Annotated in this window: 53 protein-coding genes (2 of these 53 only partly in view); 20 read left to right on the top strand and 33 right to left on the bottom strand. The window is 72.3% G+C overall.

Going from position 1 to position 56,234, the window contains the following annotated elements:
- The 26 genes from ACFYMU_RS06845 to ACFYMU_RS06720 all read right to left on the bottom strand — a co-directional run.
- Positions 1-367, bottom strand: the 5' end (the start) of a protein-coding gene (locus ACFYMU_RS06845) for an ATP-binding protein (protein ID WP_388368910.1). The gene continues 1,115 nt to the left of window position 1, outside the view; only the first 367 of its 1,482 coding nucleotides appear in the window; it begins with the start codon at positions 365-367; the stop codon falls past the left edge of the window.
- A complete protein-coding gene (locus ACFYMU_RS06840) occupies positions 364-1,659 on the bottom strand; it encodes an MFS transporter (RefSeq protein ID WP_388368909.1) in 1,296 nt (431 codons plus the stop codon). Before ACFYMU_RS06840 ends, ACFYMU_RS06845 begins: the two co-directional genes overlap by 4 nt.
- On the bottom strand, positions 1,656-3,644 hold the full coding sequence (glgB, locus tag ACFYMU_RS06835) for a 1,4-alpha-glucan branching protein GlgB (RefSeq protein ID WP_388368906.1): 1,989 nt from the start codon (positions 3,642-3,644) through the stop codon (positions 1,656-1,658). Before glgB ends, ACFYMU_RS06840 begins: the two co-directional genes overlap by 4 nt.
- Complete coding sequence (locus ACFYMU_RS06830; protein ID WP_388368903.1) at positions 3,641-5,992, bottom strand: maltotransferase domain-containing protein; 2,352 nt, start codon at positions 5,990-5,992, stop codon at positions 3,641-3,643. The genes glgB and ACFYMU_RS06830 overlap by 4 nt, the downstream gene beginning before the upstream one ends.
- A gap of 132 nt (positions 5,993-6,124) precedes the next feature.
- Positions 6,125-6,967: an FAD binding domain-containing protein gene (locus tag ACFYMU_RS06825; protein WP_388368900.1), complete on the bottom strand. Its 843-nt coding sequence runs from the start codon at positions 6,965-6,967 to the stop codon at positions 6,125-6,127.
- Positions 6,964-9,372 carry a xanthine dehydrogenase family protein molybdopterin-binding subunit gene (locus tag ACFYMU_RS06820; protein WP_388368897.1) on the bottom strand — a complete coding sequence of 803 codons (2,409 nt, stop codon included), beginning with the start codon at positions 9,370-9,372 and terminating at the stop codon, positions 6,964-6,966. The genes ACFYMU_RS06825 and ACFYMU_RS06820 overlap by 4 nt, the downstream gene beginning before the upstream one ends.
- A 7-nt stretch (positions 9,373-9,379) precedes the next feature.
- Positions 9,380-9,889 (bottom strand): (2Fe-2S)-binding protein, encoded by a 510-nt coding sequence (locus ACFYMU_RS06815; protein WP_388368894.1) that lies wholly within the window; start codon positions 9,887-9,889, stop codon positions 9,380-9,382.
- 33 nt (positions 9,890-9,922) lie between these two features.
- Positions 9,923-10,546: an NADPH-dependent F420 reductase gene (locus ACFYMU_RS06810; protein ID WP_388368891.1), complete on the bottom strand. Its 624-nt coding sequence runs from the start codon at positions 10,544-10,546 to the stop codon at positions 9,923-9,925.
- Positions 10,547-10,821: 275 nt separating this feature from the next.
- Entirely contained in the window at positions 10,822-12,306 is a 1,485-nt protein-coding gene (locus ACFYMU_RS06805; protein WP_388368888.1) for an aldehyde dehydrogenase family protein, read from the bottom strand.
- Positions 12,307-12,421: 115 nt separating this feature from the next.
- Positions 12,422-13,162 (bottom strand): type 1 glutamine amidotransferase domain-containing protein, encoded by a 741-nt coding sequence (locus tag ACFYMU_RS06800; protein ID WP_388368885.1) that lies wholly within the window; start codon positions 13,160-13,162, stop codon positions 12,422-12,424.
- A gap of 177 nt (positions 13,163-13,339) precedes the next feature.
- On the bottom strand, positions 13,340-14,656 hold the full coding sequence (locus tag ACFYMU_RS06795; protein ID WP_388368882.1) for a sugar phosphate nucleotidyltransferase: 1,317 nt from the start codon (positions 14,654-14,656) through the stop codon (positions 13,340-13,342).
- A gap of 36 nt (positions 14,657-14,692) precedes the next feature.
- Positions 14,693-15,442, bottom strand: a complete 750-nt coding sequence (locus ACFYMU_RS06790; RefSeq protein WP_388368879.1) for a MinD/ParA family protein — start codon at positions 15,440-15,442, stop codon at positions 14,693-14,695.
- A complete protein-coding gene (locus ACFYMU_RS06785) occupies positions 15,442-16,695 on the bottom strand; it encodes a PP2C family protein-serine/threonine phosphatase (protein WP_388368876.1) in 1,254 nt (417 codons plus the stop codon). The genes ACFYMU_RS06790 and ACFYMU_RS06785 overlap by 1 nt, the downstream gene beginning before the upstream one ends.
- A gap of 10 nt (positions 16,696-16,705) precedes the next feature.
- On the bottom strand, positions 16,706-17,155 hold the full coding sequence (locus ACFYMU_RS06780; RefSeq protein WP_388368874.1) for an ATP-binding protein: 450 nt from the start codon (positions 17,153-17,155) through the stop codon (positions 16,706-16,708).
- Positions 17,148-17,459, bottom strand: a complete 312-nt coding sequence (locus ACFYMU_RS06775) for an STAS domain-containing protein (protein WP_388368871.1) — start codon at positions 17,457-17,459, stop codon at positions 17,148-17,150. Before ACFYMU_RS06775 ends, ACFYMU_RS06780 begins: the two co-directional genes overlap by 8 nt.
- Before the next feature lies 1 nt (position 17,460).
- Positions 17,461-19,605: a glycogen debranching protein GlgX gene (gene glgX, locus ACFYMU_RS06770; RefSeq protein WP_388368868.1), complete on the bottom strand. Its 2,145-nt coding sequence runs from the start codon at positions 19,603-19,605 to the stop codon at positions 17,461-17,463.
- Positions 19,602-19,943: an STAS domain-containing protein gene (locus tag ACFYMU_RS06765; RefSeq protein WP_388368865.1), complete on the bottom strand. Its 342-nt coding sequence runs from the start codon at positions 19,941-19,943 to the stop codon at positions 19,602-19,604. The genes glgX and ACFYMU_RS06765 overlap by 4 nt, the downstream gene beginning before the upstream one ends.
- On the bottom strand, positions 19,940-21,775 hold the full coding sequence (locus ACFYMU_RS06760; protein WP_388368862.1) for an AGE family epimerase/isomerase: 1,836 nt from the start codon (positions 21,773-21,775) through the stop codon (positions 19,940-19,942). Before ACFYMU_RS06760 ends, ACFYMU_RS06765 begins: the two co-directional genes overlap by 4 nt.
- Positions 21,768-22,199 carry a VOC family protein gene (locus tag ACFYMU_RS06755; RefSeq protein WP_388368859.1) on the bottom strand — a complete coding sequence of 144 codons (432 nt, stop codon included), beginning with the start codon at positions 22,197-22,199 and terminating at the stop codon, positions 21,768-21,770. The genes ACFYMU_RS06760 and ACFYMU_RS06755 overlap by 8 nt, the downstream gene beginning before the upstream one ends.
- Positions 22,199-22,813 carry a DJ-1/PfpI family protein gene (locus ACFYMU_RS06750; RefSeq protein WP_388368856.1) on the bottom strand — a complete coding sequence of 205 codons (615 nt, stop codon included), beginning with the start codon at positions 22,811-22,813 and terminating at the stop codon, positions 22,199-22,201. Before ACFYMU_RS06750 ends, ACFYMU_RS06755 begins: the two co-directional genes overlap by 1 nt.
- Entirely contained in the window at positions 22,806-24,407 is a 1,602-nt protein-coding gene (locus ACFYMU_RS06745) for a GMC family oxidoreductase (protein ID WP_388368853.1), read from the bottom strand. The genes ACFYMU_RS06750 and ACFYMU_RS06745 overlap by 8 nt, the downstream gene beginning before the upstream one ends.
- Before the next feature lie 11 nt (positions 24,408-24,418).
- Positions 24,419-24,799 (bottom strand): nuclear transport factor 2 family protein, encoded by a 381-nt coding sequence (locus ACFYMU_RS06740; protein WP_388368850.1) that lies wholly within the window; start codon positions 24,797-24,799, stop codon positions 24,419-24,421.
- A gap of 48 nt (positions 24,800-24,847) precedes the next feature.
- Positions 24,848-25,303 (bottom strand): nuclear transport factor 2 family protein, encoded by a 456-nt coding sequence (locus ACFYMU_RS06735; protein ID WP_388368847.1) that lies wholly within the window; start codon positions 25,301-25,303, stop codon positions 24,848-24,850.
- Positions 25,304-25,322: 19 nt separating this feature from the next.
- A complete protein-coding gene (locus ACFYMU_RS06730) occupies positions 25,323-25,769 on the bottom strand; it encodes a nuclear transport factor 2 family protein (RefSeq protein WP_388368844.1) in 447 nt (148 codons plus the stop codon).
- A 38-nt stretch (positions 25,770-25,807) separates the two neighbouring features.
- Positions 25,808-27,454, bottom strand: coding sequence for a thiamine pyrophosphate-binding protein (locus ACFYMU_RS06725; protein ID WP_388368841.1), 1,647 nt, complete (start codon positions 27,452-27,454; stop codon positions 25,808-25,810).
- Positions 27,455-27,498: 44 nt separating this feature from the next.
- Positions 27,499-28,323: a type 1 glutamine amidotransferase domain-containing protein gene (locus ACFYMU_RS06720; protein ID WP_388368838.1), complete on the bottom strand. Its 825-nt coding sequence runs from the start codon at positions 28,321-28,323 to the stop codon at positions 27,499-27,501.
- 293 nt (positions 28,324-28,616) lie between these two features.
- Here ACFYMU_RS06720 and ACFYMU_RS06715 point away from each other — a divergent pair, with 293 nt between their 5' ends.
- The 7 genes from ACFYMU_RS06715 to ACFYMU_RS06685 all read left to right on the top strand — a co-directional run bounded on the left by ACFYMU_RS06715 (position 28,617) and on the right by ACFYMU_RS06685 (position 34,473).
- On the top strand, positions 28,617-28,883 hold the full coding sequence (locus ACFYMU_RS06715; protein WP_388368835.1) for a UBP-type zinc finger domain-containing protein: 267 nt from the start codon (positions 28,617-28,619) through the stop codon (positions 28,881-28,883).
- Positions 28,880-30,658: an FAD-dependent oxidoreductase gene (locus ACFYMU_RS06710; protein ID WP_388368832.1), complete on the top strand. Its 1,779-nt coding sequence runs from the start codon at positions 28,880-28,882 to the stop codon at positions 30,656-30,658. Before ACFYMU_RS06715 ends, ACFYMU_RS06710 begins: the two co-directional genes overlap by 4 nt.
- A gap of 92 nt (positions 30,659-30,750) precedes the next feature.
- Positions 30,751-31,320, top strand: a complete 570-nt coding sequence (locus tag ACFYMU_RS06705; protein WP_388368829.1) for a hypothetical protein — start codon at positions 30,751-30,753, stop codon at positions 31,318-31,320.
- A gap of 352 nt (positions 31,321-31,672) precedes the next feature.
- Positions 31,673-32,008 carry a putative quinol monooxygenase gene (locus tag ACFYMU_RS06700; protein ID WP_388368826.1) on the top strand — a complete coding sequence of 112 codons (336 nt, stop codon included), beginning with the start codon at positions 31,673-31,675 and terminating at the stop codon, positions 32,006-32,008.
- On the top strand, positions 32,005-32,514 hold the full coding sequence (locus ACFYMU_RS06695; protein WP_388368823.1) for a group II truncated hemoglobin: 510 nt from the start codon (positions 32,005-32,007) through the stop codon (positions 32,512-32,514). Before ACFYMU_RS06700 ends, ACFYMU_RS06695 begins: the two co-directional genes overlap by 4 nt.
- A 365-nt stretch (positions 32,515-32,879) precedes the next feature.
- Positions 32,880-34,064 carry a PP2C family protein-serine/threonine phosphatase gene (locus ACFYMU_RS06690; RefSeq protein WP_388368820.1) on the top strand — a complete coding sequence of 395 codons (1,185 nt, stop codon included), beginning with the start codon at positions 32,880-32,882 and terminating at the stop codon, positions 34,062-34,064.
- A gap of 127 nt (positions 34,065-34,191) precedes the next feature.
- Entirely contained in the window at positions 34,192-34,473 is a 282-nt protein-coding gene (locus ACFYMU_RS06685) for a hypothetical protein (protein WP_388368817.1), read from the top strand.
- 81 nt (positions 34,474-34,554) lie between these two features.
- Here the strand turns inward: ACFYMU_RS06685 and ACFYMU_RS06680 are convergent, their stop codons facing one another.
- Positions 34,555-35,658, bottom strand: a complete 1,104-nt coding sequence (locus ACFYMU_RS06680) for a hypothetical protein (RefSeq protein ID WP_388368814.1) — start codon at positions 35,656-35,658, stop codon at positions 34,555-34,557.
- A gap of 300 nt (positions 35,659-35,958) precedes the next feature.
- Here ACFYMU_RS06680 and ACFYMU_RS06675 point away from each other — a divergent pair, with 300 nt between their 5' ends.
- The 4 genes from ACFYMU_RS06675 (at position 35,959) to ACFYMU_RS06660 (ending at position 39,257) form a co-directional block, all read left to right on the top strand.
- Complete coding sequence (locus tag ACFYMU_RS06675; RefSeq protein ID WP_388368811.1) at positions 35,959-36,186, top strand: DUF1918 domain-containing protein; 228 nt, start codon at positions 35,959-35,961, stop codon at positions 36,184-36,186.
- 498 nt (positions 36,187-36,684) lie between these two features.
- The gene (locus ACFYMU_RS06670; RefSeq protein WP_388368808.1) at positions 36,685-37,119 is read left to right on the top strand and encodes an archease; all 435 of its coding nucleotides are present in this window, start codon (positions 36,685-36,687) and stop codon (positions 37,117-37,119) included.
- Between the two features lie 247 nt (positions 37,120-37,366).
- Positions 37,367-37,798 (top strand): DUF2267 domain-containing protein, encoded by a 432-nt coding sequence (locus ACFYMU_RS06665; RefSeq protein ID WP_388368805.1) that lies wholly within the window; start codon positions 37,367-37,369, stop codon positions 37,796-37,798.
- Positions 37,799-37,832: 34 nt separating this feature from the next.
- Positions 37,833-39,257 (top strand): RtcB family protein, encoded by a 1,425-nt coding sequence (locus ACFYMU_RS06660; RefSeq protein ID WP_388368802.1) that lies wholly within the window; start codon positions 37,833-37,835, stop codon positions 39,255-39,257.
- Between the two features lie 92 nt (positions 39,258-39,349).
- On the opposite strand, the gene ACFYMU_RS06655 is transcribed toward ACFYMU_RS06660, so the two are convergent.
- A complete protein-coding gene (locus ACFYMU_RS06655) occupies positions 39,350-40,489 on the bottom strand; it encodes a threonine synthase (RefSeq protein ID WP_388368799.1) in 1,140 nt (379 codons plus the stop codon).
- Positions 40,490-40,657: 168 nt separating this feature from the next.
- Here ACFYMU_RS06655 and ACFYMU_RS06650 point away from each other — a divergent pair, with 168 nt between their 5' ends.
- The 4 genes from ACFYMU_RS06650 (at position 40,658) to ACFYMU_RS06635 (ending at position 45,000) form a co-directional block, all read left to right on the top strand.
- On the top strand, positions 40,658-42,229 hold the full coding sequence (locus tag ACFYMU_RS06650; RefSeq protein ID WP_388368796.1) for a S8 family serine peptidase: 1,572 nt from the start codon (positions 40,658-40,660) through the stop codon (positions 42,227-42,229).
- A 188-nt stretch (positions 42,230-42,417) separates the two neighbouring features.
- Complete coding sequence (locus ACFYMU_RS06645) at positions 42,418-43,590, top strand: DUF4190 domain-containing protein (protein ID WP_388368793.1); 1,173 nt, start codon at positions 42,418-42,420, stop codon at positions 43,588-43,590.
- Positions 43,591-43,737: 147 nt separating this feature from the next.
- Positions 43,738-44,490, top strand: a complete 753-nt coding sequence (locus tag ACFYMU_RS06640; RefSeq protein ID WP_388368790.1) for a GntR family transcriptional regulator — start codon at positions 43,738-43,740, stop codon at positions 44,488-44,490.
- 327 nt (positions 44,491-44,817) lie between these two features.
- Positions 44,818-45,000, top strand: a complete 183-nt coding sequence (locus ACFYMU_RS06635) for an SPOR domain-containing protein (RefSeq protein ID WP_388368787.1) — start codon at positions 44,818-44,820, stop codon at positions 44,998-45,000.
- Between the two features lie 168 nt (positions 45,001-45,168).
- On the opposite strand, the gene ACFYMU_RS06630 is transcribed toward ACFYMU_RS06635, so the two are convergent.
- Positions 45,169-46,557 (bottom strand): MATE family efflux transporter, encoded by a 1,389-nt coding sequence (locus ACFYMU_RS06630; RefSeq protein ID WP_388368784.1) that lies wholly within the window; start codon positions 46,555-46,557, stop codon positions 45,169-45,171.
- A 111-nt stretch (positions 46,558-46,668) separates the two neighbouring features.
- Between ACFYMU_RS06630 and ACFYMU_RS06625 the strand changes: the two genes are divergently transcribed.
- The 4 genes from ACFYMU_RS06625 (at position 46,669) to ACFYMU_RS06610 (ending at position 51,262) form a co-directional block, all read left to right on the top strand.
- Positions 46,669-47,193 carry a PadR family transcriptional regulator gene (locus tag ACFYMU_RS06625; RefSeq protein ID WP_388368781.1) on the top strand — a complete coding sequence of 175 codons (525 nt, stop codon included), beginning with the start codon at positions 46,669-46,671 and terminating at the stop codon, positions 47,191-47,193.
- A 73-nt stretch (positions 47,194-47,266) separates the two neighbouring features.
- Positions 47,267-47,668: an NUDIX domain-containing protein gene (locus ACFYMU_RS06620; protein WP_388368778.1), complete on the top strand. Its 402-nt coding sequence runs from the start codon at positions 47,267-47,269 to the stop codon at positions 47,666-47,668.
- A 212-nt stretch (positions 47,669-47,880) separates the two neighbouring features.
- A complete protein-coding gene (locus ACFYMU_RS06615) occupies positions 47,881-48,312 on the top strand; it encodes an ATP-binding protein (RefSeq protein ID WP_388368775.1) in 432 nt (143 codons plus the stop codon).
- 310 nt (positions 48,313-48,622) lie between these two features.
- A complete protein-coding gene (locus tag ACFYMU_RS06610; protein ID WP_388368772.1) occupies positions 48,623-51,262 on the top strand; it encodes a SpoIIE family protein phosphatase in 2,640 nt (879 codons plus the stop codon).
- Here ACFYMU_RS06610 and ACFYMU_RS06605 read toward each other — a convergent pair.
- On the bottom strand, positions 51,225-52,826 hold the full coding sequence (locus tag ACFYMU_RS06605) for a TPM domain-containing protein (protein WP_388368770.1): 1,602 nt from the start codon (positions 52,824-52,826) through the stop codon (positions 51,225-51,227). The two genes, ACFYMU_RS06610 and ACFYMU_RS06605, sit on opposite strands and share 38 nt — an antisense overlap.
- 200 nt (positions 52,827-53,026) lie before the next feature.
- On the opposite strand from ACFYMU_RS06605, the gene ACFYMU_RS06600 reads away from it, so the two are divergent.
- Positions 53,027-53,326: a hypothetical protein gene (locus ACFYMU_RS06600; RefSeq protein WP_388368767.1), complete on the top strand. Its 300-nt coding sequence runs from the start codon at positions 53,027-53,029 to the stop codon at positions 53,324-53,326.
- 147 nt (positions 53,327-53,473) lie between these two features.
- Here the strand turns inward: ACFYMU_RS06600 and ACFYMU_RS06595 are convergent, their stop codons facing one another.
- The 3 genes in view from ACFYMU_RS06595 to ACFYMU_RS06585 are tightly spaced (each overlapping or abutting the next) and all read right to left on the bottom strand, a layout consistent with a single transcriptional unit that may run on beyond the window.
- Entirely contained in the window at positions 53,474-54,250 is a 777-nt protein-coding gene (locus ACFYMU_RS06595; RefSeq protein WP_388368764.1) for a succinate dehydrogenase/fumarate reductase iron-sulfur subunit, read from the bottom strand.
- Complete coding sequence (locus ACFYMU_RS06590; protein ID WP_388368761.1) at positions 54,247-56,187, bottom strand: fumarate reductase/succinate dehydrogenase flavoprotein subunit; 1,941 nt, start codon at positions 56,185-56,187, stop codon at positions 54,247-54,249. Before ACFYMU_RS06590 ends, ACFYMU_RS06595 begins: the two co-directional genes overlap by 4 nt.
- Positions 56,187-56,234 carry the 3' end of a hypothetical protein gene (locus ACFYMU_RS06585; protein ID WP_388368758.1) on the bottom strand. Its footprint extends 789 nt past the window's final position, so 48 of the gene's 837 nt are visible here — the last part of the coding sequence; its start codon lies beyond the right edge, outside the window; it ends in the stop codon at positions 56,187-56,189. The genes ACFYMU_RS06590 and ACFYMU_RS06585 overlap by 1 nt, the downstream gene beginning before the upstream one ends.

Raw genomic sequence — 56,234 nt, 5'->3', positions numbered from 1 at the left:
TGGTCGGGCCGCTCGCGGCGACGGTCGCCACATAGCCGCCCTCGGTCAGCAGCGGCAGCTCCCCGGTGAAGCGGTGGGCGGCGGAGGGCTTGTTGTCGTGCTGCTCGGCCGGGTCGTCGTGGGTGGAGTGACGGGTGAGCACCTCCTCGCGGCCGTCGACGACCTTCGTGACGACGAGGCCGCCGTCCAGCAGGACGTAGAAGTGGGTCGCCGCGTCGCCGTCGTGGAAGAGCACCTCGCCGTCCTGGTACGTGGTGGGGTGCGACACCGAGGTGAGCCAGTCCAGCTGGTCCTCGGTGAGACCGGCGAAGATCTCCAGGGAGCGCAGCGTCTCGCGCAGTTCACCGGTCCGTGCGGATCGCGTCATGATGCCCTCCGCCGCGGTGCGGGGCCGGGCACGCCGTCCGCCGGTGCGTCCTGCGCGGTGCCGCCTGCCGTGCGCCGCGCCAGCAGCACCGCACCCGCCAGCGCGAGCCCGCACAGGGCGGCCACGGCGGCCATGAAGCCGACGGAGGTGGCGCGCAGCCCGTAGGCGTTGCTCAGCAGCCCGGCGAGCACGGCGGGCACGCTCATCGCGAGATAGCCGAACACATAGATGACGGCGGTGAGTTCACCGCGCCCCTGCGGGGCGGCGAGCGCCATGAGCGCGCGGATGGCGCCGAGGAAGGCGGCGCCCCAGCCGCTGCCCAGCGCGGTCGTGGCGACGAGGAACAGGGCCGCCGAGCCGGTGCCGAGGGACAGCAGCACCAGGCCGAGGCCGCTGATCATCACGATGAGCCCGAACATCGCCGTGGGCAGCGGACGCACCCTGCCGAGCAGCAACTGCGTGACGGTGGCCGCCCATGCCAGCAGACCGACCGTCGCCCCGCCCACCAGGTAGTTGGTGCTGCCCAGCAGGACCAGGACGAGTTTCGGACCGAGCGAGAGGTAGAAGCCGCCGACGGACCACACGGCGACGACGGTGAGCACCAGGACCAGGAACCGGCGTCGCACGGCGGCCGGGACGCGGACCCGGTGCGGCGCGAAGCGCGTCGGCCGGTCGGCGCCGGGCGCGGTCTCGGGCAGCCACGGCAGACAGGCCAGGGCGGCGGCGAAGGCGCCGGTCAGCACGAGGAAGGTGAGGGACAGCGGAGCGGGCGCGTACTCCACCAGCAGTCCGGCGCCCAGCGCGCCGAGCCCGATGCCGACGGGCGGGCCCACGCTGTTGACCAGGGCTCCCAGCGCGGGCCGGGAGGCCGGCGCGAGTTCGAGCAGCGCGGCGCCGGTCGCCCCGGTGGCGAGCCCCACCCCGAGCCCTTGGACCGCACGGGCGACCAGCAGCCAGGCCAGGCCCTGGGCGCCCGCGAACAGCACCATGGACACGATCGCGAGGGCCAGCGAGACCATGAGGACCGGCCGGCGCCCCAGGGTGTCGGAGAGCGCCCCGAAGAGCAGCAGCGCGATCAGCACGGTGACGGCGTAGACGCCGTACACCACCGTGATCGTGCCGGCGGACAGGTGCCACTTCTCCTGGTAGAGGACGTAGAGCGCGGAGGGCGCGGAGGACGAGAACATCAGCAGCGCCAGCACGGCGCCGACCAGCAGGAAACCGGCGCGGCCCGCGGGCCGTACGGCTTCCCGGCCGGGTGGGCGGGCGGCGGTTCGAGGCGGTGAGGTCACCGTGGGAACTCCTCGGTACGCGGGGCCAGCCAGAGTCCTGCCAGCGGCGGCACGACCAGTCGGGCGTGCGCGGGCAGACCCTCGCTGGGGATGGGTACGGCACGCACGGTGCCGAGGTTGCCGGCGCCGCTGCCGCCGTAGCAGCCGGCGTCGGTGTTGAGCACCTCGCTCCACGCGCCGGCGCGTGGCAGGGCGAGGGTGAAGTCGTCGTGCACGACCGGGCTGAAGTTGAACACCCCCACGAACGGGGTGCCGTCGTCGTCGTAGCGGATGCAGGACAGGACGTTGCGGGTGGTGTCGTCCGGATCGATCCAGCGGAACCCGCCCGGGTCGCTGTCGCGCTGCCACAGGGCGGGGTGGTCGCGGTGGCCGGCGTTCAGGTCGCGCACCAGCCGCAGCACGCCGCGGTGCAGCATCCCTTCGGGATGAACGTCGCCGAGGACGTCCCAGGCGAGCCCGGCGTCGTGCCACCATTCCCCCGGCTGGCCGAACTCCTGCCCCATGAACAGCAGTTGCTTGCCGGGATGGGTCCACATGAAGGCGAGATACGCCCGCAGCTGCGCGAACTTCCGCCACCGGTCGGCGCCGTGCATCTTGGCGAGCAGACTGCCCTTGAGATGGACGACCTCGTCGTGGCTGAGCGCGAGGACGTAGTGCTCGGCGTAGGCGTACATCATCGCGAACGTCATGCGGTGGTGGTGGTACTGGCGGTTGACCGGGTCCTCGGCGAGATAGGCGAGGGTGTCGTGCATCCAGCCCATGTTCCACTTCAGGTCGAACCCGAGCCCGCCCTCCGCCGTGGGCCGGGTGACGCCCTCCCACGCCGTGGACTCCTCGGCGACGGTCACCGCCCCCGGCACGCAGGCGTGCACCGTGTCGTTGAGCTCGCGCAGGAACGCGATCGCGTCGAGGTTCTCACGGCCGCCGTGCGCGTTGGGCGTCCAGTCGCCGGGGCCCCGCGAGTAGTCGAGGTAGAGCATGGAGGCGACGGCGTCCACGCGCAGCCCGTCGACATGGAACTCCCGCAGCCAGTACAGGGCGTTGGCGATGAGGAAGCCGCGGACCTCGGGGCGGCCGTAGTCGAATTCGAGCGTGCCCCAGTCGGGGTGCTCGGCACGGCGCGGGTCGGGGTGCTCGTACAACGGGCCGCCGTCGAAGCGGGCCAGCGCCCACGCGTCCTTCGGGAAGTGCGCGGGCACCCAGTCGAGGATCACGCCGATGCCGGCCCGGTGCAGCGCGTCGACGAGACACCTGAAGTCGTCGGGGGTGCCGAGCCGTGCCGTCGGCGCGTAGTACGAGGTGATCTGGTAGCCCCAGGAGCCGCCGAAGGGATGCTCGGCGACGGGCAGCAGTTCGACGTGTGTGAACCCCAGGTCCCGGACGTAGCCGGGGAGTTCCTCGGCGAGCTGCCGGTAGCCGAGGCCGTGCCGCCAGGAGCCGGCGTGCATCTCGTACACGGCCATCGGCCGGCGGTGGGCGGCCTCCCCACGCCCCCGCAGCCACTCCCCGTCGCCCCACTCGTAGGCCGAGGTGTGCACGAGCGACGCGGTGCCGGGCGGCGGCTGCGCGGCGCGTGCGAGAGGGTCGGCCTTGCGCCGGGTGCGCCCGTCGGCGCCGTCGATCTCGTACTGGTACGGGCACCCGTCCGGCACCCCGGGCACGTACAGCTCCCACACGCCGCTGTCGCCGACCCGGTGCATCGCATGGGCGGCGCCGTGCCACTGGTTGAACGCGCCCACCACGCGCACCCCCCGGGCGTTCGGCGCCCACACCGCGAAGGCGACGCCGTCGCCCCGGCGGTGGGCGCCGAGCACCTGCCACAGCCTGCGGTGGCGGCCCTCGGCCAGCAGGTGCAGGTCCAGTTCGCCGACGAGCGGGGCCGGGCGCGGGGCCGGACGCGGAGTCGAGCGCGGGGCCGGACGCGGGGCCGGGCCGGACCCCGCGCGGACCCCGTGCGCGGGGGTGTCCGGCACGGCCGTCGTCATCGGGCCACCGCCTTCTCCGGCCGTCCCGGCCGGCCCGGCCGCCCGGGGGAGGCGGCGGCCCGGCGGATCGTCAGGATCCGCGCCACCCGGGCGCGCGGGTCGAGCCGGACCTCGTTGACGCGGCCCCAGCGGTACCGCCCGCCGCCGAGCGCGTCGTGGACCATGAACGTCTCCGTGGGGCGCAGCCCCAGCGCCCCGGTGTCCAGGGTGATGCGGGCCCGCTGGACGTGGTGCGGGTCGAGGGTGAGGACGACCAGCACGGTGTCCTCGCCGTCCGCGGTGACGACCCGCTTCGAGAAGCAGATCACCTGGTCGTTGTCGGTGGCGTGGAAGCGGAGGTTGCGCAGCCGGTGCAGCGCCGGGTGGCGGCGGCGCAGCCGGTTGAGCCGGGTGATCAGGGGTCCGATGCTGCGTCCGGCCGCTTCGGCGGCGGCGTGGTCGCGGGGCCGGTACTGGTACTTCTCCGAGTCCTTGTACTCCTCGCTGCCGGGCGCCGCGGGCTCCGCCTCCAGGAGTTCGAACCCGGAGTAGACGCCCCAGGCGGGGGAGGCCGTCGCGGCCAGCACGGCGCGGATCTCGAAGCCGGCGCGCCCGCCGGTGACGAGGTGCTCCGGGAGGATGTCGGGCGTGTTGACGAAGAGGTTCGGCCGCAGGTAGTCGGCCGCGGGACTGCCGTCGAGCCCGGCCAGTTCGCCCAGGTAGCGCTCGATCTCCCCCTTCGCGGTGCGCCAGGTGAAGTAGGTGTACGACTGGTGGAAGCCGATCCGCGCGAGGCTGTGCAGCAGGGGCGGCCGGGTGAACGCCTCGGACAGGAAGAGCACATCGGGGTCGGTGGCCCGGACCTCGGCGAGCAGCCGCTCCCAGAAGAACAGCGGCTTGGTGTGCGGGTTGTCGACGCGGAAGATGCGCACGCCCTGGTCCATCCAGTGCCGCAGCACCCGCAGGCACTCCCGGTGGATGCCCTCGGGGTCGGTCTCGAAGCTGATCGGGTAGATGTCCTGGTACTGCTTGGGCGGATTCTCGGCGTACGCGATGCTGCCGTCCGGGCGGTGCGCGAACCACTCGGGGTGCTCCGTCGTCCAGGGGTGGTCGGGCGAGCACTGGAGCGCGAAGTCGAGGGCGACCTCGAGGCCGAGGACGCGCGCCCTGGCGACGAAGGCGCGGAAGTCGGCGAGGGTGCCCAGGTCGGGATGGACGGCGTCGTGCCCGCCGTCGGGCGAGCCGATCGCCCAGGGCGAGCCCGGGTCGTGGGGTCCGGCGGTCAGCGTGTTGCCGGGGCCCTTGCGGTGGGTGGTGCCGATGGGGTGGATCGGCGGCAGGTACACCACGTCGAAGCCCATGGCGGCGATCGCGCCGAGCCGCTCGGCGGCCGTGCGGAGCGTGCCCGACCGCATCACCCCGTCGACGACGCGGGCCCCCTCCGAGCGCGGGAAGAACTCGTACCAGGAACCGAACAGGGCCCGCTCCCGGTCGACCTGGAGCCGCAGCGCGGGGCCGTGCGTGAGGTGGTCCCGCAACGGATGCCGGGCGAGGGCGTCGGCGGCCCAGGGACTCGTCGCCTCGGCCAGCCGCTCGGCGGCCGGCCGTGCGGAGTCCCGCAGGATGTCCGCGAGCTTGACGTAGACGTCCCAGCGGTCGTCGCCCGGGTCGAACGACCGGCGCCGCCCGCGAGCGGCCCCCCGCCCGGCGGAGACCACGGCCGCACGCCCCGGCCCGCCGGTGGGGGCGGGACCGAAGGGCACGGGCGTGCCCGGTGTCGCGTCGTTCGCGGTCGCTTCGGCGGGGCCGCCCGCGCCCGCGCCCGCGGGGCCGGGCGGCGGTGTGCCGGCGCCCTGCCGCGGGGTGGCGCCCTGCCGTACGGCGCGTGCCCGCCGACCGGTGACGGACCCGTCCGCCGGGAGCGCCGCCGCTGCCCGTTCCAGCAGCAAGGCGCCCTCCAGCAGGGTGACATCGGGTTCCACACCGGCCGCCACCTTGGCGCGGGCCGCACGCAGCCACGTCGCCAGCGGGTCCGTCCACGCCTCGACCCGGTAGGTCCAGACGCCTTCGGCGTCCGGGGTGATGTGCGCGGTGAACCGGTCGGTGCCGCACACCTCCTCCGTCATGGGCGCGCGCCGGACCCGGCGCCGCTGCCCACGGGGTCCCGGCCCCCTCAGCACGACCTCGGCGGCGAGGACGTCGTGCCCCTCCTTGAACACGGTCGCGGCGACCTCGACGGTCTCGCCGGCCACCGCTCTGGCGGCCCGCGCGCCCCCGTCGACCTGCGGGCGGATGTCGGTGACGGCGATCCGGCCGATGCCGGACCGCGCGGACGGCTTCCGGGACGTGCCGGATGCGTGGCTCCTCACTGTCGTGCTCCCCCGTTCGTCTCGCCGCGGTGATCGGTGATGTGACGGCCCCGGTGGACCGGTTCGGCTCGGATCGGGCCGGATCGGGCCGGACCGGGCCGGCCGGTCCGGCCCACCGGGGTGGTGCCGGGATCAGCCGGCGGTCGCCCCGGCCAGGGCGCGCGCCGTGAGCACCCCGGCCAGATGGCGCTGGTACTCGGCCGAGGCGCCCCGGCCGGGGACGAACAGGTCGCCCGGCTGGACGCGGAACGCGGCCAGCACCTCGTCCGTGCGGGCGGTGCCGCCGGTCAGCAGGTCCTCGACCCCCGTCAGGCGCAGTGCGCGCGCCGTGGCGCCGGTGACCGCGATCCGCAGGCCGGTCGCGGTGCCGTCGCGGCCGCGGGTCACCCGTACCGCCACCGCGCACAGCGGATAGCGGGTGGCGCGGTCGGCGGTCCGCTGGAAGCCCTCGGCCTCGTCGGGCCCCTTCGGGGGCAGCTCGACGGAGGTGAGGAGGGTGTCCTCGGGCAGGCCGTCGCGCGCGTAGTCGCCGGCCGTCAGGGCGCGCTTCCCGCCGTGCCGGGCGATGTGCAGCGTCGCGTCGGCGGCCAGCACGGCGACGGGCAGGTCGGTGGCGCTCCCGGCCGCGGCGAGGTTGCCGCCGACGGTGCCGAGATTGCGTGTCTGCGGGTCGCCGCCCGCACGGGCGGCCGCGGCCAGGGCGGGCGCCTCGGCGCGCACGAGCGGGTCCGCGGCGAGCTCCGCGAGGGTCGTGAGGGCGCCGACGGCGAGTCCTCCCGCGGCGGTGCGGCGGATGCCGCGCAGGGCGGCGATGCCGCGGATGTCCACGAGCCGGGCCGCGGTGCCCTCTCCGGTCTTCAGGTCGACGAGGAGGGACTGCCCGCCCGCCAGGGCGCGGCTGCCCGGTGCCGCGAGCAGGGCCGTGGCCTCGCCCAGCGTCGTGGGCCTGACGTAGTCGAAGTCGGTGAGGATCACTGGGCTGCTCCTGACGTCCCGTTCAGCGCGCGCCACACCTTCTCCGGCGTGATCGGCATGTCGATGTGCCGTACCCCCAGGTCCGACAGCGCGTCGACGACGGCGTTGGCGACCGCGGCCGCCGGCGGCACGGTGGCGATCTCGCCCGCGCCCTTGGCGCCGAGCGGATTGTGCGGACTCGGCGTGACCGTCCTGCCGAGCCGGAAGAACGGCACGTCGGCGGCGCGCGGCAGGGCGTACGTGCGCAGGTCCTTGGTGAGCAGGCGGCCGTCCTCGGCGTACTCGGCGGCCTCCATCAGGACCTGGCCGAGACCGTGCACGATGCTGCCCTCGATCTGGCCCTGCACGATCGTCGGGTTGCCGATGTGGCCCGCGTCGTCGACGGCCGTGTAGCTCACGACCTCGGTCTCGCCGGTGAGTTCGTCGATCTCGACGACCGCGACGTGCGTGCCGAACGGGTAGTTGAAGTCCGGCGGGTCGAAGTGGGTCGTCTCGTCGAGGCCCGGCTCGAGCCCGGGCGGCAGGTTCCAGCCGTACCACAGGGCCATGGCCATGTCGGAGAACGACTTGCCGTTCTCCTCGTCGCCCTCGACGAACACCTTGCCACCGGCGTAGACGACCTTGTCCTCGGAGACCTGGAACATCGCCGCCGCGGCTCTGCGCATCTTGTCCTTGATCTTCTGCGCGGTGAGCACGATCGCGGGTCCGGCCATGCTGTAGGAGCGGCTGCCGTAGGTGCCCTGGCCGTACGGGGCCTTGAGCGTGTCGCCCTCCAGGACCTGCACGGTGGCCGGGTCGATGCCGAACTGGTCGGCGGCGACCTGCGCGAAGACGGTCCGGTGGCTCTGGCCGGTGGAGGCGGAGCCGACCGTGACGGTGACCTCGCCGGTCGGGTGGACCCGGATGTTGGCGCTCTCCCAGGTGCCGCCGAGCATGCCCTCCTGCGACATACGGGTCGAGGGGCCCACACCGCAGACGGCGACATAGGTGGCGATGCCGACGCCGAGCCGCTTGCCGCGGCGGCGCGCCTCGGCCCTGCGTGCGTCGAGGTCGTCGTAACCGGCGAGCCGCAGGGCCCGGTCGAAGTTCTCCGGGTAGTTCCCCGAGTCGTAGGTCCAGCCGAGGCCGTTGTCGTACGGGAAGCTGTCGGCCGGCACCAGGTTCCTGCGGCGCACCGCGGCCGGGTCCATGCCGATCTCGTGGGCGTACCGGTCCACCAGGCGCTCCATGAGGAACGCGGCCTCGGCGCGCCCGCTGCCCCGCTGGGCGCCGAGCGGAACGGTGTTGGTGAACGCCGCGTACACCTCGCAGAACGCCGCGCCGATCTCGTACATGCCGGTGATGCTGCGGCCCATCAGTGCGGTCGCGACGCCCGGGCCGATGGTCGACGGATAGGCGCCCAGGTTGGCGTAACTGGTGCAGCGGACCGCGGTGATACGGCCGTCGCGGGTGCCGGCGACGACCGCGTGCTGGCGGTGGTCACGGCCCTGCACGGTGGAGTTCATCAGCCCGGTGCGGGTGTCCACCCACTTCACCGGGCGCCCGAGCGCCTTGGACAGCAGCAGTACGAGCGGCATGTCGGGGTAGAGGTACCCCTTGGTGCCGAAGCTGCCGCCGATCGTCGGCGCGATGACGCGGAGCTTGGTGAAGGGGATGCCGAGGACCAGCGCGGCCAGCAGGAAGCGGTGGTTGTGCGGGCCCTGCGTGGAGGCGTAGAGCGTGTACTCGTCGGTGGCGGCGTCGTAGTGGCCGACGGCGCCGCGCGGCTCCAGCGGGCTGTTGACGGTGCGCTGGTTGACCAGGTCGAGTTCCACGACGACCTCGGCCTCGGCGATGGCGTGGTCGGTGCGCTCCTTGTCGCCGCACGTCCAGTAGGCGTTGAGGTTCTTCGGCACGGCCTCGTGCAGCTGCGGGGCGCCGTCCTCGAGGGCCCGGTCGGCACGGGTGACCACGGGCAGCGGCTCGTAGTCGACGACGACGGCGGCGGCCGCCGCGGCCGCCTGCTTCGGCGTCTCGGCCACCACCGCGGCGATCGGGTCGCCGACGTGCCGCACGACGTCGCCGGACAGCACCGGGCGGGCGCCCGGCAGGCCGTACGGGTGCGGCGGGAAGTGGCTCTCGACGCCGCCGGGTACCCAGATGCACGGCAGCGGCATGACGTCGGGGAAGTCGGCGGCGGTGGCGACCTTCAGGACACCCGGCATGGCCTCGGCCGCCGAGGTGTCGATGCTCCTGATGCGGGCGTGCGCGTGGTCGCTGCCGAGGATGGCCATGTGCGCCATGCCCGGCAGCCGCACGTCCGCGACGAAGGTGGCCTCGCCGCGCACCAGCTGCCCGTCCTCGCGGATGTCGAGCGGTGTACCGAGGAGCCCACCGGAGACGGAACGTTCCTCCGCTGTGGTCATGAGGTGATCACTCCTTCGCCGCACGGCCGGCGGGCTCGGCCTGCTCGTCGTCGGTCGGGGCGCCGGCACAGGCGCGCCGCACTCCGCGGACCACTCCGTGGTAGCCGGTGCACCGGCACAGGTTGCCGGTGAGCCATTCACGGATCTCGGTCTCGGTGGGAGCGGCGGCGCCGTCTCCCACGAGTTCGCCGAGGGCCATGACCATGCCCGGGGTGCAGAAGCCGCACTGGGTGCCGTGTTCGGCCCGCAGCGCCTCCTGGAGGTTCGTCAGCCCGCCGTCCGTGCCGGCTCCCTCGATCGTGGTGACCTCGGAGCCGGCGGCCTGCACGGTGAGCAGCAGGCAGCTCTTGACGGACCTGCCGTCGAGCCGGACCACGCACGTGCCGCACTGGCCGGTGTCGCAGCCGACCTTGGTGCCGGTCAGCCCGAGGCCGTCCCTGAGCCGCTCCACGAGGAGTTCACCGGGCTCGACGTCGACTTCGTGCGGCGCCCCGTTCACAGTGAGGGATATCTTCATGACCACGCCCTATTCCGACCTTCAATCGGTCTTTCAGAATCCGAGGACAGCATGGGCCTGCCGTTCGGTGAGCGGTTTGTTGAAGAGCGGTCCGCCGGGCTGCTGAAGCAGACCACCGGTGTGCAGCGAACCCGTGTCGAGCGATGCGAATCCCAATGCGGAAATCATTCCGGAGACCTTTTTCTTGGCCTCCGGGTCGTCACCCGCGACATAGTGCGCCAGCCGGTCCCCGGCGTCCGTGGCGGCGCGTCCCGCGGTGGCGAGGGTCTGGAAGTGCATGGTGTTGAGGGACTTCACGAGGCGTGCCCCCGGATACCACCCGGCGACCAGCTCGCTGGACCCGCGGCCCGCCGACTCCAGCGGCCGGCCCCCGTCGGCGAACGCGTTCATGGCGTCCACCAGGACTTTTCCGTGTACCGCAGCCGGGGCCAGCGCGGTGCGGGCGCTGTCGAAGGGGACCATCAGGACCACCAGTTCGGCCTCCCGCGCCACCTCTCCCGGGGTGCCGGCGGCCGCCGCGGGACCGAGTTCGTCCAGCAGCGGGGCCAGCCGGTCCGGGCCGCTCGCGTTCGCGACGCGCACCTCGTGCCCGGCGGCCACGAGCAGCCTCGCCAGCGTGGCGCCGATACGGCCGGCACCGATGACACCTGTCTTCATTCGGACAGCACCTCACGTGACTCGTACAGTAAGAAAATGACGAAGTCTTAGTGCGTCTCAGTACGTCTTGGTGCGGCGTGTCGCCGGCACCGTATGCCTGAATTTCTTTGGCCAACACATAGTCGCGGAAGAATTGCGGTCCAAACCAGTGTCACCGGGGATTCCGGCCACACTTGGTCAAGTCTGAAAGTACTTGGTGAAGTCCACCGCCGAGGGCATGACGGTGTGCCCCCGGCCGAAGGGTGCGACGGGGGCACACGGCGGCGTGGTCGCGCTCAGTCCATGCCGATCCAGACCGACTTCGTCTGGGTGTAGCTCTCCAGGGACTCCGGGCCGCACTCACGGCCGAAGCCGGACGCCCGATAGCCGCCGTACGGGACGGCGGGGTCGTACTGGTTGTAGCAGTTGACCCAGACCGTGCCGGCGTTGATCCGTGCCGCCACACGGTGCGCCCGGCGCAGATCGCGGGTGTGGACGCCGGCGGCCAGGCCGTAGGCGCTGTCGTTGGCGATCCGCACGGCCTCCTCCTCGGTGTCGAAGGGGATGACGCTCAGGACCGGGCCGAAGATCTCCTCCTGGGCGATGCGCATGCCGTTGTCGACACCGGTGAAGATCGTCGGAGGGAAGTACAGCCCGTCGGCCGGCAGGCCCTCGGGCGCGAACGGCTCGCCCCCGACGCGGAGCGTGGCACCCTCCTTCCGCCCCAGCTCCACGTACGAGGAGACCTTCTCGAACTGGCCGCGGTGGGCGAGCGGTCCGAAGAGGGTCCCGGGGTCGCGGGGGTCGCCGGGCCGCAGGGCCGCGGCGCGCGCCACGAGCCGCTCCACCATCCGGTCGTGCACCGGGCGGTGCAGCAGCAGGCGGGAACCGGCGGTGCAGATCTCGCCCTTGTTGTAGAAGATGCCGAAGAACGCGAGCTCCTCGGCCGCGTCCAGGTCGGCGTCCTCGAAGACGATGTTGGCGGACTTGCCGCCGAGTTCCATCGTGACCTTCTTCAGCGTCGCGGCCGCCCGGCGGATGATGCCCTGGCCCACGGCGGTGGAGCCGGTGAACGCGATCTTGTCGACCCCCGGGTGCCCGACGAGCGCCTCGCCGAGTTCGACGCCCGGCCCGGTGATGACGTTGAGGACACCGTCCGGGACACCGGCCTCCTGGAACAACTCCGCGATCTTCAGGGCGGTCAGCGGTGTCGCCGGGGACGGCTTGTGCACGACCGTGTTGCCGGCCGCCAGCGCCGGCGCGATCTTGGTCATGGACAGCAGCAGCGGGAAGTTGAACGGTGTGATCGCGGCCACGACGCCCAGCGGCTCCCGCAGCGTGTAGGCCAGCTGCCCGCCGGCCGGGGACCGCGTGCCGCCGTCCACCCGGGTGGCCGCCCCGGCGTAGTAGTGCATCAGCCGGGCGGCCATCGGGACGTCGACCGTGCTGGAAAAGGCGAACGGCTTGCCCATGTCCACCGTTTCCAGCAGGGCGATCGCGTCGTTGTCGCGTTCGATCAACTCGCCGACGCGGTGGAGCAGCCGAGCCCGTTCGTGGTCGGCCATCCGGCGCCACGGCCCGTCCTCGTACGCCGTGCGCGCGGCCTTCACCGCGGCGTCGGCGTCCTGGTCGCCGGCCTGGGCGACGGGGATGATCTCCCGGCCGTCCACGGGGGAGACGGTCGCTTCGGTGCGGCCGTCACGGGCCGCCGTCCACGTGCCGTCGATGAAGAGTTTCCCGGGGTGGGCCAGGGGACTGTCGCTGAGAACGAGCGTGCTCATGGTTCCCTTCCGGTGGGGGACGGACGGAGCGGGTGGCCGGGGCGGGCGCCGCGAGGGCCCGCGCGACCGGCCACGACGCGCCCGCAGGTGGCGTACCGGACCTCCGGCGAAGCGCTCACACGCCGCCGAGCTGCTTCAGGAAGGTCTCGGCCAGTGCCTTGGACGAGTACGGGTTCTGGCCGGTCGTGAGGTTGCGGTCCACCACGATGTGCGAGTCCCAGATCAGCTCGGCCTTCTCGTACCGCGCCCCGAGCCGGGTCAGCTCCACCTCCAGGACGAACGGCAGCCGTCCGGCCATGTTCGTGACCAGTTCCTCCGCGTGCGAGAACGCGGTCATCCGGTAGCCCTCGAAGGGCCAGCGGCCCTCGCCGTCGCGCAGGGCGAGGAGGGAGGTGTGGCCGTGGCAGACGGTCGCCAGCGGCTTGTTGCCGGCCAGCCACCAGCGCAGGATCTGCGCCAGCTCGTCCGACTTGGGCAGGTCGCCGATGGCGCCGTGGCCGCCGCTGACGTAGAGGCCGTCGTAGCCGGCGATGTCCTGCGCGGTCAGGCTCTCCAGCGCGAGCGGCTTCTTCAGCTGCGGCGTGCTCTCGATGACCTCGACGTACTCGGCGGCGTTCGCCGCGTCGCGGTCCTCGGAGCCCTGCGGGCGGACCCATTGCAGGAACTGCGGGTCGATGCTGGTCTGGTCGACGGTCGGGGCCTTGCCGCCGATGGTGGCGACGTCCACGACGTGCCCGGCGGCCTTGAAGATCTGGTAGGGGACGACGAACTCCTCGGCCCAGAAGCCGGAAGGGTGCTCCTCCCCGTCCAGGAGATGAAGCGTGGCCTTGGCCGTCATGACGACGAGTATCTTCATGGCTGTTCTCTCCTCCGGGAATTTCGGTGGGTGCTGCCCGGTCCGGCATTCTCGATGTGACCACGCCGAACCGGTCTTTTCGAGCGTCTTTGCACAGACGCCCGATACTTCGTCAGGTGCGCCATGTGTTCCGCTTTTCACACACCCGGTTTCCGCCCGGGAATCCGGTGCACCCGTTCACAGGCACCGCAGCAGGTCGCGCACGTCGGACAGGCTGGCGCCCCGCGGGATGCCGTCGCCGATCTCCAGCCGCGGGAAGACGCTCACCCCGCGCAGCCGGGTGCCCGGTCGCACCCGTACCTCGTCGCCGAGCGCGCAGTAGTCGTCCAGGACGACGGGCCGCGGGAGGGTGGAGCGCACGTCGACCATGGAGCCGAGGATCACGTCGGTCAGGCGTGCGCCGGGCCCGACGATGCTGTGGTCGCCGCAGGCGACCCCGCGCAGGGTGCTCTGCTCGCCGATGTCCACGCCGTCGCCGATGTCGGACTCGACGAGCATCACGCCGGGCCCGATCTCCACATCGCGCCCGATCCGCACCCCGGGGCCGATCCGGACGCTGCCGTCCTCGATCTTCTCCGCCAGTGTCCGCCCGCTGACCTGGTCCTTCATCTCCAGGCTCGAGGGGTGCACACGGTGACCGCCGCCGGGCCCGGCCGGCCGGCCGAGCTGCTCGCTCAGCCGCGGATACCGGTCCAGGAGCACGTCCTTGAGCGTCTCCAGGTAGTCCCGGGGACTGCCCAGGTCGCCGAAGCGCGCGATCGGATGGGCCAGCACCCGGTGCCCCCGCCGCACCAGGTACGGCAGCAGATCGCCGCCCCAGTCGAGTTGCCGCCGGGCGAGCGCGGCGAGATCCGGCTCCCGGGCGGCCATGCGCAGCCGGTCGCAGTCGATCAGGTACATCCCGGCGTTGGTGTGCACCGGGTCGCCGGCGCTGCCCCAGGTCAGTGACCGGATGACGGCGAGGCTCGGCTTCTCCAGGAAGCCGCCGACCTGGTTCCCCGGCCCCAGTTCGAGCACCCCGTACTTGCCCGCGGCCTCCGCTCCGGGGCGCGGCACGGTGGCGACGGTGACATCGGCCCGGGCCGCGCGGTGGGCGCGGACCATGGCGCCGAGGTCGAAGTCGAACAGGGAGTCGGTGGGAAAGACCAGGGCCAGGCCGGTCAGGTCCCAGTAGTCGAGGCAGCGCAGGGTGGCCTCGCCGCTGCCCGTGTTCTCGTGGTCGAACCGGGTCCTGGAGTAGCGCACGGTGATGCCGTGCCGCTCCCCGTGGGCCAGGATCCCCTTCGTCTGGGCGCGGTTCTCGCGGCCGTTGGCGACGACGTAGTACCGGTGCACCCCCTGGCTCCGCAGCGAGGTCACCGCCCATTCGATGAGCGGTTGGCCGGCCACCTGCATGACGGCCTTGCTCCGGAGATAGTCGGGGGAGTTGAGGGTGATCGGACGGGCCCGTACGCCCTTGCCGCCGGCCAGGGCTATTGCCGCTATTGATTCCATCTGCTTCCCTGTATTCTCGCTTTCCGGCGCTTCCCTTTATCCCGCCGGGATCTTGTGGACCGGCGGAACGAGCACGGAAATGATCTTCCGGAATTCCGCCACCAGAGGATCATCGGGGTGGGCACGAGCGAATATCCGCTCACCTCCCAGTGCCGCGAGCCGGCCGACGTACGGCAGGATTCCGGCCGTTGCCGCGCCGTAGGCGTCCTCGGCCCGCGCGCGTACGGCCGAGGTGTCGACGCCCTCGGGGGCCATGCTGACCACCAGGGCGCGGCGGCAGGCGAGCTGTCCGGCGAGCCGGGCGATCTCGCCGGCTCCCGCCAGATCGATGCGGTCGGTCCGCACGACGATCACCAGCAGGTCCGCGCTCGCCATGGCGGTGACCGTCTCGTTGTTCAGCCCCGCGTGCGTGTCCAGCAGCAGCACGTCCAGGTCGTGGCCGGCCACCAGCCGGTCGAACGCCTCGGGCAGCAGGCCCACGTCGTATCCGGTCGCCATGATCTCGGCGAGCGAGGCGGGCGACGTGCGGGCGGGGACGAGGTGGACGCCCTCCGGGCCCACCCGGTGCGCCGCGTCCTCGATCTCGCAGCGCCCGAGCAGATAGTCGGTCAGCGAGCACTCCCCGGGCCCCAGGCCGAACAGGACGTCCAGCGTCGGCGACTGGATGTCCGTGTCGACGACGGCGACGCGCCGCCCCTCGGCGGCGAGCAGCACCGCCATGTTGGCGAGCATCGTCGACTTGCCGGTGCCTCCCCGGTGCGAGTACAGCACGACGGTGCGCGCCATCACGCCACCGCCATGGTGGCGGCGGGCGGCCCGGTGGGCGGGCGGTGCAGGGCGAGCATCGTGACGTCGTCGTGCTGCTCGCCGTCGCCGGTGTGCGCGCGCACGGCGCCGTCCAGGCGCTCCAGCACCTCCCGGCCGCGCCGCCCGGGGCCGGACAGCAGCCGCAGCATCCGGTCCTCGCCGAGGAACCGGCCCTGCGGGCAGCGGGCCTCGGGTACCCCGTCGGTGTAGACGAACAGGGTGTCGCCCGGGTCGAGCTGGGCGTACCCGAGGGCGTAGGAGCATCCCGGCAGGACGCCCACGGCCGGGCCGGTGACCTCCAGCGGGGTCGGCGCACCGCCGTCCGCGGCGAGCAGCAGCGGCGGGTTGTGGCCGCCGTTGACGTAGACCAGGCTGCCGGTGACCGGGTCGAGGACGCTGAAGAACAGGGTGGCGAAGTACCCCTGGCGCAGATGGTTGCGGGTGAGGTAGCCGTTGGTGGCGGTGACCGCGTTCAGCAGCGGTGTGGCGCCCACCACGGGAATGGCGGCCGGTTCGGCGGCCAGCGAGGAGCCGGCGGCCACCAGGTGCTGCAGACCGCTGTTCTCGGCCGTGTGCCGCAGCAGGCTGCGGATCAGCGCCATGAACAGCGCCGAGCCCACGCCCTTGTCGCACACGTCGGCCACCACGATGGCCAGCCGCCTGCGGTGCACCAGCTCGAACACGTCGTAGAAGTCGCCGGAGACCTGGCGGGCGGGCCGGAACGTCACGTCGATCTCCCAGCCGTCGGGCACCGGCAGCGCGTCGGGCAGGAAGCCCGCCTGGATCTCCCGTCCGATCTCCAGCTCCCGCTCGTAGCGGATGAGTTCGGCGCGGGCGTCGGCCTCCTCGACGGTGCGGCCGAGTTCGGCGCGCTCCGAGCACCTGGTCAGCCGGGCGCCCACCAGGGCGGGCAGGAACGGCGGCACCAGGTAGTCGTGTCCGGCCCGCACATGGGGCTCCAGGGCCTCGAAGCCCTGTGCGGCGTACGCGACGACGGCCGGTCTCACGCCGCGTCCGCGCAGCCGGCGCACCACGTCCTGCACCGCCGTGGGCTCGCTCAGGGCGGGGACCAGCAGCACGTCCGCCGTGGGCAGCGCGGCGGGGGGCTCGCTCCTGAGCTGGGCGAGCGTCCGACGGGTCACGCCGGCGGCCACGTCGTCCAGGGCGGCGAGCAGGGCCGGGGGCGCGGGCGGGCGCTCGTCGACGACGAGCAGCACCGTCGAGATGGGCATGGGGCGTCTCCTAGGGGCATGTGAGCCCGGTTCGGATCGCGAGCGTGCTGATGTTCCGGCGGCCGCGACGGTCGTAGGCGAACTCGTCCACGCTGGTGAGTGCCAGGTGGATGCCGAGTCCGCCGACGCGCCGTCGCTCGAGCGGCACGTCCGGGGTGGGCGCAAGGAGGCCGTCGCGCGGGTCGAAGGGCGGCGCGGTGTCCTCGATGCGCACCCACACCCGGCCGGTGCCGACGCCTCCGCCCACGACGATCTCGCCCGCCGCCCCGCCGTATCCGTGCACCACGACGTTGGTGGCCAGTTCGTCCACGGCGAGCCGCAGCCGGTAGACGGCGGAGTCGGCCAGGCGTGCCCGCCGCGCCAGGGCCACGACGTACTCGGCGATGTCGCCGAGCGCGGCCAGCGTGGCGGGCACCCGTAACTCGGGTGCCCGCACGGCCAGCCGGGACCCCTCACTCATCGGCCAGCGCAATGCTGCGGTCCAGACCGGCGGTCCGGATGGTCCGCGCGACGGGCTCGCTGGCGCCGACCACCCGGATGCTCACGCCGTCGGCCACCTTCTGCTGGGCGAAGACCAGCGAGCGCAGCCCGGCGCTGGCCATGTAGCCGACCTCGTGCATCCGGATCTCCACGGTCGCGGTGCCGTGTTCGGCGGCCTTCTCGATGGTCTGGTGGAACTCGGGTGCCGTACGGGCGTCCAGCTCGCCGGAGAGCTCGATCACGGAGACGTCGCCGTCGACGGACAGGGATACGGAAAGCGGCATGTCAGGCTCCTTGGCTCGGGGACGAGGGTGCGCGCCCGACGAGGACCACGACCGAGCGCGGCCCCATCAGATAGCTGCCGGGGTTCTCCAGCGCGGGCTCCTCGCCCAGCGGGTGCAGATCGTGGGGCGCCGCGGCCCCGGTGTCGGCGAACAGATGCCACGCGCGCCCGCCGGGCAGGCCGGGCAACTGCATTTCGTGGGACTCCCAGTGGGCGTTCATGGCGATGTAGACGACGTCCTCGTCGCCGGGACCGCTGCGCATCACGGCCAGCAGCCGGCTCTCGTCCGACCAGTCCGGCTCCCAGGCGCGCGTGCCGTGCCAGCTGATGTCGGGAAGCCCGGTGGTGGCCACCGGCATGCCGGTGGCGTGCTGGGTGGTGCGCAGTTCGGGGTGCGCCGCCCGGAAGGCGATCACGCCCCGGGTGAAGCGGAGCAGCTCGGCGTTGGTCTGCGCCAGCTCCCAGTTGGTCCAGGACAGTTCGCTGTCCTGGCAGTAGGTGTTGTTGTTGCCCTGCTGGGTGCGGCCGATCTCGTCGCCGGCGAGGATCATCGGCACACCCTGGCTGGTGAGCAGGATCGCCAGCGCGTTCTTCATCTGGCGCAGGCGCAGCGCGTTGATCTCCGGGTCGTCGGTCGGCCCCTCGGCGCCGTGGTTCCAGCTGTCGTTGTCGTTGGCGCCGTCGTTGTTGCCCTCACCGTTGGCCTCGTTGTGCTTGTCGTTGTACGAGACCAGGTCGGCGAGCGTGAACCCGTCGTGCGCGGTGAGGAAGTTGACGGACGCGGTGGTGCCGCGGCCCGCGTACAGGTCCGGTGAGCCGGCGATCCGGGTGGCCAGGTCGCCGACGACTCCGGAGTCGCCCTTGAGGAAGCGGCGCACGGTGTCCCGGTACTTCCCGTTCCACTCGGCCCAGCGTCCGTAGGCGGGGAAGTTGCCGACCTCGTACAGCCCGGCCGCGTCCCACGCCTCGGCGATCAGCTTGGTGTGCCGCAGCACCGGGTCGTGGGCGAGCATCTCCAGCAGCGGCGGGTTGGGCAGCGGCGTGCCGTCCGGGGAGCGGCCGAGGATCGCCGCGAGGTCGAAGCGGAACCCGTCGATGTGGTAGTCGGCGACCCAGTGCCGCAGGCAGTCCAGCACGAATCCCCGCACCACCGGGTGGTTGCAGTTGACGGTGTTGCCGGTGCCGCTGAAGTTGAAGTAGTAGCCCTCGGGCGTGAGCATGTAGTAGGTGGCGTTGTCGAGCCCCTTGAAGGAGATCGTCGGGCCGTGCTCGTTGCCCTCGGCGGTGTGGTTGAAGACCACGTCGAGGACGACCTCGATGCCGGCCGCGTGCAGGTCCTTGATGAGGGTGCGGAACTCGTCGCCCTGCATCCCGTACCGGCCCGTGGCCGCGTAGCCCGCCTTCGGCGCGAAGAACGAGACCGTGTTGTAGCCCCAGTAGTCGTACAGCCGCTCCCCGGTCGCCGGGTCGCTGCGCGGGTTGTCCGTCTCGTCGAACTCGAACACGGGCAGCAGCTCTATGCAGTTGACGCCCAGCTCCCTGAGGTACGGGATCTTCTCCCGCAGCCCGGCGAAGGTGCCCGGCGCCCGTACCCCCGACGAGGGGTGCCGGGTGAAGCCGCGCACATGGGTCTCGTAGACGACCAGGTCCTCCGCGGGGATGCCGGGCGGGACGTCCTCTCCCCAGTCGAAGTCCTGGAGGCAGACCCGGGAGCGGTAGGGGTAGACGTCGTCCCGGTCCGGTTCGGTGCCCCACACGTCCCGGCCGGAGATCAGCCGGGCGTAGGGGTCGCTGAGGATGCGCCGCGGGTCGAACCGGTGCCCCGAGACCGGGTCGAAGGGGCCGTCGGCCCGGAAGCCGTACTCGATGTTCTCGTGGTCGAGGCCGAACACGGTCATCGCGAAGACGCTTCCGGTCCGGAACTCCGGGGGGAACTCCAGTTCGGCCATCGGCTGCCGCTCGCCCCGCCGGAACAGGACGAGGGTCATCGACGTCGCCTGGTCCGAGAAGACCGCGAAGCTGACGCCTCCGGGCACGACGTACGCGCCGAAGGGGTAGGGCTTGGCCGCACGGACGCCGTAGCCGGACACACGGTGGGTCGGGTAGGCGTCGATGCGCTGCAGGGTGTCGGGGAACTCGGTGGTCATGTCGCGGTCCGTTCCGCCCCGGTCGGGCGCGGTTCGCCGGCGTCGAAGAAGTCGAGGAACCCGGTCGCCGACATCACGAACCGGACCTCGTCCCCGACCCCGCTCAGCGTCACCGTGGCCCCCGAGTGCTGGGCCTCCCGGTAGACGACGAGCAGGGTGCGCAGACCGGCGCTGGAGACGTACGAGACGGCTTTGAGGTCGATGCGGAGGGTCTTGCCCGAGCGCACCAGCGGCAGCAGCCGTTCCAGCAGCGTCCCGGACGTCTCGCTGTTGATCTCGCCGGTCAGTGCGATGACCGTGGCCGTCCTGGTACGCCGCTCCTTGAGAGCGAGAGTCATCGGTGGTCCTTCCCCCTGGACACCGGACGCAGCCGCACCTTGACCCTGACCCGCTCCTGCACGTCGGGAAGCTTCACGGTGAGGTCGTCGGCGTCGAAGTTGTCGTACTCCTGTCCGTCGATCTCGACGGAGGCGATGGTGACGGAGCCGGCCGGGAGCAGGTCGGGTGAGACCCGCAGGATCCGGCCGGGCAGGTCGGACGGGTCGGGCTTGAAGTGGAAGTCCATCTCCCGCCCGGAGATGAGCAGGTTGTTGTAGACCGCGGCCAGGTAGCACAGCTCGGCCGAGTGGTACATGGACATCGAGTGGCTGCCCTTGAGCCGCTCGGTCCCCAGCAGGTAGGGCGTGCCGGCGGCCAGGACGTTGAAGTAGACGGCGCCCTCGTCGTGGTCGAGGAAGAAGGTGTTGTAGAACGCCTCGGCCTGCCGTGCCTCGCGCCGGAAGTCCTCGCCGCCGAGCGTGCCGTGCAGGATCAGATAGGCGAGGATCGCCTGCTCCTGCTGCCACCACGCCTTGCGGTCGTGCCAGGCGAAGCGGAACTGCTCCTCGCCGTCGCCCTTGAGGCGCTCGACGACGTCGTACCAGCCGCCGCGCTGCCGGTCGCTGCCCACCTCGGGCATCAACTGACCTATCTGCGCGGCCAGTTCCCGGTACGCCGGCTTGGCCTTCAGCGAGTTCATCCGCATCAGGTTCCAGGCGATCTTGAGGTTGTGCCCGACGACGGCGCGGTTCTGCTGCCAGCTGTGCGCGGTGTCGTGCGACCAGTCGCGGTGGAAGCGCTCCTGGACGAACGGGCTGGTCTTGTAGTCGGGGAACTTGTCCGCGATGGTGTCGAAGGTGTACTCGAGGAAGTCCGCGTACTTCTGCTCGCCCGTCGCCAGATACAGGTTGATCAGGTACGCGGGGGCGTGGTCGCCCACCGAGTTCCAGTTCTTGCGCTCCCGGTTCTCGCCCAGCGACTCGTGGTCGGCGCTGAACAGGATCGGGTCGATGTGGGAGTAGTAGCCGCCCTGCTCCCGGTCGAGGAAGAACTTGTCGAACAGGCGCACCGTGGCGTCCGCGTCGTTCCTGATCCGGGCGTCGCCGGTGATCCGGTACGTCTGGATCGGGCCGGCGAGCGCGTAGATCTGCTCGTACATCGGGATCGCGTCGTAGTCGTCGGAGAACTCCGAGGTGAACAGCTTGCGTTCGCTGTCCCCGTCGATGCTGATCCCGTGGTACCAGTAGACGACGTCCTCCTCGGCGTCGACCACGCGCATGTGCTTGCGCAGGTACTCGGTGCCGCGTTCGGCCACCTCCAGGTACTCGTCCTTGCCCGTCAGCAGGTACGCCGACGCCATGCCGTAGACGAGCCGCGAGATGGTGTCGGTCTCCTGGACGTGGCTCGCGGTCTTGTCGCCGCCGAGGCGGATCTGTGTGCGGTACTCGCCGAAGTCGACCGGCCCGTCGCCGAACTGCGCCTTCCGGTAGAAGGCGGCGAGGGACTCGATCTGCTTGATCCACCAGCTGCCCTCCTCGAACCGGAAGTCCTCGGCGCCGCGGCCCAGGAACACCAGCCGCTTGGCCTCGAACCGGCCGCCGCCGTCCGGGTAGTGGATGCCGTACGCGAACAGGAACCGGCCGGGCGAGAGCATCTCGTCGATGTGTCCCGAGGCGTCGTGGTACGGCTCGTCGAGGTTGCGCACCAGTTCGGCGCTGGGCCCGCCGGCGAGCGAGACCTCGAAGCTGCGGCCGTCGGCGGTGTGCAGCGTCAGCGACCGGGTCTCGGAGTCGAAGTGGTCGACGTATCCGGCGATCGTGTCGGAGAAGGAGAAGGTCACGGCCTCAGCCATGTCGGACACCGTCCTTTGTGTCTGTGTCGTCGTCCTCGAAGCCCTGGCTGACCTCGACGATCACTCCGTCCGGATCGCGCACCCAGACCGTGCGCCAGCCGCAGATGAAGTCGTCGAAGTCCAGCGGGCCGAGGGTGATGTCGGCCTCGTCGCCCAGCTCGGCGAGGAAGGCGTCGACGCTGTCGGTCTGGAAGGCGAGATGACGCATGGCGCCGGGCTCCCCGGGCCCGTCGCCCGCCGCCACCGCCGCAGGACCGGATGCGGCCGGGAACAGCTCCAGGTAGGCGTCGCCGCGGCGCAGGAAGACGATCTCGGAGTCCCCCAGGTCGACGACCCGGGCCCGGGTGAAGCCGAACCAGCGGGTGTAGAACTCCTCCGTGGTCTTCTGGTCCCTGCAGTTGAGCCCCACGTGCGAGAAGCGCATCAGGAACCACCGCCCCGCCCCGCCCGCGCCGTGACGAGCTCGATGATCCTGCGGGCGAACAGGTGGTGGTGGCCGCCCGTGCGCCCGGTGACCAGATCGCCGTCGACCACCACGTCCTCGTCGACGTACTCGGCACCCATGTTGCGCACGTCGCCGACGAGGTTGTTGTGGCAGACGACCTTGCGGCCGCGGATCTTCTCGGGGATGGACGAGGCCAGCCACATGCCGTGGCAGATGATGCCCTTGAGCACGGTCGGCTCGTCGAACGCACGGCGCAGGAAGTCGGTGGCCGGGGCCGGCCGGTCGACGTCCTCGGTGTAGCGCAGCCGGTCGGAGACCATGCCGGAGGGCACGATGACGGCGGCGTAGCGGCGCAGCTGCTCGTCGGTCAGGCCCTCGAAGGTCTTGTCCGCGGTGAACGGGGCGCGGTACTCGTGGCCCTGGAAGGTGATCGAGTCGTTGCCCCACAGGCGGGTGAGGAAGTCGACCTCGGCGCCCTCCTCCGCGAACCTGCGCTGGTAGTAGGCGATCTCCGGCTCGAAGAAGTCGCTCTCGATGAGCACGGCGAGGCGGAGGCCGGTCAGCGGTCCCTCGCGCAGCACCACGTCAGACACGACTGACCCCCTTGACGAGGTCGGACGCCCGTTCGGCGATCATGACGATCGCGGTGTGGCAGTTGCCGGACGGCACGGCCGGCATGACGCTCGCGTCGACGACCCGCAGGCCCCGCACCCCGTGCACCCGCAGCTCGGGGTCGACGACGGACAGGTCGTCGACACCCATGCGGCAGGAGCCGGACTGGTGGTGGTAGCTCTCCGACTTCTGCCGCACGAAGGCCCGCAGCTCGTCGTCCGTGACCGTGCCCGGGCCCGGCTGGAGCTCCTGCTTGTACCAGGGCTTGAAGGCGGAGGTGGCGAAGATCTCGCGGGCGATCCTGACGCCCTGCACCATGCGCTCCAGGTCCCAGCGGTCGCCCAGGTAGTTGGGGTTGATCAGGGGCTTGGCCAGCGGGTCGCGGTCGGCGAGCCGGATCCAGCCGCGGGAGACGGGCCGTACGACGCCGGGCAGGATGCTCACCGTGTTCGGGTGACTCTGGCCGACGATCACGTCGAACGGCACGTGCACGAACGCGATCTGCAGGTCGGGGGCGGGCAGCCCCGGCTGCGAGGCCAGGAACAGCGCGCTCTCCGACAGGTTCTGCGCGGGCGGCGGCAGCTCCTGGGAGACCTCGGCCATCAGCCCGGTCAGCACGTGGTTGTGGAAGTTCTCGCCGACTCCGGGCACCGCGGCCGTCACCGGGATGTCGAACTCCCGCAACCGGGCGGGGTCGCCGATGCCGGACAGCAGCAGCAGCTTCGGCGACTCGATGGCGCCGGCCGCCACGATCACCTCGCGCCGGGCCCGGACGGTGTGGGTGCCGGGTGCGACGGTGTCGCTGGGCAGGAGGCGCCCGGGCACGTCGGCGGGCTCCTCGGTCTGCACGTACTCGGCGCCGACGCAGGTGTCGCCGTCGAACAGCAGCCGGGTGGTCTGCGCGCTGGTGCGCAGGGTCAGGTTGGGGCGGGCGAGCGCGGGTTCCAGATACGCGGCCAGGGTGCCCTGCCGCCGGCCGTCGGCGACGTCGATGTGGTGCCAGCCGGTGCCGAACAGGCCGCGGTTCGGGCCGTCGATGTTGAAGTCGGGGATCTCCTGGTGGCCGAGTTCGACGGCGGCGTCGATGAAGGCCCGGGAGACCGGGTTGGGGCCGTGCGCGCCCGCGTTGGTGACCCGCTGCGGTCCCTTGGTGCCGGTGGTGGGCGCGGTGACGTCCTCCTGCGCCTCCAGGAGCGCGAAGTACGGCAGCACGTCCTCGTAGCCCCAGCCCGCGGCGCCCTGGTAGGCCCAGTTGTCGAAGTCCGAGGCGTGGCCCCGGATGTGCATCATGATGTAGAGGTTGCTGCTGCCGCCGGGGGCCTTGCCGCGCGGCTCGTACACACTGCGTCCGTCGAGTCCGGGCTGCGGGACACCGGTGTAGCCCCAGTCGATCGGCCCGCCCAGCAGCTTGTACCAGGACGGCGGGTCGTCCACCTCCGGCGGGATGCGGTTGCCGCCCGCCTCCAGCACCAGCACCGTGGTGCCCGGGTCCTCCGAGAGCCGGTTCGCCAGGACGCTGCCCGCCGCACCGGCCCCGATGACGATGTAGTCGTACTCGTTCACACGCTGCGTCATGGTCGGCTCCCTCAGACCTGCGACAGGACCTGGAACGGGACCGTGTCGTGGAAGTTCGCCATGTAGGCGATCCGTCCGTCGGCGATCCGGAAGAAGTTCATGACCTCCGCCTCGATGGCCTTGCCCGAGGCCCTGCTGACGGCGTTGAGACGCGACACGACGGCGGCCTTCGAGCCGTCGGCGTCCACCACCACGTGCACCGGCTCGTTGCGGAACGCGGCGTACATGTCCCCCATGCCGGCCATCATCGAGCGGAGCTTGGCCAGCCCCTCGATGTGCCCGGCGAGCTGTTCGTCCATGACCTGGTCCTCGGCGAACAGGTCGCACCAGCGGTCCCAGTCACCGGCGTTGGCGTACTCGTAGTACCTGGTGAGCACCTCGTGGGCGTCCACGGCGGGTCCCCTCTCTCACGGTCGCGGTGCGGTCGGTCGGCGGTACGGTCAGTCGGCGGTGCGCGTCCCGCCGGGTCCGAACGGTGCCCAGAACTGGCTGAAGGCGGTGGCGTCGTCGCCGAACAGGCCGTCGCGGCCCTCGACGATGCGGCCGTCGCGCCAGCGCATGAAGTGGAAGACCTTGCAGTCCATCCGCTCGTACGGGGAAGCGCTGTCCTCCGGGGCGCCGGCCCGCAGGCCGGCGTTGTGGCACACGTCGGCGGAGCAGTCGTCGCCGACGAGGATCACCTCACGGTCCATCCGGAAGGTGCCGCCGGTGAGTTTGCCGGTGCGGGCCATCAGGTCGAGGAACGCGTCCAGCGACTCGTACCAGCCGGCCAGCGGGTGGTTGCCGGGGACCAGCCAGCGCAGGTCCTCGGCGTAGTACTCCAGGATCCGGGCGCGTACGCCCGAGCCGAGCGCGCGGTAGGCGGCCTCGACCCGCTCCCGTGTCACCATCGTCATCGCCGTCGCCTCCCGCGCCTCAGAGGGAGCCCGAACCCGGCATCGGGTCCAGGGCGTTGACGATGTAGGTGCTGATCCGCGGGCCGTCGGCGCCCGGCACCACGATCCACGTCTGGTCGGCGTCGAAGCCGAGCCACTCGCTCCTGGCGGCCGGGGCCTTCCACACCTTGGCCTGCCAGTTGACGAGGACCCGCACGGTCGCACGGTCGCCCTCGACGACGGGCTCCACCGCGGTGACGGTGTGCACCTCGTCGAAGAACAGGTGGGTGACGGCCTCGTACCAGCGGGCGAAGCCGTCGTGGCCGAGGAAGGTGTCCTCCGGGACCTTGAACTCCAGGTCCTCGGTGAGCATGGGGAGCACCTCGGCCAGCGGAATGTGCCGGTCGAGTGCCGTGTACCAGGTCCCGGCGAAGGCGCGGATCGCGTCCTCGGTCAGCTTCTGCTTCTGCTTCTGCGCGTCGGGCATGCGCACGGACCTCCTCGTCGTGCGTAGGGATGGGATGTTCAGACCTGCAGGTCGACCAGGAACGGACCCGGGTGGGCCAGCATCCGCCGCACCGCGTCGGCCGCCTGCCCGGGCTTCTCGACCCGGAGGCCGTCCGCGCCGAGGGCGCGGGCGAGTGAGGCGAAGTCGATCTCCGGGTGGGAGAGGTCGAAGGACCGCGGGAAGGAGTGCTCCGGGATGGCCCGCTCCTTCCAGTACTGCGCGATGTTGTCGTCCAGCAGCCGGTACTTGTGGTTGTTGCAGACCACGAACTTCGCGGCGATGCCGTACCGGGCCGCCGTCCACAGCGCCTGGTAGGTGTACATGGAGCCGCCGTCGCCGGTGAAGCCGACGACCGTGCGGTCCGGGTGGGCCAGCTTGGCGCCGATCGCACCGGGAATGCCGACACCGAGGGATCCGCCGCGGGTCACGTGGTAGTCGCCGGGACGGTCCGGCGGGAGGTACGCGGTCACCAGCGGCGAACTGGTCAGTGCCTCGTCGAAGACGATGAGGTCGCCGCCGGTCTGCTCGGCGAGCGCGTGCAGGAACGCCTCGATCGGCGTGCCGTCGTGGCCGGCGCGGACGAACGCGGCCCGGGCCCGGTCGCGTTCGGCGGTGCGGACGGCCAGCCGCTCCGCCGCGGCGGAGCGGCGCTCCGCGGTGAGCCGCCGCTCCAGCGAGGTCGCGAGCGCGCGCAGGGCCGGCTTGGGGTCGGCGACGATGCCGAGGTCCACCGGGTGGTTCTTGGCGATCTCGTACGCGTTGAGATCGATGTGGACGATCGCCGCGCCGTCCGCGAAGGGGCTCGCCAGCTCCGGGAACACCTCGGGGAACACATAGGTGCCCACGACGAGGACCGCGTCCGCGTCCCGCACCAGTTCCCTGCTGTGCTCGCCGAACATGTGCCCGGTGGCGCCGCGGTGCAGCGGGTGCGAGGCCGCCATGGTGACCTCGGAGTAGTCGACGTCCCACACATCGGCGCCGAGCAGCTCGGCGACGGCGGTGAGTTCGGTCTGCGCCCCGGCGGTGCTCACCCCGTCTCCGGCCAGGATCAGCGGGCGGCGGGCGTCGGCCAGCAGCACGGCGGCCTGGGCGATGCTCGCCTCGGAGGGGGCGGCGTCGGTGCGCGGGACGGCCGTCGGGACGACGGGCTCCGGGTCGGGCGCGTCGAGGACGTCCATGGGCAGCGCCACGAAGACGGGGCCGCGCGGCGGCGTCAGCGCGATCTTCAGGGCGCGGCGGACGGTCCGCAGGACCGAGGCCGGGTCGGTGACCCGGGTGGCGTACTTGGTGACCGGGCGCGCCATCGCGACCAGGTCGGACGCCATCTGGGCGTCCATCACGTCGTACTTCACGCCGGCGTCACCGGCGACGACGACCAGCGGGGTGTGACCGCGCAGCGACTGGTAGAGCATGCCGATGCCGTTGCCCAGGCCCACTCCCGAGTGCAGCTGGAGCAGCGCGGCCCCGCCGGTGGCCCGTGCGTATCCGTCGGCGATTCCCGCGGCCACCGTCTCCTGGAGCGAGAGGATGTACCGGAAGTCCTCGGCGGCGTCGGCCGCGTCCAGGAATCCCTGCTCCACGGTGCCCGGATTCCCGAACATGAAGTTCAGGCCGTCCGCCTTGAACTGCTCGATGAGCTTCTTCTTGCCCGGCTCTGCCGTCATGAATTGCCTCCGGATTCCCGAGGACTCGCTGTCATCTCCCGGAATTACCAGCCGTACCGGGTGAGGCCGTTCTCGAGGACCTCCACGATCTTCTGGCCGGTGAGGTACGAGTCCGGGGTCGAACGGCCCGTGACGAAGGGGTAGTCCACGATCACCGAGAGCGGATGGCCGAAGTTCCCGTGATAGGCGCCGTCGGGTCCGGTGGCGTCACGGAGGATGTACTCCAGCGGGTACGGCGGCGGACCCATGTTGAAATCGGTGCCGAGGAATCCGGTGCCGTCCTTGTAGTCGTACTCCTTGCAGTGCCCGGTGACGTGCTTGCCCCAGATGATCGACCTGCGGTCGCCCCAGTCGCGGGCGAAGGCGAGGCAGGCGACGCCGTAGCACTCGGCGGCGACCACCTTCCCGGCCTCCTTGAAGGCGAGGATCAGGGCGTGCACGCGCTCGTTGTTGGCGAGGTCGGCGATGGGGCCGCTGCCGCCGACCACGAGGATCGCGTCGTACTCCCGGACGTCCTCGGCGAGCCGGTCGAGGTCGCGGTGGTACTGCTCCAGCTTGCGCAGATAGTCCTCGTCGCTGGTGTAGGGCCGCTCCGGGACCCAGGCCGAGATGTCGACCGCCTTGTCGAGCCGGCCGCCCTCGTCGAACTCGCGGCCCAGCCGGGCGTTCTCGGCGGTGGTGACGCTGCGGCCCAGCGGCGGGTCGACGTAGTTCTCGTCGAGGCTGGGCGGAAGGGCGTGCGCCCGTTTTCCGGTGGGCGTCGCGAAGACGACCTCATAACCCTGTTCGTCGAACTCGGACACCGGGCCTATGAGTTCTTCTGCCCAATATCCGTGCTCGGAGACAATGACCAGAATCTTCCTGCTCACGGATCCTCCTGGCTGCCTTTGTCGTTTGCTCAACCCACCCTGCGCGGACCGACGGCCGAGGTCCAAGAGAACCGGTACGACTTCTTGAGGTAGGGATTTCGGCGCGGCCCGGACATCAGGGAGTCGCCCGGCGACCTCAGGAAGTGGCAAGAGAACTTCAGGAAGTGACGCCGGGACTTCCTGAGGTCCGCAGGCATGCGGAAGGGGAGCGTGGCACGCGCACCTAGTGTTGATGTTGTCGCACCCCCGTCCCACGCAAAGAAGTCTTCAACCCCCGATCAGAAGGACTTCCGATGACCAGCAGGTGTACGCATCTGGAAGGGATGCGCCCGGTGACGGCCGGCACCGAGGGATGCCAGGAATGCCTGGCCCTCGGCGATGTCTGGGTCCATCTGAGGATCTGCCTCAGCTGCGGACACGTCGGCTGCTGCGACTCCTCCAAGAACCGCCACGCCACGAAGCACTTCCATGCCTCCGGGCACCCGATCGCCGCCTCGCACGAGCCCGGTGAGGCGTGGGCCTGGTGCTACGTGGACCGACTCATGATGGAGCTGGCATGAACTGGGGAAAACACGGCAGGACGAGCCGCGGCTCGGGCGGGACCGTGACCGCCGAGCGTGACAGGGACCCCGGGTCCGCCGCGACCCGGCGCGCCGCGACGGGCACCACGGAGGAGAGCCGCAAGCCGGTGATCCTCGCGGTGGACGACGACCCGCAGGTGCTGCGGGCGGTGCGCCGCGATCTGCGCACGGCCTACGGCGACCGGTACCGGATCCTCGGTGCCTCCTCCGCCACCGACGCGCTGAAGATCCTCGACTCGCTGGACGAGCGCGGCCACGACCCGGCGCTGTTCCTCGTCGACCAGCGGATGCCGGAGATCACCGGGGTCGAGTTCCTGCTGGAGGCGGTCAGCCGGTTCCCGGACGCCCGGCGGGTCCTGCTCACCGCGTACGCGGAGACCGAGGCGGCGATCACCGCGATCAACCAGGTCCGCCTGGACTACTACCTGATGAAGCCCTGGGACCCGCCGCACGAGCGGCTGTTCCCGGTCCTGGACGACCTGTTGTCGGACTGGCTGGCCAGCTACCGCCCCGCCTACGACGGCATTCTGGTGGCCGGCCACCTGGTGGCTCCGGGCACGCACGCGGTGCGGGACTTCTTCACCCGCAACGGCCAGCCGTTCAAGTTCCTGAACGTGGAGCGCGATCCGGAGGCCCTCGCCCTGCTGGCGGAGCGGCCCGGCGCCGCGCTGCCGCTGGTGCGGTTCCCGGACGGCGCGCTGCTGTCCGCGCCGAGCGACGCCGAGCTCGTCGCGCACCTCGGGCTGACGACGACCGCGTCACGGCCGCACTACGAGTGCGTCATCGTGGGTGCGGGGCCGGCCGGGCTCGCGGCGGGCGTGTACGCCGCGTCCGAGGGGCTGAGCACCCTGCTGGTGGACTCGCGGGCGCCCGGCGGGCAGGCCGGCACCTCCTCGCTGATCGAGAACTACCTCGGCTTCCCGTCCGGCCTGTCCGGCGGCGACCTCACCCGGCGGGCGACGGCCCAGGCGGCCCGGTTCGGCGCGGAGATCCTGCACCCCGTCGAGGTGGTCGGGCTGACCCGCGACGATCCCGCGAAGATCCTGACGCTGGCGGACGGCACGGAGATCAGCGCCGAGACGGTCCTGCTGTCCATGGGCGTCGCCTACAACCGGCTCCAGGCGCCGGGCGCCGAGAGGTTCGAGGGCGCGGGGCTGTACTACGGGGCGGCCACGACGGAGAGTTCCGCCTGCATCTCGCAGCACGTGTTCATCATCGGAGGCGCCAACTCGGCGGGGCAGGCGGCGGTGCACTTCGCCAAGTACGCGGCGCAGGTGACGGTCCTGGTGCGTGCGGCCTCGCTGTCCGCGAGCATGTCGCAGTACCTGATCGACGAGATCGAGCGGACCCCGAACATCGAGGTCCGGGTGCGGACCACGGTGCGGGAACTGATCGGCGGCGACCACCTGGAGCGGATCGTGCTGCACGACGCCGCGACCGGCGAGGACACCGAGGAGCCGTGCAGGTTCGTCTTCACGTTCATCGGCGCCCGGCCGCACACCGACTGGCTGGAGGGTGTCGTCGAGCGCGACGGCCACGGGTTCGTCCTCACCGGCTCCGATCTCGTCACCAACGGGGGAGAACTGCCCGCCGAGTGGCCCCTGGAGCGCGCGCCGTACCCGCTGGAGACCAGCGTGCCCGGCGTCTTCGCGGCCGGCGACGTGCGCGCCCACTCGGTCAAGCGGGTCGCCTCCGGAGTCGGTGAGGGGTCCATGGCGATCTCGCTGATCCACCGCTACAGGTCGATGGGCTGACCGGTCCGTCCGACCGGCTTCCGCCGGGTCCGGCCGGGCCGCCTCTCCGACGTCCCCTTGCCAGGGCGGCGCGCGCGAGTAACGTTGCTTACATGATTACACCGCAACAGCGTGAGAGGCTCCGCGGCTGGTTCGCCGGCAGGCTGCCGGACGATCTCTTCGAGAGCCTGGTGGAGGTGACGGTGGACCGCGAGGAGATCACCGTCGTCGGCCGCATCCCGGAACCACGGCTCGCCGACTCGACGTCGGACGCCGCGCGGGAGGCGGCCGTGCAGGGCCGCGTCCAGGAGTTCCGGGAGCGCACCCGTGAAGAACGCATGGCCGTGGCCCGCGAGGCCGAGCACCGGTTCCGGCGGAAGGTCTCGTGGGGCGTGGAGTGCGGGGGGCAGCGGGTCCTGTTCACCCATGTCGCGGCCCCGGTGATGACCCGGCTGCGCCAGCCGGAGCGCCAGGTCCTCGACACCCTCATCGCGGGCGGTGTGGCCCGCAGCCGCAGCGACGCGCTCGCCTGGTGCGTCCGGCTCGTCCAGCGCCACACCGACGAGTGGCTGAGCGACCTGCGGGACTCGCTGGAGCACGTGCAGCGGGTCCGCGCGCAGGGACCCGACACCGACGCCGATCCCGAGGAGGACGAGACGCCCCCGCCGCCGTCGTCCGACTGACCCGCCGCCGGACCACCACCGCGGCGGCGTCCTTCGCCGATGCCGATGCCGATGCCGATGCCGATGCCGATGCCGACGTCTGACGACGTCTGACGGCGTCGCCGACGTCTGACGGCGACGCCCGGCCGCCACCCGCCCGGCCGCGGCTGCCACCCGCCCGGCCGCCACCCGCCCGGCCGGCCGCCACCGTCCGGCCGGGCCCGCAGGTGCGGACCGTCCGGCCGCGGCCACCGACGGTATCCGGACAGGTCTCGGGGCGAATGCCCGGACCGCCTGACGGCCCGCGACAAACCGGGCAAGCTACCTGCCGGGGCCCGAGCCCTCGCACACCCGACGACAGGAGAGTCACAGCATGACCACGACCGTCGAGTACATCCGCTACCGGATCGCCTCAGACGATCAGCCGGCCTTCGAGGACGCCTACCGCAAGGCCGCCGAGTCGCTGGCCGCGGCGCCCGAGTGCATCGACTACGAACTGGCGCACTGCCAGGAGGAGCAGGACCGGTACATTCTGCGGATCCGCTGGACGTCGGTCGAGGACCACCTCCAGGGTTTCCGCCGGGGCGAGCACTTCCCCGCCTTCTTCGGCGCGATCCGGCCGTACGTGGCGTCGATCGAGGAGATGCAGCACTACCTCACCACCGATGTCGTCGGCACGGGAAAGGCCGCGGGACAGGAGCAGCTGTGACCGAGCAGTCCGTCGTGGACGGCAAGCACGCCCCCGACAAGCCCGGCACGCCCACCCTCCACGAGTGGGCGGGCGGTGACGAGGCCCTGGGCCGCCTCACCGAGGTGTTCTACGGCCATGTCCTGAAGGACCCGCTCCTCGCACCCCTGTTCGCCGGGATGGACAAGGAGCACCCCCGGCACGTCGCCAAATGGCTCGCCGAGGTCTTCGGCGGACCCACGGCCTACACCGCCGAGCGCGGCGGCCACCCGCACATGGCGCGCATGCACCTCGGCCGCGGCATCACCGAGGCGCAGCGCCGCCGCTGGGTGAGCCTGCTGCAGGACACCGCCGACGAGGTCGGTCTGCCCGCGGACCCCGAGTTCCGCGCGGTGTTCCTCTACTACATCGAGTGGGGCACGCGCATGGCGCTGGTCTACTCGGGTGACGACCCGCCGCCGGTGGACGCGGCCGAGGTGCCCCGCTGGAAGTGGGGCCAGACCCCGCCCTGGCAGCCGAACGGCTGAGCCGTCACAGGCCCCCGGCGGAGCGGAGGGGGTGCCGGGGCCCGGTCCCCGGCACCCCCTCCGGGCGCGTCACGGGCCGACCGGCCGCGGGCGACCACGGCCCGGCAGGACCCGGCGTCGTAGGATTGCCCTGAAAGTCCTGACATGCCCGTCCTGGAGTCATGGTCGGGTCGAGCTGTCGAGCCGCATCAGGACGCGGTCCCAGCCGCATCAGGACGCGGTCCTGATCAAGCTCTGCCAGGAGTTCTTGTGCGCAGGACGCGTGAGTGGACCCGCGAGGGCTCTCGTCAGGACCCGCGCCCCGGCACGGTGCGCCCGTGCTCCTCGAGGACTCCGCCGGCGCCCCGCGGCCACCGGAGCGGGCCGTGAGACGGCCCGGCCGCCGTGCGGCCGGGGGCCGCCGTGCCGAGCGGGAACGCGAGGACGGCCTCCGGGCGCCCGCACCGCCCCGGTGGATGCGCTGGCTGCCGGCCCTCTACGTCGCGGCGGTCCTGGTGCTCGAACCGGTCACGCCCGTGGAGTGGCCGGTGAGCTTCCTGCTCATCGCCCTCCCCGTGGTCGCCGCCTACGCCCACGGCCCCGCCGCCGTCGCCGCCATCACCGTCTTCGCCGTCGGGTTCGAGGCCGTCCTGGCCGGCACTCCCTGCTGTGCCGGGCGCTACGTGGGATACATGTGGGAGCGCCACTACGTCGGCGCCTACGTCTCCACGGCTCTGGTCGGCGTCCTCGGCACGATCCTGGCCGGCCACCGGACGCGCCGGGAACACACCCTGGCCACCGTCCGCTCCGTGGCCGAGACCGCGCAGCGGGTGCTGCTGCGCCCGGTGCCCCACCATCTGGGCCGGGTCTGCGTCGAGACGCTCTACCTCTCCGCCGCCGCCGAGGCACGCATCGGCGGCGACCTGTACGAGGCGGTGCCCACGGCGCACGGGGTCCGGCTGCTCATCGGCGACGTCCGCGGCAAGGGGCTGGTCGCCGTGGAGACGGCCGCGACGATGCTCGGCGCCTTCCGCGAGGCCGCCCACGACGAGCCCGACCTCGCGGGAGTGGCCCGCCGGGTCGAGCGCAGCATGAGCCGCAGGGCCGCGCAGCTCCCGGGCAGTGAAGCGGCGGAACGCTTCGTCACCGCGGTGTTCGCCGAGATCCCCGAGCACGGGTCCGTCGTCCGCATCGTCAACTGCGGCCACCCCCCGCCCCTGCTGATCGGCCGCGACGGGGTCACCGAGCTGCAACCGACGGACACCTCGCCGCCCATCAACCTCGGTGTCCTGGTCGGGGACGACTACCACGTCGACGTGTACCCCTTCCGGCCCGGCGACCAATTGCTGCTGTACACCGACGGCGTGACCGAGACACGCGACCGCAGCGGAGCGTTCTACCCCCTCACCGAGCGCATCCGCCCCTGGGCCGCCCTGCCGCCCCGCGAACTCCTCGACCGCCTGCACGAGGACCTGCTCGAGTACGGTGACGCGCGGCTCGACGACGACATCGCCGCCCTCGCCGCCTGCCGTCTTCCCGCCGACCCCGCGGCCGGGCCCACCGCCGACTGAGCGTGCAAGGGACCGATCGGCCCCTGAGGATGGGACCCGTGGCCCAGGCGCCCGGACGGTCCCCCGGAGTCACCATGGGACAGGACCTCGCCCGAGGCACGCACGCTGCGGAAGGAAGGCTGACGGTATGGGCTGGGCATCATGGACGACGACGGGGGTGTTCGCCGGACGCGGGGGCGTCCGGACCGAGGAGGCCGGGATCGTGACCGGGGACCTGACCGTGCACACCACCTGGGACGGCAATCACGCGGACGTGGCGGTCCAGTACAGCGGCACCTCCTACTGGTTCACCCTTGCGGGGAGCCCCGTGCCCTGCCTTTCCGAGCCGGACAGCCGGCACCTCCACCAGGCCGTGGTGGAAGCCGTGCGGGCCGGGGGCGGGGCCACCGTTCCGCAGTACCACGTGTAGGGAGTCCGCGCAGTAACCCCGCAGCGGGTCCCCGGGCCGGGAGCGGGACGGCCACGGAGGTGGCGGAGGTCCGCGGAGGCGTCACGCGCGGGAGGCGCTGCCGGCGTACCGCAGCAGCACGCCCACGCCCTCGCGCAGCCGCAGCTGCCGCTCCGGCATCACCACCAGTTCGGCCCTGGTGCCGACCAGGGCACGGGCGAGGGCCGCGTCGGCGCGCTCCTCGCGGACGTCCTGGATGCCGTACGAGCGCAGTTCCTGCTCGCTGAGGGCGAGTTGGCCGGGTTCCGGGCCGACCCACAGCCGGAGCGGCGACTCGGGGTGGTCGTTGAGGAAGAGGGCCTTGACCCGGCCTGTCTGCAGCGCCGACACGGCGGCGGAGAGCCCCTCGTCCGACGCTCCGTCGCGGGCCCGCTGGGCGAGGAAGGAACCCAGCAGGGCCCGGTCGTGCGCCGCCATGCGCCCCCTGAAGAGGTCGTCGAGCCGGGGCTCGAGCAGCGCCCGCCGCGGCTCGGACTCGCCGGCGCCCTCGACGGTGACGACCCGCCCGCCGAGGAGGGCGGGAAGCCGGCGGACGAGGATGCCGCGGGCCCAGACGTCCCCCGCGACGACCACGATCTCGGCCTCGACGCGCCGCGCGTGGCCCTCCAGCCGCCGGCCGAGCCGCTCGGCGGCGCGCAGCCAGTCGGACACGGGGAACTCCTCGTCGAGGCGTTCCCCCGGGGTGACCTTGGTCAGGGGCCAGAGGCCGGCCTCCGCCTCCACGCCCACGGTGCCGGCGGCGCTCGTGGAGTGCGGGCCGCCGTAGTGCACATGTACCGCCAGGTACGGGATGCCGGGCGCGTGCTGCACGATCAGCGGCATGGTGTCCGGGAGCGCGCCGAAGTGCGCCGTGTCCCGTGCGGGCGGGGCGGGCAGTTCGTCCAGCAGCACCAGCCGGCCCTGAGCGGTGAACACCGCCTGCCCGTGCGGGCCCGGGATGTCCGTGTCGCCGCCCACGGTGTCGGCGACCGTGACGGCGGAGTCCCGATCCGCTCCTTCGGACAGCAGCGTGTCCCGCAGATGCCGTCGGCGCAGGTCGATGGCGGCGTCGGGATCTTCGACGGCGCTGTCGCGGGACGTGTCCAGATACGCCGACGCGAAGGGGCCGGGCTGCTTGTACAGGGGTTCGAGGAACGAAAGCTTCATGGTGACTCCCGCGTACGGTGTCGACGCCCCGGGCGGGCGGACCGCCGCCTGACGGACCCGCTCGGGCGGGCGGCGCGCCGGGGCTCGTCCAGCTCCAGGATGCCCCCGCGGGCCGGCTCCCGCCCGGCTGTCACGGCGGCGGCGGTCGCTGCGGGCCCCATGGACCCCAGGAGTGCCCGATCGGCCCATCCCCGCTCCGCCGCACGGAGCGACGCTGGATCCTGGAGCGGCCTGGAGGCCGTGCACCGACACGGGCAACGGGCACACCAGCAGGCGGGGGACGGCAGGAGGGAGTGAGCGATGCGGGCGCACACGGGTGACGTTCTGCGGTTCACCGGCAGGGCCGTGGGAACGCCGGAACACCATGCCACCGTCCTGGAGGTCCTCGGCGCGAACGGGGAACCGCCGTACCGGGTGCGGTACGAGGACGGCCACGAGACGGAGATCTTTCCCGGCCCCGGCTGCGTGATCGAGACACGTCCCGCGCAGCACGCCTGGCCCGGGGGTCCCGGGCGGGAGGCCCGGTGACCAAGCCCGCCGGAACGGGTAAGGGCGCTCGGCGGGCCGGGTGCGGCGCCAGGCTGCCGTCGCACCGGGCCACGCGCGCCCGCGGAGGTGCCCGGGCGGGGGAGACCGGTGGCGCACCGCAACCGGGCAAGGCGCCGGACGCCTCCGACAGGTGGGTGCTGCTGCCCGGCACCGGCTGGAGGCGCGTCGACACGATACGGGTGCGCCGTCTGTTCGGCTGATCCGCGCGGCCGGCAGGGTCACGTCCGGTACGCGCCCGCGTGTCGGACGGCCCGGGCCACCAGGGCCTCGACGAATCGTCCGACCCCCACGGCCTCGACGAACCGCCCGACCTCGTTGTCGGGGCACGACGGAATGACGGCCGGCGTGCGACGGGCAGGTGCGATGTGACGGCCCAGGCGTGACGGCCGGGTGTGATGTGACGGCCGAGGCGTGACGGCCGGGTGTACCGGGGCGCGGACACGGTGCGGGAGGCTTGCGATGCGGCGGGAAGGCGGCATGGGGCGGGAAGGCGGCATGGGACGGGGCGGGCACCGCAGTGTGCCGCACACCGCGGACCTGCGGGTGGAGGCCTGGGCGCCCACCCGGGAGGAGTGCCTGGCGCAGGCGGTGCGCGGCGTGTGCGCGTCGTTCCTGGACCTCACCGGCGCGGTCGGCGTCCACAGGCGGGACGTGGTGGTGCGGGCCGGCACGGACGAGGACGTGCTCGTGGCCCTGCTGGAGGAGATCGTGTACCGGCTCGACACCGAGGGAGAGGTCCCGGTCGACGTGGACCTGACCCCGGCCGCCGACGGCCTGCACGTCGGACTGCACATGGCGGACGCCGACACCCTGCCGGCGACCGGAGCCGTGCCCAAGGCGGTCACGCTGAACGACCTGGCCTTCGGCCGCGGCGCACAGGGGTGGCGCTGTTCGGTGACGCTCGACGTCTGAGCCCGGTGGCGTGCCGGCCCGTGGTGCGGCTGCCGACCGGTGCCCCGCGCAATACGATGGACGCCACGGGCAGGGACGAAGAGAAGCCACATCGTGCAACGTCTCTGCGCATGGGGGCCACACCCCCGACAGGTGCCGCGCGCACTTCCGTCAGCCTCTGGAACAACATGATCGTTCGCGATGTCGAGCATGGCCCGCGCCCTGCGCGCCGCATCCCGTGAACCGCATGGAGGGAAGGGGAAGATCCATGTCCGCCACACACCCGTCCGACTTCAACCACACCATCCACACGGCGAACATCTGGCTGAAATCGGTCTCCGAGAGCCTGGGGACCGAGGACCGCCACCTCGCCCACCGCGTGCTGCGCACCTGGCTGCACGTGCTGCGGGACCGGCTCACCGTCGATGTGGCCGCCCACTTCGCCGCCCAGCTCCCCGAGCTGATGCGGGGCGCCTACTACGACGGCTGGGACCCCAGCGCCGTGCCGATCAAGTTCGACCGCGAGGGCTATGTGAGCCGCTTCGCCCAGGAGGCCAGGATCAACGCCGAGGACGTACCCAAGACGGCCGCCGCGGTCACCACCGCCGTACGCCAGCACGTCTCGCCCGGGCAGCTGGAGGCGGCGCTGGAGCAGATCCCGCACGACATCCGTGCACTGCTCCTCCAGCCGGCGTCCTGACGGGCCGCCGCCCCGCCCCGGGCGGACGACGGACATGGACATCACGCTGGTGCAGGAGAGCCCGTTCCGGTTCCGCATGGAGCGGCAGGGCCTCATGCGGGTGCCCGGAGTGGTCTTCGCGACCCAGGACCTGCTGCCGCAGGCGGCCGGTGACAAGGCGCTGGAACAGGTGGCGAACGTGGCGACCCTGCCCGGCATCGTGCGCGCCTCGTTCGCCATGCCCGACGTCCACTGGGGGTACGGCTTCCCGATCGGCGGTGTCGCCGCCACGGACATCGACGCCGGCGGGGTGGTCTCACCCGGCGGCGTCGGGTTCGACATCTCCTGCGGTGTGCGGCTGCTGGCCGCCGACCTCGACCGCGGGTCGCTGGCCCCGGGCATGCGGCGGCTGATGGACATCCTCGGCGACACCATCCCGCGCGGCACGGGGCGTGGCGGGCTGTGGAAGCTGTCCGGCCGGGCCCAGATGGAGCAGCTGCTGGTCGCCGGCGCCGGGTACGCGGTCGAGCAGGGGCACGGGGTGCCGCGCGACCTGGCACGCTGCGAGGACCGCGGGGCGCTGGCGGACGCCGATCCCGCCCATGTGGGGCAGCGGGCCGTGGAACGGGGGCTGAACCAGGTGGGCAGCCTGGGCTCCGGCAACCACTTCCTCGAGGTGCAGGCCGTGGACCGGGTGTACGACGAGGCCGCCGCGGCCGTCTTCGGACTGCACGTCGACCAGGTGTGCGTCATGATCCACTGCGGTTCGCGCGGGCTGGGCCACCAGGTGTGCACCGACCACGTCCGCGTCATGGACCAGTCGCTGCGCGCCTTCGGCATCCACCTCCCGGACCGGCAGCTGGCCTGCGCGCCGGTCGTCTCCGTACCGGGCCGCGCCTACCTCGGGGCCATGGCGGCTGCCGCCAACTACGGCCGTGCCAACCGGCAGTTGCTCACCGAGGCCGTGCGCCACGCCTTCACCACCGTCACCGGTGCGGCGGTCGAGCTGGTCTACGACGTCTCCCACAACACCGCCAAGACCGAGACCCACGAGGTGGACGGTGTGCCGCGCCGGCTCTGCGTGCACCGCAAGGGCGCCACCCTGGCGCTCCCGCCCGGTCACCCGGACCTGCCGGAGGACCTCGCCGGCACCGGGCACCCCGTGCTGGTGCCGGGCACGATGGGCACCGCGTCGTACGTGATGGTCGGCGCCGGCGGCAACGACGCGTTCTCGTCGGCGGCCCACGGCGCGGGACGCGTGTGGAGCCGCCACCAGGCGCTGCACCGGGTGCGGGGCGAGCAGCTGCGCGGCGAGCTGGAGGCCCAGGGCATCTCCGTGCGGCCGTCCTCGTGGCGCGGGCTGGCCGAGGAGGCCCCCGCCGCCTACAAGGACGTCGACGAGGTGGCCCGCGCCACCGAGGGCGCGGGGCTCGCCCGGCTGGTCGCCCGCCTGGTGCCGCTCGGCGTCGTCAAGGGGTGACGACCGCATCGAGGGGGAGCGGCCCCCGAGGGGTGTCGGGCCGGTCCCGACTTCGGGCCGGTCCCGACTTCGGGCTCGGGCCGGTCCCGACTTCAGGCCAGTCCCGACTTCAGGCCGGCCCCGCACAACGGCACCACGGCGGTCGGGGTCGCGCCGCCGGCGCGGGACCGGAAGTGGGGGAGCGCCCCGGGCGCCACCTCCCGCAGCGCCGCCCAGCACGTCACCCCGGTCGTCTCCACGAAGAGGCCGCGGGAGGCCAGATCCAGCTGCGCCTGCCTGATCTGATGCTCCGTCACCGTCAGGAACGTGCCGCCGGAGTCGCGCACCGCGCGCAGGATCTGCCGGGCCCGGGGCGGGCGCGGCACCGCGATGCCCTCGGCGGCGGTGGGGGCCGCGGGGGTCTCGCCCACAAGGTCGTCCGCGCCCTCCTCCCACGCGTGCGCCAGCGGCGCGACCGCCGCCGTCTGGACCGCGTACAGGGCCGGCCGCCGGTCGATGAGGCCCGCCGTGTACAACTCGGCCACGGCGAGGGCGGCGCCCAGCAGCAGCGTGCCGTTGCCGACGGGCACGACGAGCACGTCCGGGAGCCGTCCGCCGAGGTCCTCCCACAGCTCGTGGACGTAGGTCTTCGTGCCGTGCAGGAAGTACGGGTTGAAGACGTGCGACGCGTAGAACGTCCCGGGGTCGGCGCTCGCCGCCTCGCACGCCGCCCGTGCCGCCGCCTCGCGGTCGCCCTCGACCGTGCGTACCCGCGCCCCGTGCGCCGTCATCTGCTCCAGCTTCTTGGGCGAGGTGCGCTCGGGAACGTACACCGTGCACGGCAGCGAGGCGCGTGCGCAGTACGCGGCGATGGCGGTGCCCGCGTTGCCGCTGCTGTCGGCGAGCACCTGACGCGCCGCCAGCCGCCGTGCCAGCTCGGCCAGCAGCACCGCGCCCCGGTCCTTGAAGGACAGCGTCGGCATCAGGAAGTCGAGCTTGGCGAGGACGCCTTCCGTCAGCTCCACGAGCGGCGTACGGCCCTCTCCGAGGCTGACCGAGGGCGTGCCCAGCGGCAGCGTCTCCGCGTACCGCCACAGTGAATTCACCCGCCCGGCAAGGGACTTGAGCGGAGCAGGGGTGGGGGCGAAGTCCAGGTCCAGCGGGCCGCGGCAGACGGGGCAGCACCAGGCGAGCGACTGGGAGGTCACGCGCGTGCCGTCCGCCGGGCAGAAACAGTCCGGCAAAGGTGTCATGAAGTCAGGATATTTGTCCGGGTCGTAACGATATGTCATGATTGCCCGGCGTCAGGGGTGTTCCGTCCGTGCCCTTGCGCGTTCAGCGCCGTACTTCTCCCGCGCGTGCACCATCCGCACAGCCCCGCCGGAGCGGCGCCTGCACTCCAGCACCGAGGAGGACCCCGCATGACAATGACGCGTCCGGCCGGGCGAAGACTGGCCGCGATCGGCGTGGCGGCCCTGGTCGTCGGCCTCGTCGGCGCCTTCTCCGCCCACGCGGATCCGGGCCCCGAGGGCCTGATCCAGTACGAGGGCGAGGCGAACGCCGTCCCCGACAGCTACATCGTCGTCCTCAAGGCGGACGCCGCGAAGGCCACCTCCGCCTTCGGGCAGGCGCTCGCGGCGAAGTACGGCGCCACCATCGGGCACACCTACGCCAAGGCGCTCAACGGCTACGAGATCCACGCCACCCCGCAGGACGCGAAGCGGTTCGCGGCCGACCCGGCCGTCGCCTCCGTGGTCCAGAACCGTACCTACCGCGCCACCGACACCCAGCTCAACCCGCCCTCCTGGGGCCTGGACCGCATCGACCAGAAGACCCTGCCGCTGGACGCCAGGTACACCTATCCGGCCGCGGCCGGCCAGGGTGTGACGGCGTACGTCCTCGACACCGGCGTACGCGTCACCCATCAGGACTTCGGCGGCCGCGCCTCGAACGGGTACGACTTCATCGACAACGACCCCGTCGCGCAGGACGGCAACGGGCACGGCACCCACGTCGCGGGCACGATCGCCGGAGCCGCGTACGGTGTCGCCAAGAAGGCGGCCGTCGTCGCCGTCCGCGTCCTCGACAACGCCGGCAGCGGGACCACCGCCCAGGTCATCGCCGGCGTCGACTGGGTGGCCGCGCACCACAGCGGTCCGTCCGTGGCCAACATGTCCCTGCGCGGCCCCGCCGACAGCGCGCTCGACACGGCCGTGCGCAACGCCATCGCCTCCGGCGTCACGTTCGCCGTGGCCGCGGGCAACGACAGCTCCGACGCCTCCGGGTTCTCGCCCGCCCGGGTGGGCGAGGCCATCACGGTCGGTGCCACCACGAGGAGCGACGGCCGGGCCTCCTTCTCCAACTACGGTGCGGTGCTCGACCTGTTCGCGCCGGGTGTCTCGATCACGTCCGACGGGAACTCCAGCGACACGGCCACGGCCACCCTGTCCGGGACGTCGCAGGCGACCCCGCACACGGCGGGCGTCGCGGCCCTGTACCTGGCGGACCACCCGAACGCCACGCCCTCGGAGACCGCGAACGCGCTGACGAGCGCCGCGTCCGCCGGTGTCGTCACCGACCCCGGCCCCGGCTCTCCCGACCGGCTCCTGAACGTCGTCGGCGGCCCGACCCCGCCGCCGCCCCCGACCGGACCGCGCTTCGTGAACGACCGGGACTACCTGATCTTCGACCACTTCACCGTGGCGTCGCCGATCAAGGCCAGTGGCGTTCCCGGCAAGGCGCCCGCGGACCTCGGCGTCGAGGTGCACATCAAGCACACGTACATCGGTGACCTCCGGGTCCAGCTGATCGCGCCCGACAAGTCGGCCTACCTGCTCAAGGGCTACGGCTCCGGCGGCAGTACGCACGACATCGACACCACGTACTCCGTCGACGCCTCGTCGGAACAGGCGAACGGCGCGTGGAAGCTGAAGGTCAGCGACAACGCCGCGGGCGACATCGGGAAGATCGACTCCTGGGCCCTGCAGTTCTGACCGTCCCCGACCGTCCGACGCACGGTCCCGTCCCCGTCCCCGTCCCCGCCCCCGCCCCCGTCCCCGTCCCCGTCCTCGCGACGAGGGCGGGTGCCCTGGTGACCCGCGTTCCGCCGCCCTGCCCCCCCGCGCCTACGATGCGCCTCGTACATCTGTACTGCGCACTCCGGACGAGGAGCACGGCACCCGTGTCCATACCCCCGCCCCCCGGGCCCCAGCAGCCCGGGGGCATGTACCCGCAGGGCCCTTCCCAGCAGCCGTACGGCCCTCCGTACCAGCCATGGGGGCAGGGCTACTCCCCGTACAACCGCCCGGCACCGGTCAACGGGGTCGCCATCGCCGCACTCGTCCTCGGGATCCTGTGCTTCCTGCCCGCCGTCGGGCTGATCCTCGGGCTGATCGCGCTGGCGCAGATCAGGCGGCGCGGCGAGCGCGGCCGGGGGCTCGCGATCGGAGGCATGGTGATGTCGTCCTTCGGACTCGCCCTGCTGGCGACCGCCTTCGCGACGGGCGGCGCGCACGACGTCTGGGAGGGCTTCAAGGACGGGGCGCGCGGCGACGGCGTGACGTTCACCCTCACGAAGGGGGAGTGCTTCAACGCGCGGGGCGGCTCGCTCTCGGGGGAGGCGTACGACGTGGACAAGGTCCCGTGCTCCGGCCGGCACCAGGCCGAGGTCTTCGCCGACTTCACGCTCCCCGACGGCCGTTACCCCGGTGACGACACGATCACCCGGGCCGCCGAGGACAAGTGCTACGCGCTCCAGTACGCCTACGCCATGGACTCCTGGGCGGTCCCCGGCGACGTCGACATCTACTACTTCACGCCCACACGCGAGAGCTGGGGCTACGGCGACCGCGAGATCGCCTGCATGTTCGGCAACACCGACGAGAAGGGCAGCCTCACCGGCACCCTGCGCCGCGACTCCCGCACCCTCACCGGGGACCAACTCGCCTATCTGCGGGCGGACACCGTGCTCTACCGGGCGCTGGACACCGCCCCCGACGCCGACTACGTCGAGGACGACCTGCCGGGCCACCGGGCGTGGGCGGGCCGGGTCGCCACGGCGCTGGCCGACCAGACCCGGCAGTTGCGCGCCCACCCCTGGGGGGACCGCGCGGGGCGGTCGGTCGCGAGCCAGGCCGCGGCCCTGGACCGGGCCCGCGAGGAGTGGGGGAAGGCGGCGAAGGCCACCGACGCCGACTCCTTCTACACCCACTACGACCGCGCCGGCGCCCTGATGGAGGGGCGCGCGGCGATCACTGCCCGCAAGGCTCTGGGGCTGGCCACCAGCCCACCGTCGGACACGTCGGACGGCAGCGGAGACGCGAGCGCGGGTACGGGGGCCGGCCGGCAGGTGTGACGGCCGCGGGAGCGGGGAGAAAGTGCCTGCGTAAAGCCCTTGATAAACCCTTGTCATCACATCGAGTGATTCCCTGGCCTGCGCTTGCACGAGACAACCCACAGTTGCCACTCTGTTGCTGTCTGTACAGCCAGAGGGGAGTGGCCAGTGACTTTCGGTGAGCAGCCGGCGTATCTGCGTGTCGCGGGTGATCTCCGCAAGAAGATCGTCGACGGCTCGCTGCCACCGCACACCCGCCTCCCGTCCCAGGCCCGCATCCGCGAGGAGTACGGCGTCTCGGACACGGTAGCCCTGGAGGCCCGCAAGGTGCTGATGGCCGAGGGGCTCGTGGAGGGGCGCTCCGGCTCCGGGACGTACGTCCGGGAGCGGCCCGTGCCGCGCAGGATCGCCCGCTCCGGGTTCCGCCCCGACAGCGGCGCCACTCCCTTCCGCCAGGAGCAGGCGGACGCCTCCGCGCGCGGCACCTGGGAGTCGCACAGCGAGCAGTGCGCGGCGAGCGGCGCCGTCGCCGAGCGGCTCGCCATCCAGCCGGGCGACCGCGTGATGTGCACCAGGTACGTGTTCCGGGACGCGGGCGAGACGATGATGCTCTCCACCTCCTGGGAGCCCCTCGCGCTGACCGGCCGTACCCCCGTGATGCTGCCCGAGGAGGGACCGCTCGGCGGCATGGGCGTCGTCGAGCGCATGGCGGCCATCGACGTCGTGGTGGACAACGTCACGGAGGAGGTCGGCGCCCGCCCCGGCCTCGCGGAGGAACTGCTGGCGCTGGGCGGCGTCCCCGGCCATGTGGTGCTGGTCGTCCAGCGCACGTACTACGCCTCGGGCCGCCCGGTCGAGACGGCGGACGTGGTGGTGCCGGCGGACCGCTACCGGGTGGCGTACCACCTGCCGGTCAAGTAGCGCCCACGAGCCGTCGGGCGTCAGACGGCCTTCCCGTGCGGGTGGTTGGCCCACCTGCCGTCGGGCCCGTTCTCGCGCCCGCGGTGCGATCCGGTCGTTCTCCGGCCGTCGTCCGCGGGCGCTTTGTGCCGCTCCGCGCGTATCACGGGTGTTTCGCACGGCGCGTTCGACGGTGCGCGCCCCTCCGTTCTGGCTGGTTGCGTACCTCTTTGTGAAAAGTCGTATTCGCTGCGTGAAGGTAAGGCGTAGGCTCGGGCATATGCGCAGTGCGGTTTCCTTGGTGGGCGGGGCGCGGCGGAAGCCGGGGACGGGAAGTGGAGGGGCGCGATGAACGACAGCACGGTCACTCTTCCCTGGCTCGTCATACGGCAGGACGACAACGGCAACCGCTACCGCGTGGGCAGGTACGCGACCCGGGCCGAGGCGCAGAAGATCGTGGACAGCCTCGGCGACCGCGGCCACAAACAGCTCTACTGGGTGGAGCGCATCGGGCCGAACGCGGCCGGGTGAGCCGGCTCCACGTCCCCGGTGCCCCCTCGTGCGCTCCCGTGGGCTCCGGCGCACGACGCGACCGATCGTGGTGGTCGGCGCCGCCCCCCTCGGCGGCGGCCGCCTCCGGGCCGCCCGCCGCAGCGCACCCCCCGAACCGGCCGGACGCTGAGAGCCGCTCGGCGTTCGTCAGGCAGGTCGGTTGCCGGGTGCGGTGCTGTCGGGCTCCGCGGCCGAGGCTTTCGGCCGACGTCCGCTGCTGCCTGCGGCCGCGGACCGTGGCGTGCGCCGGTACATCCGGGCGACGGCCGTGCATTGCAGCGCCATCGACAGCGCCATGGCCAGGCAGATGCCCGGCAGGCCCGAGCCCGACATGCCGTACGCGAGTGCCAGTTGCAGCACCACCCCGCACGAGGTGATCCGGGCGAGAGCCGGGCTGCTGCCGCTGCCCTCGAACACTCCGCCCAGCGCGATGAAGCACGCGAGCAGTATCAGATAGGGACCCAAGCAGCGCAGATAGAGCGCTCCGGCCTCGGCCACCGCGCCCTCGGCGCCGAAGGCTCGCATGATCCGCGGTCCGGTGGCGAGCAGCGCCAGAGCGGCTGCAAGTCCCAGGCCACCGGAGAGGAGCAGCGCCTGGCGTCCGATGCTCCGCCGTTCGTCATGTCCGGTGCCCAGCAGATGCGCGGTGTGGATGGCGGCGGCCTGGCGCACCGAGTAGAAGGCCATGGTGGCGACGTACATCGCTTTGGTCGCGATCCCGTAGGCCGCGACGTCGCCCACTCCGATGCGGGCGACGACGGCGACGAGCGCGAGTGCGCCGGCCATTCTGACGAGGAAGTCGGCTGACATCGGCAGACCGGTCGCGGCCGTCCTGCGTGCGTCCGCGGCGAGACTCCCGGCCCCGGCCGGAGTCCCCGCGGCGACCCGGCGCAGCAGTTCGTTGCGGCGCAGAGCAAGGAGACCCAGGACGAGTGCGGCCGTCCGCCCCAGGACGGTGGAGATCGCCGCGCCGCGCACTCCCAGTCCGAGGCCGAGGACGAGAGCGGGATCCAGCGCGAGTATCAGTCCGTTCGCGAGCACGGAGAGCTTCATCGGCGTGCGGGTGTCGCCGGTGCCCTTGAGGATGCCGTCGACGACGTTGGTGGCGAAGAACACCGCGATTCCCGGTAGAGCGATCGAGAAGTACCCGGTGGCGAGGGACAGGGGAGGGCCGCCGTCGCCGCCGAGCACGAGTCGGGCCAGCGGCTCGCGGTACAGGTACCCGCCGATGGCGACAACGGGTGTGACAAGCGCCCACAGCGCCCAGCCGCCGCGTACGGCGGAATGCATTCCTGCCGGATCCTCCGCACCCCTGGCCCGTGCGACCAGCACGGTCGTGCCGGAGCCGGCTACGAGGATGACGCCGAGCAGCAGGTTCTCGACATTCGTGGCGACCGCCACCGCGGCGACGGCGTCCCCGCCGAGCCGGGCCACCCAGACCATGTTGATGATCCCGGCCATCACCCCGGCGAGGAGTTCGAAGTAGACCGGACACGCGAGTGAGATCAACTTCCGGCGGTGTTCCGCTGCCCCCATGACAGGCTTCCCTCTTTTCGCTGTACCTCGAATCGAGGTACAGCGAAAAGAGATAGCATGGTGGCGCGGAGCGGACAAGTGCGCGGACAGGCGCAAGCGAGGGGACGGCGCATGCTGGAGCTGTCGATTCTGGGTTTCCTCTACGAAGAGCCCCTGCACGGCTACGAGCTGAAGGCGCGTATCCAAGCCCTGAACGGCCACATCCGTCCGGTGAGCGACGGTGCGCTCTACCCGGCCATCACCCGCCTGGTGAAGGCGGGCCTGATCGAGCAGCGCACCGAGCCCGGCAGCGGTGCCGCACACCGCCGGATCCTGTCTCCCACGAAGGCCGGCCGTGCCGAACTGCTGGCTCGCCTGAGCAACCCCAAAGACGTGGAAATCACCGATGGGCAGCGCTTCTTCACGCTGCTCGCCTTCTTGCGTCATCTTCCGGACCCTGCCGGGCAGGCCGCCGTCCTCCGTCGCCGCCGGGCGTTCCTCGACACCCCGTCGAGCTTCTTCTACCGCGACGGTGAGCCGGTACGGGCCGAGGGGGCGCCGGACCTGTTCCGGCAGGGCATGCTGCGCATCGCCCGTGCCACGGGAGCTGAGGAGAGGAAGTGGCTGGAGGAGGCGATCGGCAGCTTGGAGCGCTGAGCGAGGCTCGGCGGCCGGTGCGGTCCCGCTAGGGTCCTGCCTGACCAGGGTTTCGGAAGACGAAGGCGGAGTGATGTCGGTCCTGATCGACACGGTGGCTTGGGTGCGGGTCGAGGACGGCAGGATCCTCTGTGCCCGGCCACGGGGGAAGGGCGTCTTCTACGTTCCCGGCGGCAAGCGGGAAGGCGTGGAGAGCGACTTGGAGACCCTGCTGCGCGAGATCAAGGAGGAGCTGACCGTGCTCCTCGATCCGTCCACAGCGGTGCACGTGGGCACTTACGAAGCCGAGGCGCCCGGCCTGCCGGTCGGCACTGTGGTGCGCATGAGTTGCTACACCGCAGACTACGAGGGGACGTTGTCGGCGAGCAGCGAGATCGAGGCGACGGCCTGGTTCTCGTACGCCGACCGTCCTCTGGTTCCGCCGGTCGACCAGTTGCTGTTCGACGATCTCAACGCCAGTGGTGAGCTGGTCTGAGGCTGCGCCGAACCCGGCCGGCCCGCGGCGCGGGAAGGGTGTGCCGGGGGTGGCCGGGGCGTTCTGTCCGAGGGTGTGGCGGCCGTGAGGGCCGGGGGTGCGGGGCTCAAGGGGCTGACGGCTCGTACGCCGTTCGTGCCACAGTGCGCCCCTGCACGCGGTAAGGCGCCGCGGTTATCGGGTATGTGCCCATTAACCCCATGAAACCGGACATGGATGGGCTTCTGGCCTGGGAAGTGATCGGCGTGCTCGACACCCAAGGCGAAAGCGCCGAGTGGACGTTCCCCGCCGACCCGGGCGCGGTTCGGACGGCTCGCGCCGTCGTCCGGGGCCGGCTGCGCACGTGGGGGCTCGAGGAGCTCGGCGACGTGGCCGTGCTCCTGGTGAGCGAGCTGGTCACCAACGCGCTTCGCCACGCCACGGGCCCCATCGGTGTCCGGCTCGTCCGCCCCGACAGTCCCCCCGCCACGCTGCTCGTCGAGGTCTCCGACCCGCTCCCCGACCCGCCCCGCGAGCGCAGCGCCCGCTCCGACGACGAGAACGGCCGCGGCCTCCAGCTCGTCGCCCATGCCTCGCGCCGCTGGGGCACCCGGCCCGGCGACGCCGGCAAGACCGTCTGGTTCGAACTGGCCGTTCCCGGCTGAGCGCGACCGCCTCGTCCCGCGGCCGGACGCTCGCCCCGGACGGCGCCGGGTTCCACCGGCGCGGGGGCCGTGCCCTTCCGGTCGGTGCGAGCCCCGTACGGATCAGGCCAGGGCGCGGTGGCGCACTCTTTGATTCGATGGGCCACCACCTGGTTAGAAGACTGGGAGTATGGCGCAGTGGGTCCAAAAACCATCGGGACCGAGCTGTGATCGTGAACACCGTACTGCGGGGCACCGTAGTGCTGGATACTGCGGGCAGCCGCCCCCGGTGACCGGTGCCGGACGCGGTGAGCTGGAGGGGACGGTTCGCGTGAGCGAGATACCAGCGAAGGCCACGGAGTCCGAGGATCCGTCGGGCGGCGCGAGGGGCGGAGCCTCGGTCGGCTCCGCCGCGGCCGCGGAAGCCCCTGCCGCCACGGGCGGCCCGGTGTGGCAGGTCAGTCCGCCCGGCTCCATGTACGACTACATCAAGGTGGCGTCGTTCTCCATCGGCCCCGACGGGCACGTCGACCAGTGGAGCCTGCGCGCCGAACAGCTCTTCGGCATCTCCTCGGAGCGGGCCGTCGGCATGGACCCCATCGAGGCGTTCGTCGCCCCCGATCTGCGGGAGCGCGGCCAGCGCAAGATGACCGAGATCCTCGACGGCCGCGAGTGGACCGGCGTCATCCCCTTCCGGACACCCGGCCCGGAAGGGGATGAAGGGCTCGCCGAGGTCTATGTGATGCCCACCACGACGGAGGAGGGCGAACGGGCCGCCGTCTGCATCGTCGTGGACGTCCGCACCCTGCGCCGCATCGAAACCGACCTCGCCGCCTCTCAGGCGATATTCGGTCAATCTCCGTTCGGCTTTCTGCTGATCGACGCCGATCTGCGGGTACGGCGCGCCAACGAGCGGTTCGCCTCCACCTTCGGCGGCGCCCCCGACGACCACCGCGGCCGGTCCGTCCACGACTACCTTCAGCCCCCCGAGGCCGAGCGCATCGCCGCGACGCTGCGGCGCGTCCTGGCGACCGGTGAGTCGATCACGGACATGCATGTGACGGGCTTCGTCCCCGGCTCCGACGAGCGCAAGCACTGGTCCGTCAACCTCTACCGCGTGCACAGCGGCACCGGCCGGGCCATCGGCATCGCCTGGCTCGGCATAGACATCACCTCCCGCCGCGCCGCCGCGCGCGAGGCCGCCGCCGCCCGCCGCAACCTCGCCCTCCTGAACGACGCGGGCGCCCGTATCGGCAACTCCCTCGACCTGGAGACCACCGCGCGCGAACTCCTCGACGTGGTGGTCCCCGGCTTCTGCGACCTCGCCGCCGTCGATCTCTACCAGGGTCTGATGGCCGGCGACGAGACCCCTCCGGGCCTGGCCGACGGCAGCGCCGAGGTGCGCCGTGTCGCGTTCGCCAGCGCGGTCTCGGACGCGCCCTTCGCCGGCGGCCCCGGGCCCGTCGCCGTCGGCGCCGTCCACCACTTCTCCTTCAACTCGCCCTGCGCGGACGCCCTGCGCACCGCCCGCCCCCGGCACATCCCCGCCACGGACGGCGGCCTGATCCAGTCCACGCTCGCGGTCCCGATGGTCGCGCACGACACCGTGGTGGGCCTCGCCCAGTTCTCCCGGACGAAGGGCAGCGAGCCGTTCGGGGAACGCGACCGGGCCCTCGCCGTGGAACTGGCCGCGCGCGCCGCCGTCTGCATCGACAACGCACGCCTGTACCGCCGCGAGCACGAACGGGCGCTGCTCCTGCAACGCTCCCTGCTGCCGCCCGGCGACCCGGAGGCCTCCGGCCTGGACATCGCCTGCCGCTATCTGCCGGGCAACGCGGCCACCGGGCGGCCGAGCGAGGTCGGCGGCGACTGGTTCGACGTCATCGAACTCCCCGGCCACCGCACCGCGTTGGTCGTCGGCGACGTCATGGGCCGGGGCCTGCGCGCCGCCGTGGCCATGGGCGAACTCCGCACGGCCGTGAGAACCCTGGCGCAGCTCGATCTGGAACCCGCCGAGGTCCTCGCGCAGTTGGACGAGATCGCGCGCGGCCTGGGCGCCCCCGCCGGTACCTCGCAGACCTTCGGCTCCGGGGGAGGCGTCCAGCAGGCCACCCGCGCCGCCCGCCGGCCCCGCGAGGCCGACCTGGCCGAGGTGTACCTCGCGACCTGCGTCTACGCCGTCTACGACTCGGTGACGCGCCGCTGCACCTTCGCCAACGCGGGCCATCTGCCGCCGGTGCTCGTCGAACCGGGCGAGCCCGCGCTGATGCTGGACGTGCCGCCCGGGATGCCGCTCGGCGTCGGCGGCGAACCGTTCGAGGAGGTGGAGGTCGAACTGCCCGAGGGCGCGCTGCTCGCGCTGTACACGGACGGCCTCGTCGAGTCCCGCGACCATCCGCTGGACGAGGGACTCCAAGCCTTCGTGGGCACGCTCACCGACCCCTCCCAGCCGCTCGAGGACGTCTGCGACCACGTGCTCCGCACCCTCGACACGCACCACGGCGAGGACGACATCGCGCTGCTGCTGGCACGCGTGCAGGGGCTGCCGGCCGACTCCGTCGGCGACTGGACGCTGCCGCGCGAGCCGCGCAGCGTGGGGCGGGCCCGCGAGCACGCGCGCGGCCGGCTGCTCGCCTGGGAGCTGGAGCCGCTGGTGGACACGGCGGAGCTGCTGGTCAGCGAGCTGGTCACCAACGCCCTGCGGTACGGCGAGGGCGAGATCAGACTGCGGCTGCTGCTCGACCGGACGCTGGTGTGCGAGGTGTGGGACGCCGGCCTGGTCCAGCCGCGCCGCCGCCGCGCCCGGGACACCGACGAGGGGGGCCGCGGCCTGCAACTGGTCGGGCTGCTCTCCGCCGCCTGGGGGTCGCGCCGCACACCGCGCGGCAAGACGGTGTGGTTCGAACTCCCGCTGCCCGGCGGCGAGAACGGGATCACGGATCCGGCGGAGGCGTTGCTGAGCCTGTTCTAGACCAGGGTCCCGCGCTCCCGTCCCGTGGCGGACGGAACAGGTCACCGCCGCCCCTGCGCCCCCGCGTGTCCGGTCCGCCGTAGCACGCGGGGCCGCCGTCGCCCGGGTGCCCCGCTCGCTCGCCCGGCCGCCGGGGGGCTTCGAGCAGGATGCCGCCGAGCACGGCCCCGCCCGTGCCGATGCCCACCTCGTACGGCGTCCCGTGGGCCCGCACGTCCCGCTCCGCGAGCTGCCGGGCCTGCCGGGCGAGCGCGTCGGCCTCGCGGGCGTCGGTGAGGGCGACGGACGGCGCCGGGACGGGCGGCACCTCCGTGTTCCGCGCCCGGCGCAGCCGCCACTCCGCCTCCGCGAGCCGCGTCCTCGCCTCGCAGCCGACGGCCCCGCGGTGCGTCGTCACATAGTCGGCCGCGGCTCCGACGCTGCTGCCGGCGGCGAGCAGCGCCCGTTCGATCCGGCCCAGCACGTGCGGCCCGTCCGGCTCCCGCCACAGCGCCCGGTCGAGCCCGGCCGACGCCTGCTCGATCCTGCGGAGCGCGTCCACCGGGTCGTCCCGCCCCGGCCCCGCCGGCGTGCCGGGCGCGGCCTCGTCCCCGGCCGTCTCCCCCCGCAGCTGCGCCAGCACCGTCTCCCCGTGGGCGATCAGCCCCCGCAGATCCCCCCGGGCGGCCTCGGTCCCCAGCCGGCCGCGGGCCTCGCGCACGGCGGCCTCCGTGTCGGACAGGGCGGTGGGCAGCGCGTCGGTCGCGGCGGTCAGGTCGGAGGCGAGCCGCGCGATGCCGTCCACGATGACCCCCGCCTGGAAGACCGCGGCCTCGGCCGCGCGCAGATGGACCACCGCTGCCCCCGTCTCGCCCCGGTCGAGCGCCTGGCGGGCCCGGTTGAGGCCGGACGTGGCGAACAGCAGCCGGTCCTTGGCCCGTTCGTCCTGGCCCACCACCGGCAGATACGCGGACAGGGCGTACCGCTCGCGCAGCCCGGCCAGGGTGCCGTCCGCGTCCGCGACCCGCGCCGCCAGCTTCCGGAAACGCCCTTCGGCGCGCTCCACCGCGTCCCGGACCGTGCGCTCCAGCGCCCGCGTCCGGTCGAACCCGGCCGCCTCCGCGTCCAGCCGCCGTCCGGCCGCCACGCAGTGCGCGAGGATCTCCTCCAGCAGCTCCCGCGTTCCGCCCCCGCCCTCGTCGAGCCGCAGGCGCAGCCGGAACCCGGCGGCCAGTTCCGCCGCGGCGAAGTCCACCGCGTCCGCGTACGGCCGCACCGCGTCGGCCCCCGACTGCGAGGCGGCGGAGCTCAGTTCCTCCCGGCTCGTGCGCACACAGTCGTCGATCCCGACCAGCGACCGCTCGGCGCGCCGGTCGAGCTCGTCCAGGGGTACGACGGCCCGCGTGCCGCCCCTGCCCGGCGTGGTGCGCGTCGTCATGCGTCTCCTGCGGCGCACCCCCGCGTACGCCGCCAGGGCCACGGCCGCGACCGCGACCACCAGCGGCAGCACCAGGTCGTCGGCGGACGTCCGGTTCCGTCCCACCGCGACCACGGCCACCAGCGCCGCCCCGAAGACGGCAGGCACCCACCGCACCGCTGGGTACGCGGCGGACCGGCGCGGCCGGCGTCGACGGTGGGGCGGCGTCACATTTCGGAGCGTAGGGCGGACGGCGCGGCTCCGCGACCGGGGTGCACCCGATACGGCACGTCCGCGCGGGCGCAGGGGGACCTGGCCGTCCGCGGACGGCGGTGACATGATCAGGGCGAGGATCTGAGGGGGGTTCGGTGTTTCACGTCATCTCACTGGTCGCCGTAGGGGTGGCCCTGGTGCTCTACGCGGGCGTGGGGGTGCTGGCCGTCACGGCCCGCCGGACCCTGCCGTGGCTGGACGGGCAGATCGTGCGACCGCGGTTGTGGGGCTCCGGGGCCCTGCTGAGCTGTGCGGGACTTGCGATGTTCCGGTACAACGAATGGGTGCGCGACCTCACCCTCCTCGACGTCGTCTTCGCCACCGGAGGGGTCCTCTTCCTGGGCGGTGTGGTGCTCCAGGTCCGGAGCCGGCGGCCCGGCCGCATCTCCGCGTGACGGCCGGACGCAGGCAGCTGCGCCGCCACCGCCCGGCGATGCACCGCTCCCTTGCGGCGGGCCCCCTCCGGCTCCCGGAGGGGGACTCCCCGGGGCCGGAGCCGGAGACGACGCGGGCGATCGCCGAGTACGACGCCGGACGCACGTTCAGCCTTCCGGGGGACGCCTCCTGATCTTCGACCCCAGCCACACCAGAGGGTCGTACTTGCGGTCGATCGCCCGCTCCTTCATCGGGATCAGGGCGTTGTCCGTGATCCTGATGCCCTCGGGGCACACGTCGGTGCAGCACTTGGTGATGTTGCAGTAGCCGAGGCCGTGCTCGTCCTGGGCGGTGCGCTTGCGGTCCAGGCCCTCCTCCGCCGCCGCGTCCAGGGGGTGCATGTCGAGTTCCGCCGCCCGCATCAGGAAGCGCGGGCCCGCGAACACCTTCTTGTTCTCCTCGTGGTCGCGCACCACATGGCAGACGTCCTGGCACAGGAAGCACTCGATGCACTTGCGGAACTCCTGCGAGCGGTCCACGTCCTCCTGCTGCATGCGGTACTCGCCGGGGCCCAGGTCGGCGGGCGGCACGAAGGCCGGGACCGCGCGCGCCTTGGCGTAGTTGAAGCCTACGTCCGTCACCAGGTCGCGGATCACCGGGAAGGTGCGCAGCGGCGTCACCGTGACCGTCTCGTCCCGGTCGAACACCGACATCCGCGTCATGCACATCAGCCGCGGCCGCCCGTTGACCTCCGCCGAGCACGAACCGCACTTGCCGGCCTTGCAGTTCCAGCGCACGGCGAGGTCGGGTGCCTGGGTGGCCTGCAGACGGTGGATGATGTCCAGCACCACCTCGCCGTCGTTGACCTCGACCGTGAAGTCCTCCAGGCCGCCGCCGCCCACATCGCCCCGCCACACCTTGAAGCGGGCTTCGTAGCTGCTCACTCGTACAGCTCCTCTTCGGCGAGGTACTTGACCAGCTCCTCCTTCTCGAAGAGGGCGAGCAGGTCGGGGCGGACGGGCGGGGTGGTCTCGCGGGTGAGACCGATCTGGCCGCGGACCGGGTCGGTCGCCGCCAGACCGCCCGTGGGATCGGCCAGCCGGCACAGCAGATTGACGCGGCGCCAGGCGCGGTCCATCGTCGGATGGTCCTCGCGGGTGTGGCCCCCGCGGGACTCGGTGCGCTCCAGGGCGGCCCGCGCCACGCACTCGCTGACCAGCAGCATGTTGCGCAGATCGAGGGCGAGGTGCCAGCCGGGGTTGAACTGCCGGTGCCCCTCGACGCCCGCCTTGCGGGCCCGTACCCGCAGCTGCGCCAGCTTCTTGAGCGCCTGCTCCATCTCCGACTCGCGGCGGATGATGCCCACCAGGTCGTTCATGGCCTGCTGGAGTTCCTGATGGAGCGTGTACGGGTTCTCCGGCGGACCCTCGTCCGGCTCGCCGGGCCGTGGTCCCTCCGCCGAGAAGGGGCGCAGGGCCTCCGCCGCCGCCGCGTCGATCTGGCCGTCGTCCACGTGGGGGCGCCCGGCGAGCGCGGCCACGTACTGCGCGGCGTGCAGCCCGGCCCGCCGCCCGAACACCAGCAGGTCGGAGAGCGAGTTGCCGCCGAGCCGGTTGGAGCCGTGCATACCGCCGGCCACCTCTCCGGCCGCGTACAGGCCCGGGACCCCGCGGGCCGCCGCCGTGTCCGAGTCGACCGCGATGCCGCCCATCACATAGTGGCAGGTGGGGCCGACCTCCATGGCCTCGGCGGTGATGTCGACGTCCGCCAGTTCCTTGAACTGGTGGTACATGGAGGGCAGCCGCCGCCGGATGACCTCGGCCGGCATGCGCGTCGAGACGTCGAGGAAGACTCCGCCGTGCGGGGAGCCGCGGCCCGCCTTGACCTCGGCGTTGATGGCGCGCGCGACCTCGTCGCGGGGGAGCAGCTCGGGCGGGCGCCGGTTGTGGTCCGGGTCGTCGTACCAGCGGTCGCCCTCCTCCTCGGACTCCGCGTACTTCTCCTTGAAGACGTCGGGGACGTAGTCGAACATGAACCGCTTGCCCTCGGAGTTCCTGAGCACCCCGCCGTCGCCGCGCACGGACTCGGTGACGAGGATCCCCTTCACCGACGGCGGCCAGACCATGCCCGTGGGATGGAACTGCACGAACTCCATGTTCAGCAGCGGCGCCCCGGCGAGCAGGGCCAGCGCGTGGCCGTCCCCCGTGTACTCCCACGAGTTCGACGTCACCTTGAAGGACTTGCCGATGCCGCCGGTCGCGATCACGACGGCGGGCGCCTGGAGGACGAAGAACCGGCCGGACTCGCGCTCGTAGGCGAAGACCCCGCAGACCCGGTCGCCCTGCTTCAGGACCCGGGTGACGGTGCACTCCTGGAAGACCTTCAGCCGTGACTCGTAGTCCCCGGTCTCCTTCTTGTCCTCCTGCTGGAGCGAGACCACCTTCTGCTGGAGCGTGCGGATCAGTTCCAGCCCGGTGCGGTCGCCGACGTGGGCGAGGCGCGGATACTCGTGGCCGCCGAAGTTGCGCTGCGAGATGCGCCCGTCCTTCGTACGGTCGAAGAGGGCGCCCCAGGTCTCCAGCTCCCAGACCCGGTCCGGGGCCTCCCGGGCGTGCAGCTCGGCCATCCGCCACTGGTTGAGGAACTTGCCGCCCCGCATGGTGTCGCGGAAGTGCACCTGCCACGAGTCGTGCGGGTTGACGTTGCCCATCGCCGCGGCGATGCCGCCCTCGGCCATCACCGTGTGCGCCTTGCCGAACAGCGACTTGCAGATCACGGCCGTGCGGGCGCCGCGCTCGCGCGCCTCGATGGCGGCCCGCAGACCGGCGCCGCCGGCCCCGACCACGACCACGTCCCAGTCCTGCCGGTCGATCACGGACATCAGAAGAACCTCGGATCGTCGAAGGCGCCGGACGCCACCAGGTACAC

Source organism: Streptomyces sp. NPDC007264, assembly GCF_042869095.1.
Taxonomy (GTDB): Bacteria; Actinomycetota; Actinomycetes; order Streptomycetales; family Streptomycetaceae; genus Streptomyces.
This window is presented reverse-complemented; position numbering and strand designations above follow the sequence as displayed.

Coding starts and splice junctions, on each gene's coding strand:
- ACFYMU_RS06735 (WP_388368847.1), bottom strand. CDS start 25,303: ATGACGATGGTGACACGGGAGCGGGTCGAGGCCGCCTACCGCGCGCTC.
- ACFYMU_RS06685 (WP_388368817.1), top strand. CDS start 34,192: ATGGGCTGGGCATCATGGACGACGACGGGGGTGTTCGCCGGACGCGGG.
- ACFYMU_RS06810 (WP_388368891.1), bottom strand. CDS start 10,546: ATGAAGACAGGTGTCATCGGTGCCGGCCGTATCGGCGCCACGCTGGCG.
- ACFYMU_RS06715 (WP_388368835.1), top strand. CDS start 28,617: ATGACCAGCAGGTGTACGCATCTGGAAGGGATGCGCCCGGTGACGGCC.
- ACFYMU_RS06725 (WP_388368841.1), bottom strand. CDS start 27,454: ATGACGGCAGAGCCGGGCAAGAAGAAGCTCATCGAGCAGTTCAAGGCG.
- ACFYMU_RS06670 (WP_388368808.1), top strand. CDS start 36,685: ATGGGGCGGGAAGGCGGCATGGGACGGGGCGGGCACCGCAGTGTGCCG.
- glgB (WP_388368906.1), bottom strand. CDS start 3,644: ATGACGACGGCCGTGCCGGACACCCCCGCGCACGGGGTCCGCGCGGGG.
- ACFYMU_RS06775 (WP_388368871.1), bottom strand. CDS start 17,459: ATGCCGCTTTCCGTATCCCTGTCCGTCGACGGCGACGTCTCCGTGATC.
- ACFYMU_RS06620 (WP_388368778.1), top strand. CDS start 47,267: ATGTCGGTCCTGATCGACACGGTGGCTTGGGTGCGGGTCGAGGACGGC.
- ACFYMU_RS06785 (WP_388368876.1), bottom strand. CDS start 16,695: ATGCCCATCTCGACGGTGCTGCTCGTCGTCGACGAGCGCCCGCCCGCG.
- ACFYMU_RS06635 (WP_388368787.1), top strand. CDS start 44,818: ATGAACGACAGCACGGTCACTCTTCCCTGGCTCGTCATACGGCAGGAC.
- ACFYMU_RS06665 (WP_388368805.1), top strand. CDS start 37,367: ATGTCCGCCACACACCCGTCCGACTTCAACCACACCATCCACACGGCG.
- ACFYMU_RS06820 (WP_388368897.1), bottom strand. CDS start 9,372: ATGACCACAGCGGAGGAACGTTCCGTCTCCGGTGGGCTCCTCGGTACA.
- ACFYMU_RS06800 (WP_388368885.1), bottom strand. CDS start 13,162: ATGAAGATACTCGTCGTCATGACGGCCAAGGCCACGCTTCATCTCCTG.
- ACFYMU_RS06765 (WP_388368865.1), bottom strand. CDS start 19,943: ATGACTCTCGCTCTCAAGGAGCGGCGTACCAGGACGGCCACGGTCATC.
- ACFYMU_RS06680 (WP_388368814.1), bottom strand. CDS start 35,658: ATGAAGCTTTCGTTCCTCGAACCCCTGTACAAGCAGCCCGGCCCCTTC.
- ACFYMU_RS06760 (WP_388368862.1), bottom strand. CDS start 21,775: ATGGCTGAGGCCGTGACCTTCTCCTTCTCCGACACGATCGCCGGATAC.
- ACFYMU_RS06790 (WP_388368879.1), bottom strand. CDS start 15,442: ATGGCGCGCACCGTCGTGCTGTACTCGCACCGGGGAGGCACCGGCAAG.
- ACFYMU_RS06745 (WP_388368853.1), bottom strand. CDS start 24,407: ATGACGCAGCGTGTGAACGAGTACGACTACATCGTCATCGGGGCCGGT.
- ACFYMU_RS06795 (WP_388368882.1), bottom strand. CDS start 14,656: ATGGAATCAATAGCGGCAATAGCCCTGGCCGGCGGCAAGGGCGTACGG.
- ACFYMU_RS06755 (WP_388368859.1), bottom strand. CDS start 22,199: ATGCGCTTCTCGCACGTGGGGCTCAACTGCAGGGACCAGAAGACCACG.
- glgX (WP_388368868.1), bottom strand. CDS start 19,605: ATGACCACCGAGTTCCCCGACACCCTGCAGCGCATCGACGCCTACCCG.
- ACFYMU_RS06805 (WP_388368888.1), bottom strand. CDS start 12,306: ATGAGCACGCTCGTTCTCAGCGACAGTCCCCTGGCCCACCCCGGGAAA.
- ACFYMU_RS06675 (WP_388368811.1), top strand. CDS start 35,959: ATGCGGGCGCACACGGGTGACGTTCTGCGGTTCACCGGCAGGGCCGTG.
- ACFYMU_RS06710 (WP_388368832.1), top strand. CDS start 28,880: ATGAACTGGGGAAAACACGGCAGGACGAGCCGCGGCTCGGGCGGGACC.
- ACFYMU_RS06730 (WP_388368844.1), bottom strand. CDS start 25,769: ATGCCCGACGCGCAGAAGCAGAAGCAGAAGCTGACCGAGGACGCGATC.
- ACFYMU_RS06660 (WP_388368802.1), top strand. CDS start 37,833: ATGGACATCACGCTGGTGCAGGAGAGCCCGTTCCGGTTCCGCATGGAG.
- ACFYMU_RS06615 (WP_388368775.1), top strand. CDS start 47,881: ATGGATGGGCTTCTGGCCTGGGAAGTGATCGGCGTGCTCGACACCCAA.
- ACFYMU_RS06815 (WP_388368894.1), bottom strand. CDS start 9,889: ATGAAGATATCCCTCACTGTGAACGGGGCGCCGCACGAAGTCGACGTC.
- ACFYMU_RS06650 (WP_388368796.1), top strand. CDS start 40,658: ATGACAATGACGCGTCCGGCCGGGCGAAGACTGGCCGCGATCGGCGTG.
- ACFYMU_RS06700 (WP_388368826.1), top strand. CDS start 31,673: ATGACCACGACCGTCGAGTACATCCGCTACCGGATCGCCTCAGACGAT.
- ACFYMU_RS06655 (WP_388368799.1), bottom strand. CDS start 40,489: ATGACACCTTTGCCGGACTGTTTCTGCCCGGCGGACGGCACGCGCGTG.
- ACFYMU_RS06630 (WP_388368784.1), bottom strand. CDS start 46,557: ATGGGGGCAGCGGAACACCGCCGGAAGTTGATCTCACTCGCGTGTCCG.
- ACFYMU_RS06705 (WP_388368829.1), top strand. CDS start 30,751: ATGATTACACCGCAACAGCGTGAGAGGCTCCGCGGCTGGTTCGCCGGC.
- ACFYMU_RS06590 (WP_388368761.1), bottom strand. CDS start 56,187: ATGTCCGTGATCGACCGGCAGGACTGGGACGTGGTCGTGGTCGGGGCC.
- ACFYMU_RS06780 (WP_388368874.1), bottom strand. CDS start 17,155: ATGAGTGAGGGGTCCCGGCTGGCCGTGCGGGCACCCGAGTTACGGGTG.
- ACFYMU_RS06625 (WP_388368781.1), top strand. CDS start 46,669: ATGCTGGAGCTGTCGATTCTGGGTTTCCTCTACGAAGAGCCCCTGCAC.